Annotated in this window: 49 protein-coding genes, 1 tRNA gene and 4 pseudogenes (2 of these 54 only partly in view); 20 read left to right on the top strand and 34 right to left on the bottom strand. The window is 40.2% G+C overall.

Features of this window, described 5'->3' with window-relative positions:
* The 5 genes and pseudogenes from DTA23_RS25205 to DTA23_RS25225 form a co-directional block, all read left to right on the top strand.
* Positions 1–861: the 3' portion of a hydroxypyruvate isomerase family protein gene (locus tag DTA23_RS25205; protein ID WP_070561137.1), read on the top strand. It extends 63 nt beyond the left edge of the window; the window shows 861 of its 924 coding nt (coding positions 64–924); its start codon lies beyond the left edge, outside the window; the stop codon is at positions 859–861.
* A gap of 95 nt (positions 862–956) precedes the next feature.
* Positions 957–2194, top strand: a pseudogene (locus DTA23_RS25210) (MFS transporter).
* Positions 2195–2236: 42 nt separating this feature from the next.
* Entirely contained in the window at positions 2237–3922 is a 1686-nt protein-coding gene (locus DTA23_RS25215) for a GMC oxidoreductase (protein WP_070561136.1), read from the top strand.
* A 19-nt stretch (positions 3923–3941) separates the two neighbouring features.
* Positions 3942–5375, top strand: coding sequence for a Gfo/Idh/MocA family protein (locus DTA23_RS25220; RefSeq protein ID WP_070561135.1), 1434 nt, complete (start codon positions 3942–3944; stop codon positions 5373–5375).
* 19 nt (positions 5376–5394) lie between these two features.
* Positions 5395–6024, top strand: a complete 630-nt coding sequence (locus DTA23_RS25225; protein ID WP_070561134.1) for a gluconate 2-dehydrogenase subunit 3 family protein — start codon at positions 5395–5397, stop codon at positions 6022–6024.
* An 82-nt stretch (positions 6025–6106) separates the two neighbouring features.
* Here the strand turns inward: DTA23_RS25225 and DTA23_RS25230 are convergent, their stop codons facing one another.
* The gene (locus DTA23_RS25230) at positions 6107–6832 is read right to left on the bottom strand and encodes an acyl-[acyl-carrier-protein] thioesterase (protein ID WP_112376354.1); all 726 of its coding nucleotides are present in this window, start codon (positions 6830–6832) and stop codon (positions 6107–6109) included.
* A gap of 324 nt (positions 6833–7156) precedes the next feature.
* Here DTA23_RS25230 and DTA23_RS25235 point away from each other — a divergent pair, with 324 nt between their 5' ends.
* On the top strand, positions 7157–7423 hold the full coding sequence (locus DTA23_RS25235) for a hypothetical protein (protein WP_172462508.1): 267 nt from the start codon (positions 7157–7159) through the stop codon (positions 7421–7423).
* Positions 7424–7546: 123 nt separating this feature from the next.
* Here DTA23_RS25235 and DTA23_RS25240 read toward each other — a convergent pair whose 3' ends face one another.
* From DTA23_RS25240 to panB, 6 genes and pseudogenes are all read right to left on the bottom strand, one after another.
* Positions 7547–8848, bottom strand: coding sequence for a TolC family protein (locus DTA23_RS25240; RefSeq protein WP_070561132.1), 1302 nt, complete (start codon positions 8846–8848; stop codon positions 7547–7549).
* Between the two features lie 7 nt (positions 8849–8855).
* Positions 8856–11937, bottom strand: a pseudogene (locus DTA23_RS30770) (efflux RND transporter permease subunit).
* Between the two features lie 6 nt (positions 11938–11943).
* Positions 11944–13005, bottom strand: a complete 1062-nt coding sequence (locus DTA23_RS25250) for an efflux RND transporter periplasmic adaptor subunit (protein ID WP_070561130.1) — start codon at positions 13003–13005, stop codon at positions 11944–11946.
* A 184-nt stretch (positions 13006–13189) separates the two neighbouring features.
* Positions 13190–13342, bottom strand: a complete 153-nt coding sequence (locus DTA23_RS25255; RefSeq protein ID WP_070561129.1) for a 30S ribosomal protein THX — start codon at positions 13340–13342, stop codon at positions 13190–13192.
* An 83-nt stretch (positions 13343–13425) separates the two neighbouring features.
* A complete protein-coding gene (locus DTA23_RS25260; RefSeq protein WP_172462509.1) occupies positions 13426–14019 on the bottom strand; it encodes a hypothetical protein in 594 nt (197 codons plus the stop codon).
* A 15-nt stretch (positions 14020–14034) separates the two neighbouring features.
* Positions 14035–14850, bottom strand: a pseudogene (gene panB, locus DTA23_RS25265) (3-methyl-2-oxobutanoate hydroxymethyltransferase).
* Between the two features lie 84 nt (positions 14851–14934).
* On the opposite strand from panB, the pseudogene DTA23_RS25270 reads away from it, so the two are divergent.
* From DTA23_RS25270 to DTA23_RS25295, 6 genes and pseudogenes are all read left to right on the top strand, one after another.
* Positions 14935–15680 (top strand): annotated as a pseudogene (locus DTA23_RS25270) (RluA family pseudouridine synthase).
* Positions 15681–15795: 115 nt separating this feature from the next.
* Entirely contained in the window at positions 15796–16293 is a 498-nt protein-coding gene (locus DTA23_RS25275) for a TlpA family protein disulfide reductase (RefSeq protein ID WP_256604675.1), read from the top strand.
* Between the two features lie 16 nt (positions 16294–16309).
* Positions 16310–17146 (top strand): orotidine-5'-phosphate decarboxylase, encoded by an 837-nt coding sequence (gene pyrF, locus DTA23_RS25280; protein WP_112376356.1) that lies wholly within the window; start codon positions 16310–16312, stop codon positions 17144–17146.
* Between the two features lie 42 nt (positions 17147–17188).
* Positions 17189–18739: a glutamine-hydrolyzing GMP synthase gene (gene guaA, locus DTA23_RS25285; protein ID WP_046672899.1), complete on the top strand. Its 1551-nt coding sequence runs from the start codon at positions 17189–17191 to the stop codon at positions 18737–18739.
* Positions 18696–19979 carry an ABC transporter substrate-binding protein gene (locus DTA23_RS25290; RefSeq protein ID WP_083295756.1) on the top strand — a complete coding sequence of 428 codons (1284 nt, stop codon included), beginning with the start codon at positions 18696–18698 and terminating at the stop codon, positions 19977–19979. The genes guaA and DTA23_RS25290 overlap by 44 nt, the downstream gene beginning before the upstream one ends.
* Before the next feature lie 7 nt (positions 19980–19986).
* Positions 19987–21162, top strand: coding sequence for an RsmB/NOP family class I SAM-dependent RNA methyltransferase (locus DTA23_RS25295; RefSeq protein WP_070561123.1), 1176 nt, complete (start codon positions 19987–19989; stop codon positions 21160–21162).
* 76 nt (positions 21163–21238) lie between these two features.
* Here DTA23_RS25295 and DTA23_RS25300 read toward each other — a convergent pair whose 3' ends face one another.
* Positions 21239–21712 carry a universal stress protein gene (locus DTA23_RS25300; protein WP_046672897.1) on the bottom strand — a complete coding sequence of 158 codons (474 nt, stop codon included), beginning with the start codon at positions 21710–21712 and terminating at the stop codon, positions 21239–21241.
* A gap of 73 nt (positions 21713–21785) precedes the next feature.
* Between DTA23_RS25300 and DTA23_RS25305 the strand changes: the two genes are divergently transcribed.
* Complete coding sequence (locus DTA23_RS25305) at positions 21786–22505, top strand: C40 family peptidase (RefSeq protein ID WP_256604676.1); 720 nt, start codon at positions 21786–21788, stop codon at positions 22503–22505.
* A gap of 341 nt (positions 22506–22846) precedes the next feature.
* On the opposite strand, the gene DTA23_RS29980 is transcribed toward DTA23_RS25305, so the two are convergent.
* The 6 genes from DTA23_RS29980 to DTA23_RS25335 form a co-directional block, all read right to left on the bottom strand.
* A complete protein-coding gene (locus DTA23_RS29980; protein ID WP_256604677.1) occupies positions 22847–23215 on the bottom strand; it encodes an outer membrane beta-barrel protein in 369 nt (122 codons plus the stop codon).
* A gap of 314 nt (positions 23216–23529) precedes the next feature.
* Positions 23530–24684, bottom strand: coding sequence for a molecular chaperone DnaJ (gene dnaJ, locus DTA23_RS25315; RefSeq protein WP_112376357.1), 1155 nt, complete (start codon positions 24682–24684; stop codon positions 23530–23532).
* Between the two features lie 10 nt (positions 24685–24694).
* The gene (locus tag DTA23_RS25320) at positions 24695–25246 is read right to left on the bottom strand and encodes a nucleotide exchange factor GrpE (protein WP_112376358.1); all 552 of its coding nucleotides are present in this window, start codon (positions 25244–25246) and stop codon (positions 24695–24697) included.
* Positions 25247–25397: 151 nt separating this feature from the next.
* On the bottom strand, positions 25398–26078 hold the full coding sequence (locus tag DTA23_RS25325) for a cell division ATP-binding protein FtsE (protein WP_070561120.1): 681 nt from the start codon (positions 26076–26078) through the stop codon (positions 25398–25400).
* A gap of 5 nt (positions 26079–26083) precedes the next feature.
* Positions 26084–26287, bottom strand: coding sequence for a fructose-6-phosphate aldolase (locus DTA23_RS25330; protein ID WP_070561119.1), 204 nt, complete (start codon positions 26285–26287; stop codon positions 26084–26086).
* 55 nt (positions 26288–26342) lie between these two features.
* Positions 26343–27356 (bottom strand): acyl-CoA reductase, encoded by a 1014-nt coding sequence (locus DTA23_RS25335; RefSeq protein WP_112376359.1) that lies wholly within the window; start codon positions 27354–27356, stop codon positions 26343–26345.
* Between the two features lie 156 nt (positions 27357–27512).
* Here DTA23_RS25335 and DTA23_RS25340 point away from each other — a divergent pair, with 156 nt between their 5' ends.
* Both DTA23_RS25340 and DTA23_RS25345 read left to right on the top strand, forming a co-directional pair.
* A complete protein-coding gene (locus tag DTA23_RS25340) occupies positions 27513–27863 on the top strand; it encodes a 4Fe-4S dicluster domain-containing protein (RefSeq protein WP_046672889.1) in 351 nt (116 codons plus the stop codon).
* Between the two features lie 175 nt (positions 27864–28038).
* Positions 28039–29475: a dicarboxylate/amino acid:cation symporter gene (locus DTA23_RS25345; RefSeq protein ID WP_070561117.1), complete on the top strand. Its 1437-nt coding sequence runs from the start codon at positions 28039–28041 to the stop codon at positions 29473–29475.
* A 203-nt stretch (positions 29476–29678) separates the two neighbouring features.
* Here DTA23_RS25345 and DTA23_RS25350 read toward each other — a convergent pair whose 3' ends face one another.
* From DTA23_RS25350 to DTA23_RS25425, 16 genes are all read right to left on the bottom strand, one after another.
* Positions 29679–30098, bottom strand: a complete 420-nt coding sequence (locus tag DTA23_RS25350) for a YchJ family protein (RefSeq protein WP_070561116.1) — start codon at positions 30096–30098, stop codon at positions 29679–29681.
* Positions 30076–30888 carry a methionine ABC transporter substrate-binding lipoprotein MetQ gene (metQ, locus tag DTA23_RS25355; RefSeq protein ID WP_112376360.1) on the bottom strand — a complete coding sequence of 271 codons (813 nt, stop codon included), beginning with the start codon at positions 30886–30888 and terminating at the stop codon, positions 30076–30078. The genes DTA23_RS25350 and metQ overlap by 23 nt, the downstream gene beginning before the upstream one ends.
* Positions 30889–30903: 15 nt before the next feature.
* A complete protein-coding gene (gene metI / locus DTA23_RS25360) occupies positions 30904–31557 on the bottom strand; it encodes a methionine ABC transporter permease MetI (protein WP_046672885.1) in 654 nt (217 codons plus the stop codon).
* Positions 31550–32569: a methionine ABC transporter ATP-binding protein gene (locus DTA23_RS25365; RefSeq protein WP_112376361.1), complete on the bottom strand. Its 1020-nt coding sequence runs from the start codon at positions 32567–32569 to the stop codon at positions 31550–31552. The genes metI and DTA23_RS25365 overlap by 8 nt, the downstream gene beginning before the upstream one ends.
* 149 nt (positions 32570–32718) lie before the next feature.
* Positions 32719–33579 (bottom strand): fumarylacetoacetate hydrolase family protein, encoded by an 861-nt coding sequence (locus DTA23_RS25370; RefSeq protein WP_112376362.1) that lies wholly within the window; start codon positions 33577–33579, stop codon positions 32719–32721.
* A gap of 78 nt (positions 33580–33657) precedes the next feature.
* A complete protein-coding gene (locus DTA23_RS25375; protein ID WP_112376363.1) occupies positions 33658–34089 on the bottom strand; it encodes a DUF1731 domain-containing protein in 432 nt (143 codons plus the stop codon).
* A 149-nt stretch (positions 34090–34238) separates the two neighbouring features.
* Positions 34239–34568: an NAD-dependent epimerase/dehydratase family protein gene (locus tag DTA23_RS25380; RefSeq protein WP_112376364.1), complete on the bottom strand. Its 330-nt coding sequence runs from the start codon at positions 34566–34568 to the stop codon at positions 34239–34241.
* Between the two features lie 177 nt (positions 34569–34745).
* Complete coding sequence (locus DTA23_RS30775) at positions 34746–34988, bottom strand: DUF3347 domain-containing protein (protein WP_112376365.1); 243 nt, start codon at positions 34986–34988, stop codon at positions 34746–34748.
* Positions 34909–35583: a DUF3347 domain-containing protein gene (locus tag DTA23_RS25390; protein WP_112376366.1), complete on the bottom strand. Its 675-nt coding sequence runs from the start codon at positions 35581–35583 to the stop codon at positions 34909–34911. The genes DTA23_RS30775 and DTA23_RS25390 overlap by 80 nt, the downstream gene beginning before the upstream one ends.
* Positions 35584–36182: 599 nt before the next feature.
* Complete coding sequence (locus DTA23_RS25400; RefSeq protein ID WP_112376368.1) at positions 36183–36743, bottom strand: hypothetical protein; 561 nt, start codon at positions 36741–36743, stop codon at positions 36183–36185.
* 26 nt (positions 36744–36769) lie between these two features.
* The gene (locus DTA23_RS25405; protein ID WP_112376369.1) at positions 36770–38551 is read right to left on the bottom strand and encodes a hypothetical protein; all 1782 of its coding nucleotides are present in this window, start codon (positions 38549–38551) and stop codon (positions 36770–36772) included.
* 47 nt (positions 38552–38598) lie between these two features.
* On the bottom strand, positions 38599–39471 hold the full coding sequence (locus DTA23_RS25410; RefSeq protein ID WP_112376370.1) for an SH3 domain-containing protein: 873 nt from the start codon (positions 39469–39471) through the stop codon (positions 38599–38601).
* Positions 39472–39703: 232 nt separating this feature from the next.
* Entirely contained in the window at positions 39704–40591 is an 888-nt protein-coding gene (locus tag DTA23_RS25415; RefSeq protein WP_112376371.1) for an MBL fold metallo-hydrolase, read from the bottom strand.
* A 260-nt stretch (positions 40592–40851) separates the two neighbouring features.
* Positions 40852–40938 (bottom strand) — tRNA-Ser (locus tag DTA23_RS25420).
* A 127-nt stretch (positions 40939–41065) separates the two neighbouring features.
* Positions 41066–41476, bottom strand: coding sequence for a hypothetical protein (locus DTA23_RS29985; protein ID WP_256604678.1), 411 nt, complete (start codon positions 41474–41476; stop codon positions 41066–41068).
* Positions 41439–43184 (bottom strand): HD family phosphohydrolase, encoded by a 1746-nt coding sequence (locus DTA23_RS25425; protein WP_256604679.1) that lies wholly within the window; start codon positions 43182–43184, stop codon positions 41439–41441. Before DTA23_RS25425 ends, DTA23_RS29985 begins: the two co-directional genes overlap by 38 nt.
* Positions 43185–43335: 151 nt before the next feature.
* On the opposite strand from DTA23_RS25425, the gene rpe reads away from it, so the two are divergent.
* From rpe to DTA23_RS25445, 4 genes are all read left to right on the top strand, one after another.
* Positions 43336–44034, top strand: coding sequence for a ribulose-phosphate 3-epimerase (rpe, locus tag DTA23_RS25430; protein WP_112376372.1), 699 nt, complete (start codon positions 43336–43338; stop codon positions 44032–44034).
* A 340-nt stretch (positions 44035–44374) separates the two neighbouring features.
* Positions 44375–47137 carry a bifunctional aconitate hydratase 2/2-methylisocitrate dehydratase gene (locus DTA23_RS25435; RefSeq protein ID WP_070561104.1) on the top strand — a complete coding sequence of 921 codons (2763 nt, stop codon included), beginning with the start codon at positions 44375–44377 and terminating at the stop codon, positions 47135–47137.
* A gap of 49 nt (positions 47138–47186) precedes the next feature.
* Positions 47187–49451, top strand: coding sequence for an aconitate hydratase (locus tag DTA23_RS25440; RefSeq protein WP_046672871.1), 2265 nt, complete (start codon positions 47187–47189; stop codon positions 49449–49451).
* Between the two features lie 258 nt (positions 49452–49709).
* On the top strand, positions 49710–50582 hold the full coding sequence (locus DTA23_RS25445; RefSeq protein WP_112376605.1) for a hypothetical protein: 873 nt from the start codon (positions 49710–49712) through the stop codon (positions 50580–50582).
* Positions 50583–50671: 89 nt separating this feature from the next.
* On the opposite strand, the gene DTA23_RS25450 is transcribed toward DTA23_RS25445, so the two are convergent.
* Positions 50672–51508, bottom strand: coding sequence for an MBL fold metallo-hydrolase (locus tag DTA23_RS25450; protein WP_112376373.1), 837 nt, complete (start codon positions 51506–51508; stop codon positions 50672–50674).
* Between the two features lie 281 nt (positions 51509–51789).
* Here DTA23_RS25450 and pckA point away from each other — a divergent pair, with 281 nt between their 5' ends.
* Positions 51790–53409: a phosphoenolpyruvate carboxykinase (ATP) gene (gene pckA / locus DTA23_RS25455; RefSeq protein ID WP_112376606.1), complete on the top strand. Its 1620-nt coding sequence runs from the start codon at positions 51790–51792 to the stop codon at positions 53407–53409.
* 151 nt (positions 53410–53560) lie between these two features.
* Here the strand turns inward: pckA and DTA23_RS25460 are convergent, their stop codons facing one another.
* The 3 genes from DTA23_RS25460 to smc form a co-directional block, all read right to left on the bottom strand.
* Complete coding sequence (locus tag DTA23_RS25460) at positions 53561–55096, bottom strand: IS1182 family transposase (RefSeq protein ID WP_112376374.1); 1536 nt, start codon at positions 55094–55096, stop codon at positions 53561–53563.
* 143 nt (positions 55097–55239) lie between these two features.
* On the bottom strand, positions 55240–56049 hold the full coding sequence (ppk2, locus tag DTA23_RS25465) for a polyphosphate kinase 2 (RefSeq protein WP_112376375.1): 810 nt from the start codon (positions 56047–56049) through the stop codon (positions 55240–55242).
* 872 nt (positions 56050–56921) lie between these two features.
* On the bottom strand, positions 56922–57671 hold the end of the coding sequence (smc, locus tag DTA23_RS25470) for a chromosome segregation protein SMC (protein WP_112376376.1). 2793 nt of this gene lie beyond the right edge of the window; 750 of the gene's 3543 nt are visible here — the last part of the coding sequence; its start codon lies off the right edge, out of view; its stop codon occupies positions 56922–56924.

The following is a 57671-nucleotide window of genomic DNA, read 5'->3' on the forward strand; positions in this document are numbered from 1 at the left end:
ACTTTTGCGTCTACAACTCAAAATACAGCAAATACGATGGATAAAGGAAAGACATTCAATTTAAATTATGCTCCCCATCAGGGAATGTTCAAAAATCATGCAGGTGATAATTTCCTGGATGAAATTCGGTATATGTATGATTTGGGATTCCGTGGAATAGAAGATAATGGCTATTTGGGTAGAACATTGGACGAGCAGCAGAAGATCGGTGATTTATTAGCGAAGTTAGGCATGACCATGGGTGTATTTGTTGTGGATGGCGGACAAAACTGGATGCCTTCTTTAGCGACAGGAAAACAGGAGTATTTGGACAAGTTTGTCGAAACATGCAAGAAGTCTGTCGAAGCTGCCAAGCGTTGTAACGCAAAATGGCTGACTGTGGTACCGGGCTTTTATGAAAGAAAACTGCCTTGGGGTAATCAGTTCAGCAATATCCTTACTGCGATGCGTAAAGGTGCGGAGATCTTTGAACCACATGGTTTGGTGATGGTGTTGGAAACCTTAAGTGATACACCAGATTTGTTTTTGCAGCAAACGCATGAGACCTATGCTTTATGTAAGGCCGTGAATAGTCCATCCTGTAAAATTTTGTATGATATTTATCATATGCAGCGTACCGAAGGAGATTTAATTGCAAATATGAATCGTTGTTGGGATGAAATTGCGTATATTCAAATCGGCGATAATCCAGGTCGTAAAGAACCGACTACGGGCGAGATCAATTATAAAAACGTATTCAAACACATTCATAGTAAAGGATATAAGGGTATCATGGGGATGGAGCATGGTATTTCCAAGCCTGGTAAAGAGGGTGAGGATCGCTTGGTGGCGGCATATCGCGAGGTCGATAGCTTTTTGTAATATTTTAATAGTGTACTATTGACAATTAGATTTAATTTCTTAAATTGAGCAGGTAAAACCAATTAGTAGTATTGTAAAACACCATTTTTTTTATGATTTCATCAACAATAAAATTTAAACTATCCTTTATGATGTTCCTCGAATTTTTTATTTGGGGGGATGGTTTGTCACATTAGGTACTTTCTTGAGCAAGAATTTGAATGCAACAGAATTTGAAAAGGCCAATGTATTTTCAACACAATCATTGGGAGCGATTATCGCGCCTTTTATTGTCGGAATGATTGCAGACCGTTATTTTAATGCGGAGCGTATTTTGGGTGTTTTACACTTGGTCGGTGCAGTATTAATGTATCAGATGTATAGTGCAACAGACATGTCGACATTTTATCCGTATGTTTTGGCTTATATGATACTTTACATGCCAACATTGGCTTTGACTAGTTCAGTTTCTTTTCGGCAATTGACCAATCCGGAAAAACAATTTTCAGGAATACGTATCTGGGGGACAATTGGTTGGATTGTTGCTGGTTTAGTTATTAGCTATTTTTGGGATGCAAAAGCATCTGAAGGAGCATTAAAAAATACCTTCCTATTATCGGGTGTTGCTTCTTTAGTATTGGGTATATTTTCTTTTGCATTACCTAAAACTCCACCGGTTAAACTGGACGAAAACGAAAAACCGTCCTTTGCATCAATCATTGGTCTGGATGCGATCAAATTGTTGAAAGACAAAAACTTCTTGATCTTTTTCATTTCTTCGGTATTGATCTGTATTCCATTGGCATTTTATTATTCAAATGCAAACCCTTTTCTTTCTGAGATAGGGCTGGAAAATGCTACTGGTAAAATGACAATTGGTCAGGGATCTGAGGTATTGTTCTTGTTGGCACTCCCAATTTTCTTTACAAGATTTGGCTTTAAGAAAACAATTTTGGTCGGTATGTTGGCTTGGGTAATCCGTTACCTGTTATTTGCTTATGGCAATGCAGGTGAATTGTCGTTCATGTTGTTGATCGGTATTGCATTGCACGGTATCTGTTATGACTTTTTCTTTGTTTCGGGACAAATTTATACGGACAGCAAAGCAGGTGTTAAATACAAATCTGCAGCACAGGGCTTGATCACGCTGGCAACATATGGTGTTGGACAGTTGATCGGTTTCTGGGTAGCGGGTTACGTCGGAGACAAATACAAAGCAATGAAAGCAACAGACCTAGCAGGATTCTGGAATCATACCTGGGTTGTACCTGCAATTATCGCAGCTGTTGTATTTTTTATCTTTTTAGCTTTATTTAAGGACGAAAAGATCGACAGTACAAATGCTGCACACTAAACAGAAAAAATAACTATTTAAAAACAAATAATTAGAAGAGAGATGGCAACAAATACTTATGACGCAATTGTAATCGGTTCGGGGATAAGTGGTGGATGGGCTGCGAAAGAATTGACAGAGAAAGGGCTGAAAACAATTATGCTGGAGCGTGGTCGTAACATTGAACACATTAAGGATTACACTGCGCCAAATAAAAATCCATGGGAATGGCCTCATGCTGGCGGTCGTACACAAAAAATGATCGAAGAATATCCGGTTTTGCGTAGAGATTATCCGTTGAATGAGAAGAACCTGGATTTTTGGGTAAATGAAAAGGAGAGTCCATATACAGAGGTAAAACGTTTTGACTGGTACCGTGGGTATCATGTTGGTGGACGTTCTTTAATGTGGGGGAGACAATCTTATCGTTTGGGCGATTTGGATTTTGAAGCTAACTTAAAAGATGGCCACGGTGTGGATTGGCCGATTCGTTATAAGGATATTGCCCCTTGGTATAGTTATGCTGAAAAATTTGCGGGTATCTCCGGAAATAGAGATGGTGTACCATCTTTGCCAGATGGAGATTACATGCCAGCAATGGCGATGAACATTGTTGAAAAAGACCTGGCTGAGCGTTTGAAAAAGCAATATGGTGGTCAACGTCATTTCATCATGGGTAGAACAGCCAACATTACTGTTCCGCATCATGATCGTGTAAATTGTCAATATCAAAATCAATGTTGGTTGGGTTGTAATTTTGGTGCTTATTTCAGTACGCAATCGGCAACTCTTCCTGCAGCACGTAAAACAAACAATCTAACTTTACGTCCTTTTTCTATCGTAACAAAGATTATCTACGATAAAAACACGAAAAAGGCAAAAGGTGTTGAAATTGTTGATGCTGAAACAAACCAAACGTATGAGTTTTTCGCTAAAGTAATTTTTGTTTGTGCATCTGCATTGAACTCGACTTGGGTGTTAATGAACTCAGCTACAGATGTTTGGGAAGGCGGTCTGGGTAGCAGCAGCGGTGAATTGGGCCACAATTTGATGGATCACCATTTCCGTTGTGGTGCCGGAGGTAAAATAGATGGATATTTGGATAGCTATGTATATGGTCGTAGACCAACAGGCTTGTATGTGCCACGTTTTGTAAATGTAGAAGGTGATACCAAAAAACGTGACTATGTACGTGGATTTGGTTACCAGGGTGCTGCAGGTCGTGGACGTTGGTCTGGTGCTGTTGCCGAGATGGAAGTTGGTGGTGCATGGAAAGATGCGATCTGTGAGCCAGGTGACTGGACTGTTGGTTTTACTGCTTTCGGAGAAACCTTGCCATATCACGAAAATAAAATTACACTTGACAAGAGCAAAAAAGATAAATGGGGCTTACCTGTATTATCATTTGACGCTGAGATCAAGGATAATGAATTGAAGATGCGTGGCGACATGCAAAATGAAATGAAGGAAATGTTGGAAAGCATTGGCGTAAAAGATACCTATACGTACGATAACGTATATGGTTTGGGCCAAGGTATCCACGAAATGGGAACTGCCCGCATGGGACGTGATCCAAAAACTTCGGTATTAAATGGTAACAACCAAGTTTGGGATGCATTGAATGTTTTCGTAACGGACGGTGCTTGTATGACTTCTGCAGGTTGTGTCAACCCTTCATTGACGTATATGGCACTTACTGCTCGTGCGGTTGATTTCGCAGTGAGCGAATTGAAAAAAGGTAACATCTAATAGCTAAAGATTGATAACAATGGAAAATAACTCAAATAAGACGAGTAGAAGAGGTTTTATAAAGAGCGCGGCAACAGCTGCTGCGGCTTTTATGATCGTCCCTCGCCATGTATTGGGCGGAAATGGCTTTACAGCTCCAAGTGACAAATTACAAGTAGCAGGTATTGGTGTAGGGGGTAAAGGTTTTAGTGACATCAATGCATTCCATGATTCAGGAAAAGCAGATCTTGCTTTCTTGTGTGATGTGGACGACCGTCGTGCAGCTGGTGCGTTGAAACGTTACCCGAAAGCAAAGTATTACAAAGACTACCGTGAGATGTTGGATAAGGAGCACAAACGTATAGAAGCCGTTTCTGTATCAACTCCAGATCATCAACATGCGATTCAGGCACTTGCAGCTATGCAATTGGGTAAACACGTGTACGTTCAAAAACCGTTGACTCACGATGTATGGGAAGCGAGAGCATTGACGCATGCAGCTAAAAAATATAAAGTGGTTACCCAGATGGGAAATCAAGGTGCATCGAATGATGGACCACGTTTTGTGCGTGAATGGTACGAAGCAGGTCTGATCGGTGATGTACATACGGTGTATTGTTGGACAGATCGTCCGGTATGGCCTTCAGGTATTGCATGGCCTACAGGCAAGGCCGAAGTTCCAAAAGAATTAGATTGGGACCTTTGGTTAGGTACAGCGCCTTATAAAGAGTATGTGGATAAATTGGTGCCTTTCAACTGGCGCGGCTGGTGGGATTATGGTACCGGTGCATTGGGCGATATGGGCTGTCACTTGTTGGAAGTTCCTTTCAGTACCTTGGGATTGACCTACGTACAGGATGTACAGGCAACTGTAGGATCGGTGTATGTGGATGAATTCAAACGTGGATATTTCCCTGAAAGCTGCCCTCCATCGAGCCATGCGACATTAACATTCCCTAAAACACCACGTACCAATGGTCCGGTGACTTTACATTGGATGGATGGTGGTATTCAGCCTGCTCGCCCGGATGAATTAGGTCCAAACGAAATTTTTGGTGATGGTGGTAACGGTATCTTACTTGTAGGTACAAAAGGTAAAATCCTTGCGGATACCTACGGCCAGAATGCACGCTTGTTGCCGACTTCAAGAAAAGAGCAGGTGGCACAGAAATATGCCCGTGTACCAGGACAAGAAGGTGGACACTACGCACAATGGGTTGAAGCTTGTCAGGCTGGATACGGCAAGAAAGAAGTAAGTTCACCTTTTGAAATAGCAGGTCCGTTGACAGAAGCTTTATTAATGGCTAACCTGGCAATCAGAGGTGCTGATTTACGTATTGATGGTAAATACCCTGGACGTAACCTGAAATTGTTGTGGGATAACGATAACATGCGTGTCACCAACTTTGACAACGTCAATCAATATGTAAAACGTAATTACAGACAAGGTTGGGAAATGAAATATAATTTCTAAAATTAAGATATTTAGTAGTATGAATAGAAGAGAAGCATTACAACGAGTTGCCTTAATTTTAGGAGGTACCGTTATCGGCGCTAATTTATTTTTGGAAGGTTGTACACGCTCAGCAACCAAAGATGTGCAAGCATTATTTGAAGCGAAGACAACTGATTTATTAGGTGACTTGGCTGAAGCAATCTTACCAGCTACCGCAACTCCGGGTGCGAAAGAAGCAGGGGTAGGAAGTTTTATCCCAGTCATGGTTCGCGATTGTTATACGGAGAAGCAACAAAAGGCATTTTTAACTGGTTTTGCGAGCTTAGATGATAAGGCAAAAGAGGTGAAAGGAAAACCATTCCTGGAGCTTTCTGCGGAAGACAGAACGGCTGTTGCAGCTGCTTTGGATAAAGAAGCAAACGAGTTTAATAAAAAGCAAGCTGAAGATCAAAAGGATATTCTGGAGAAGAATAAAGAAAAACAAAATCAATTGTACAATTATGTTGAGAACGATCCACCACATTGGTTTACGATGTTCAAACAATTGACATTGACTGGTTTCTTTAACTCGGAGCTGGGTTGTACAAAAGCGTTGCGTTTTGTGAAGATTCCGGGAAAATTTGATGGTAACCTTCCTTACAAAAAAGGCGATAAGGCATTTGCATAAACGATGCACTATGTAAGATAAAAAGGGAGGCCCGTAGCCTCCCTTTTTTTGTCGTTTCGCGTTTTTATTTTGTTTCCCCTTTTTATTTTGTTTCTATGGCCAGCGCAAAATGAATGCGCTGCTGTTTGGTCACTGTCATAAAGTAACCCTGATCTGTCGCATCACCATTAATCTCTACGGTATCATTATAGCGTAATTCGCGCAGGTAATTCATCTCTAATGATTTGATTTGATTGGTCAATACAAGCTCAATGGGCAACCTGTCCATACACCAGTCCAGGTATTTTACATTGTTGGCGTGATTGACAATATCCAGATCCGAGAGCTTAACACAATATTCATCAAGATTTTTGACTGTTTGGGAAATATCCAATTTTGAAAATGGCCGTTGTGTTGCGGGACGTTCCGGATAGGTGGTAAAATTTTCGGTGGAAATCGCGAGTGTTTCAGAGCTCCGCTTCACGGTATTGATGACAGCCCAATAACTGGTTGCCGTAACATAGATCTGTCCATTGACGGTAATTTCGAAATTCCGTGTTGAGCGTGCGCCCTCTAATTCCTGTATCCAAGTTTTAACCTTGACGATGTCCATCCATTTGGGCAATCGTGCAATCTCTATACGTATGCGGCTAAGTACCCAAGTTTGGTTATGTTTGGCCATTTCTTTAAAACCGAATCCCACAGCATTGGCGTGTTCTCCCGCGGTAAGCTGCAGAATATTGGATAAATCGGAGAAACGAATACGGCCATTAGAATAGCATTGCGTGAAATAAATTTCCCACTCTTTTTCAAAAACAGATTTTTCCATTTACATATTTTTTTGATCAAAAATAGGTAATATGAATGATTTGGGCTATAAATTCAAAATGAAATGACACTATATTTAGATATCTCGTTATAAATGCCTGTTGGACCTGCCGGTGACCCTCAAAGGGGAGTAGTGTGTCCAAAGTACAATCGTTTTTTTATTGTAAAATAAATGATAGTTTTCAAGGATTTAATTGATTTTTATCATGGGAATCGGTAGATTTAAATAAGCCAATGGCAGAAAGAGATAAAATAAGATTGGCTTTAAAGCGTTATAAGAGTAGCATAGCGCAAAACAATAATTTACACATTAAATGCTAGTATTATGGTTGGAGAACTAATAGCTAAAGAGGAAATTCCTCAATTTAAATTTATCCCGGCGAGTGAAGATAAGACAGCGACTTTTATGGATAAATTGAAAGGGGCACTTCGGTTGGGAAATGAGTTTAAATCCAAAACTGAAATCGCCTTTGAGACTGATTCCGGACCAAAGCGTATCGAGACCACCGTATGGTCGTTAACCGATAGATATATTCAGATTAAAAGTGGCGTGTTAATACCACTGAAATCTATTATAGCAATAGACTATTAAATAGACAAACGAAAGGCTCCTCATTTAGTTAAGGAGCCTTTCGCTTTTTAAGAATAGATGCTGCTGAAAAGCGCTTCAAAATCCTGTCCCTTCATGAAGAGGACCTCATGCTGAAAGAAATTTCTAGTATGTTTCGCCTGTCAATTCTTTTAGCCTTATTTCGGATACCTTTGCATCATATTGTGCTGTATAGCTCCGAGTCATTACATTGATGTAGTTTAACTGCGCTGTTCTTACTTCCAAAGTTGTGATGGTACCGATACGGAATTTATCCATGGTGATGTTTAAATTTTCTTTTGCCAGCTCCTCGTTTTTCCGTTCTACATGAGCCAGTTCCATATTGGTGATGTAGGTTTGGAACAGCGTTCTGACCTGTGCCTGAATATCTTGTTTTTGTTGTTGTATCTGCAGCTCAGAACCTTTAATCTGAAATTTAGCGATCCGTTCGTTTCTATTTTGAAGAAATCCATTGAAAATATTAAGGGAAGCCGATATACCGTAGGTAAGACCTCTATTTTTATTTTCTGTCGAGAAACCGAGGGAGGAGTGGGATTCGTTCCAGTTGTAACCACTGTTTAATCCAATTTTGGGATAACGTTCGGCCTTAACTGCTTTTAAGTTGAGTTCGGCCACCCGATTGTTGATGATGGCGAGCTGGATTTGTGGATTTTGGCGATCGGCAATTTCGATCAGATTACCAAGTTTAAGATCCGTATCAAGTTTCATTTCATCTTCAACCTGAAAATCTAGGCTCAAGTCGCGTGTCATCAGCTGATTGAGGTAAGTCTTGGTATTTTTGAAGCTTTCCTGCTGTCTGAGTAAGTTTGTCTGATCGGTATTTAAATCGACTTTCGCATTCAGGAGATCCAGCTTGGAGCCTTTTCCGATCTCCAGGCGATTTTCGGCCAGCGTGACGCGGTATCTCGATAAGGTAATGGTGGTATCCAGTGCGTTTATCAGGCGCTTTTGCTGCACCAGATTGTAATAGGTTGCCATGACTTCGCTGAGCTGGGTGATCACTTGATATTTGATCTCCGCTTCCCCTTGGCGTTGTATTTCTTTGAAGCGATCGCGACGGGCAAACATACCCAATCCATCGAATATCGTCCAGTTTAGGTTGACTCCATAAGACATGTTGTCGTTTTTTGCATTGGAGATCTGCTGTATTTGACCATCTGCTCTGACCTGTCTGGAGTTCTGGATGGAGTTGCTTCTGTTGAACGTTCCAGTTACTGCTGGAAGCATACCGGCGCTTCCTAAACTGGTATTCTCCATATCAATGTTATTGTCATTTTTAGCCAGGAGAATATTGAAGTTATTGCTCAACGTGGTTTTCAGTGCATCTTCCAAAGTCAGTACTTCTTGCGCCCGAGCTTGAAACATGATGGAGTAAAGTAATACTAATAGGATGAAATTTCTCTTCATGTCTTTATTATTCGTAGCTTTTAATGTTATCAAATTCAGGTCTATGCTTTTTTTGTCTTGACCACATGTAATAGATCGCCGGGATAATGAATAAGGTTAGGATAAGGGAGAATATTGTACCGCCAACGATCACAACCCCCATACCAATTCTGCTGGTCGAAGCAGCTCCAAGTGACATGGCGATCGGTAATGCACCCAAGGCGATGGCTAAACTTGTCATTAGGATCGGTCTGAGGCGTGATTCGGCAGAGTGCATAATTGCCTCAAATTTTTCCATCCCTTCTTCACGCATTTGGTTGGCAAACTCAACAATCAGGATACCATTTTTGGTCACGAGACCGATAAGCATAATTGTTCCAATTTGACTGAATATATTCCAGGTTTGATCAAATAGCCATAGACTTATTAGTGCACCGGCAACGGCCATAGGCACCGTAAGGATAATGATAAATGGGTCGAGGAAGCTCTCAAATTGGGCTGCCAAGATTAGATATATAAGCAATAAAGCAAGACCAAAAGCAAATAAGGTATTGGAGCTACTTTCAACGAAGTCACGTGATTCACCACTAAGGTCAGTGGTGAAGCTCTGGTCGAGTACCTTTTCTTTTATGCGATCCATTGCTGCAATTCCGTCGCTCATGCTCATGCCTGGCGCCAAGCCAGCTGAAACTGTAGCCGACATGTACCGGTTATTGTGGTAGAGTTGTGGTGGGCTGCTTTCTTCCCTGACGCTTACGACGTTATCTAACTGGATAAGCTGACCGATGTTATTACGTACATAAATTGAAGCAAGGTCTGTCGGCGTAGCTCTACGGTCGTTTTCAACTTGGCCAATGACCTGATATTGTTTGCCATCACGCATAAAATAGGCGAAACGTTGACCGCTTAACAACAATTGGAGGGACTGTGAAACGTCAAGTACGGAAACACCCAGACTAAGTGCTTTCAGACGATCAATTTCGACATGCAGTTCGGGCTTGTTGAACTTCAGGTTGATATCCGTTGTCGAGAATGCTGGATCGCTGTTGACCTCATTCATAAATTCGGGAATCTTTTCCTGAAGTTTTTCAAAATTCTGTGCTTGGATAATGTACTGAACAGGTAATCCACCTCTTCGATTCATGGATATCGTTGGCGTTTGAGAAACATTTACGCGTACGGCATCGTATTGTTTTGTCCATTTAGTGAGCTCCTTGGCAATATCGTCCTGTGATTTTTTGCGCTCACCAGGATCAACCAAAGTCATCCGTATACGTCCGGAGTTGACTGAGCTCGCGCCGAAACCCGGAGAGGTAATGTTTAAACTGATTTTGTTTTCAGGAATGGAGTCGTAGACCAATTTGTCCAATTCCTGCATGTAGCGATCCATGTTATTCATAGGTGGCACCTTCAGGACCTGTTACATTGACGGAGATGTTACTTCTGTCATCATAAGGCGCTGTTTCCTTTTTAATGGAGGAGAAAAGGATACCAATAATGATAAACATAGGATCAGAATTGGAAAGGCTTATCCATTTGAATTTCATAAATTTTCCAGAGCCTTGGCATAACCTTTATTCATTTTGACAAACATGGGTTCTGTCCAATCGTAAAACTTCGTCTTTTTGTGGCCACCACCTTTGATCAGATAAGCGTTGAGCATCGGTGTAAGGGTGAGGGAAACAAATGCCGAAACCAATACGGCCGAGGCGATGACGACACCAAATTCCCGGAACAGCCTTCCCACAAAGCCCTGAAGAAATATAACCGGTAAAAATACCGCTGCAAGTGTAATTGAAATGGAAATAACAGCGAAGAATATTTCCTTAGACCCTTTTAGCGCGGCTTCAATTGGAGACATTCCTTCTTCAACTTTCTTGAAGATATTTTCGGTAACAACGATCCGTCGTCGACGACAAGCCCCGTCGCGAGTACAATAGCGAGTAGCGTCAGTACATTGATGGAAAAACCAAAAATATACATAATAAAGAATGTCGCAATCAAGGATACCGGAATATCCAATAACGGACGTAACGCTATGCCCCAGTCGCGAAAGAAAAAATAAATAATTAGAGTGACCAGTATGATCGAAATCAGGAGTGTCTCGGCGACTTCTTCAACTGATTTTTTGATGAATGTCGTATTATCAGAAGCGATGTTGAGTATAATATCCTGCGGCAGATCTTCTTTGATCTGATCGAGCATTTTATAAAAATTGTTGGCAATATCAAGGTAATTTGTCCCCGGTTGCGGAATAATGGCAATACCGACCAGCTGTTTACCATTACTCACCATTTTTGTTTCGAGATTCTCAGCGTCTATTTCGGCCCGACCAATATCGGTAAACTTGACGATACGGCTGCTGTCGGCTTTTAGAATGATGTTGTTGAATTGCTCGGGGTAGACAGATTGCCTATAGTTTTTACGGTGAGCTCGGTTGTGTTTCCGACAATTTTTCCCGAAGGTAATTCAACATTCTGATTATTTAATGCTGTACGAATATCTGAAGCCGTGATACCATAGGCAGCCATACGGTCGGGATTGAGCCATAGCCGCATGGCGTAACGTTTTTGGCCATAGATCTGTGTGCTGCTGACGCCGGGGATGGTTTGTAACCTTTCAGAAATCACATTTTCGGCGTAGTCGCTCAGCGACAGTTTGTCGCGTGTCTCACTTTGCAATGTCAACGTAATAATGGGATCGGAATCCGCATCGGCTTTGGATACCACCGGTGGAGCATCAATATCCTGTGGTAGGCTTCGGACGGCTTGGGATACTTTATCCCGGACATCATTTGCGGCTTCCTCCAGGTTCTTTTTTAAATCAAACTCGATGGTAATATTGCTGGATCCCTGGTTACTCGAAGAAGAGATGTTACGAATACCATCGATCGAGTTTATGGCCTTCTCTAGTGGCTCGGTAATCTGAGATTCAATGATATCAGGATTGGCACCGGCATAATTTGTTCTGACAGAAACAATGGCGGGGTCAATGGAGGGGTATTCGCGTACGCCCAGAAAACTAAAACCAATATAGCCAAACAAGATGATGGTAATATTGACGACAATAGTTAAAACAGGGCGTTTAATAAAAACTGCAGATAAATTCATGTACAACTAGTTAGCTAATGATACCTTAACTTTTGCTCCATCTTTTAAAGACAGAACGCCCGTGGTTAAAACGGTGTCGCCGGCACTGATGCCAGATAGAATAACGATGTCCTTGTCGGTACGTGCACCTGTTTCAACCTTCACTTCCTTGGCGAGGCCGTGCTGTAGTACAAAGACCTTCTTTCCGTCCTGTACGGGAACAATAGCTTCTGTAGGAATGGATATCGCATCGTTTTCCACTTCGATCGGCACAATAACGTTAACAAAGGATCCGACTTTCAATTTGCCCTGATCGTTCGTCGCTCTGGCGCGGACAGTGAGTGTTCTGGTGTTAAGTGATACTTGTGGTTCAATAGCGTAAATGTTTGCTGTAATGATCGTTGGGTCGTTGGCTACACTGAACTCAATGGGCATATTTATTTTAACTATATTGCTGTATTTTTCGGGCACTGCAAAAGTAACTTTGACAAGATTGTCCTTCACTAAATTTGTAATCAGGGTACTGGATGAGACAATGGCACCTACGGAAATGTTCCGAAGTCCAATCATGCCACTAAAAGGGGCGCGGATGGTTGTTTTGGATATTTGTGCCTGAATCAACTGGATCTGTGCTAAGGAGGTTTTTAAGGCTGCACTGGCAATATCAAACTCTTCCTGACTGATTGCTCCTTTTTGCAACAGCAGTTTGGCCCGACGTTCATTTTCGGCATTCAGCTGATTTGTTGTTTGCGCTTGTCTTAATTGTGCCTGCAGCTCAATATCATCGATCTTGATCAAGGGCTCGCCCTGTTTGATGCGCTGTCCTTCAGAGAAATAGATTTTGGTGATTCGACCACTTACTTCACTTCTGATTTCAACCTGCTCTTCTGCGTCAATGCTTCCCGAGAGATTAATGGATCTATCGGCGACGGAAGATTTGGCAATGATAGCCTGTGCGGGGACGGGCATATCTTTTTTTCCATTGGGCTTATCAGCTTCTTTTTTATCTTTTTTAGCAGTTATCAGAAAGTATCCACCTCCAAACACAGCACAGGCCAAAAGGAGGTAAATGATCGATTTTTTATTCATACGATATAGTCTCTTATGTACTTTTTACATTTAACAGGTAAATATAGGTTTATTATTATGCCGATATCAGTTGTCAAAAGGATTTTACAATACCACGAAAACTTTGCAAATGGACAGCGAAATGGACGAGCGCGAATGGTTGGAAATAAAAAAAGCTAGAAATAACTTTCTAGCTTCCTGTTTACTATTTCTTTGATTTTGCTTTTGGTTGGACTTCTTTTGGAGCCTCTTGTTTTACTTCCGCCTTGATTGCAGTTTTCGATACATGTGGTCTTCTTTTTCCAAAAGAACCATTCGATATTTTTCCTCTTCTGGTCTTGATGTCACCTTTTCCCATAGTGTGAAATATTTTGGTTTTAACAAATTTTATTAATTACCTAAATATACCACATTCTTTTTAGATATTCAATTTGTTCATTTTTAAATGATTGGAAAAATACGTTTTTGAACAGTTATGGTGAAATTTTGGTTAATGGTGTCGAAAAATAAATTATTGACCGGCTTGTTTTCGGCGACCAAATAGGGGATCTCTACTATTTTGTTCTTTAACTTGAGACGGTAGTAGCCGTATAATAAACCTTTGGTCGTTTGAATTGATTCGATTTTCTGAACGGCTTCTATGTCCTTAAACATGTTAAAAGCATAATTTTCTCCTTTGAGCTGTTCAATAAAAACTTCATTGGTTTTGGCATTGTACCAGATTTGCTGGCTTTTGAGCTTACTAAAGTGGTTGTTGAACAGAAAAAGATAACCCAGCAGGAAAAAGGCAATCGGAAGCAGGAACAGGACAATTTTTATCTTCATGAACAGCAAGACGGTGATCAAAATGAGGACAACCCCCATCATGGCGTTGGAAACGCTCTTCTTTAGATTTGCCTGGATGACCGGAGATGAAGCTTCAATCAACTGAAAACCTGATTTCAAATTTCTGGACATATCCTCGGTAAACCCAAATAGATTGAATTTTTTGCGTATCATCAGATAAGCAATAAGAATAATAAGTCCAATGATCAAAAACCGCATATTTTTCTAATATTGTTCGTCTTCGTTCGGATACTGTACCGCTTTTACTTCGGCCACATAATGAGCTACTGCAGTTGTGATCTGTTCGTGCAAATTAGCGAAATGACGCATAAATTTTGGTTTGAAATCAGCATTCATACCCAGCATATCGTTAACCACAAGGACTTGTCCATCGCAATCCGGTCCAGCTCCAATACCAACTGTCGGAATCACCAATTTTTCGGTAACTGTTTTAGCTAATTTTGCAGGTATCTTTTCCAAAACAATGGCAAAACAGCCCGCCTCCTGTAAAGCGAGGGCATCGTCTATTAATTTAGCGGCTTCTTGTTCTTCTTTCGCCCGCACACCAAAAATTTCCAAATTTATTGATGGATTGGGGAGTCAAGCCCAGGTGTCCACATACAGGGATGCCTCCGGCAATGATTTTTTTGATGTTTTCGATGATTTCAAGACCTCCTTCTAGTTTCAATGCGTGCGCTCCTGATTCTTTCATCATGCGTACAGCTGCATTGTAAGCCTCATTGGCGGAGCCCTGATAAGATCCAAATGGCAAATCTGCCAATACCATGGCACGTTCGGTACTCTAGCAACGGCAGCGGCATGGTAGATCATATTATCTAGGGTGATAGGCAAGGTAGTTTCGTAGCCAGCGAATACGTTAGCAGCAGAATCTCCAATTAAAATAACGTCAACACCGGCTTGATCGACCATTTTGGCCATGGAGTAATCATAGCTTGTAAGCATAGAAATCTTTTCCTGACGTTCTTTCATAGCTTGCAGCATTGCTGTGCTTACTCGTTTCATTTCTTTGTTTACAGACATCTTAACTTATATTGTGTGTTCAAAAGTAAGCTTTTTATCATACATTGACCAATATTCTGCCTTGTGTTTTGTATTTTTTGCAGAATGATACAAAATGAGACTCGTCTATTTAAATTCCCCAAATTTTCAGAATTAATCATCCATGAGGATGAAAATTTGATCGTTATCAATAAACCGCCGTTTGTCGCTTCGTTAGATGAAACGTGAGGGAGGGGAGGTCAATATTCTTCGTTTGGCGAAGAAATATCATCCTGATGCACAGGTGTGCCACCGCCTGGATAAAGAGACCTCGGGTATTTTACTAATTGCAAAAAATCCAGAAACATACCGTACAATCTCCATTGCATTTGAAAAAAGAAAAGTGAATAAGGTTTATCATGCGGTCATAGGAGGTACACATACTTTTCAGGACTTGCTTGTCGATTTACCCATCTTGAACCAGGGCAATAAAAACGTATCTATTGACCGTGCAAACGGTAAACCGGCCGAGACCATCTTCAATTCGATCAAATACTATAAGAATTATACTTTGGTGGAATGTAAACCTATTACAGGACGTATGCACCAAATCCGTATTCACCTCGCGACACAACATGCCGCTATCGTGGGGGATGATATGTATCGCGGTAAACCTGTGTATTTGTCCCAAATTAAGAAAAGGGGATATACATTGTCCAAAGATGAAGAGGAGCAGCCTATTATGAAACGTTTTGCGCTCCATTCAAAAACAGGTTGAATTTGAGTTGAATGGAGTTAAGATGGCTTTTGAGGCACCTTATCCAAAGGATTTTGCGACCTTATTGAAGCTGTTGGATAAGTTCGATGCTTAATACCGGGATTGCCTAATGAGTCCAAAGACAAGAAACATCATCGGAAACGTTGTATTTGTACTGCTCATCGTTTTTGATCTGGCCAACAAGTAGAAGTTATTTTCAGCAATTTTTAATGAAACTGGGTTTTTTCAACCCTAAACTGGAGCTTGTTTCAGCCACTAAAGAATCCGACAGGCGGGCTCCAGAGACTTCATTGAATCATGTCTCCTTTGTCAATTCGCGGGGAGAAACAATCGAGGTGGCGGATCTGAAGGGAAAAGTGGTCTTTATTAATTTTTGGGCAACCTGGTGTGCTCCCTGTCGTGCCGAAATGCCTTCGATCAATGTACTCTATGAGCGGTATAAAGATGACCCAAATATGGTGTTTTTAATTGTGGAGATTGAAGGCGACAGGGCTAAGGCTGAGGCTTTCATGAAAGAACAGCAGTTGACCCTGCCAATTAGTTTTCCAAATAGTGATATTCCAAAAGAATGGCTCTCGGGACCGATTCCATCAACGGTGATATTGGACAAAGCGGGTAAGATCGCGACACGGCATGAAGGTATGGCGGATTATTCAAGTCCGGATGTAGGCAAATTTATGCAAGATTTAATCAATAATAATTTTTAAGATCTCTAAATATAGTATGACAAGAGCAGAACTTATTCATCAAATAAAAGCGAAACGCTCATTTCTATGTGTCGGACTCGATACAGACCTCACCAAAATCCCGGAGCATCTTTTAGATGATGAGGATCCGATCTATAGCTTTAATAAGGCTATCATAGATGCAACAGCTGATTTATGTGTTGCCTATAAGCCTAATATTGCGTTTTATGAATGTTATGGCATTAAAGGCTGGCAGTCGCTTCAAAAAACCTGGGCTGCGTTGCCAAAGGATTGTTTCAGTATTGCTGACGCAAAAAGGGGCGATATCGGTAATACGTCGGGACGTTATGCGATGGCATTTTTTGATGAAAAGACGTCTGGACTTGGATTTGATAGTATTACTATCGCACCTTATATGGGGAAGGACTCGGTGACACCATTTTTGGATTTTAACGATAAATGGGCAATCGTACTTGCGTTGACATCGAATGAAGGTAGCCTGGACTTTCAAAATTTTGAAAACAAAGAAGGATTGCAATTGTTCGAACAGGTGATCGATAAAGTCAATACTTGGGGTACACCTGACAATTTGATGTATGTGGTCGGAGCAACACGTGGGGAGGGCTTTATTAAAATTAGAGAACATGCACCAGATCATTTTTTATTGGTTCCAGGAGTGGGGGCACAAGGCGGCTCGCTTGAAGATGTTTGTAAATTTGGTATGAACAAAGATTGCGGGCTTTTAGTAAACAGCACAAGGGGAATTATCTATGCCTCAAACGGACGTGATTTCGCTGAAAGGGCACGGGAGGAAGCGCTGATTCTACAGAAAGAAATGGAAGTAGAACTATTAAAAGCAGGCATTATTTCCTGATTTGACATTTAATAATTCATTCGTAATACTTACCTTTGCAGCATGCCAGAAAAAATTATAATTCTAGACTTCGGGTCTCAATACACACAGTTAATCGCTAGACGTGTCAGAGAACTAAATGTGTATTGTGAGATACACCCGTTCAATAAATTGCCAGATTTTGACGATACCGTAAAAGGTGTTATCTTTTCGGGAAGTCCTTATTCTGTTAGACAAGAAGATGCACCGCAAATTGATTTTGTTGCTATTCAGGATCGTTTCCCACTTTTAGGAGTTTGTTACGGAGCGCAATACATTGCTCAAAAATCAGGAGGTGAAGTGTTGCCATCTGAAATTCGTGAATATGGTCGTGCAAATCTGCAGTTTGTCAATAGCGAGAATGAATTATTGGCAGGAGTACCCATTCAATCGCAGGTATGGATGTCACATGGAGACACCATCAAAGAAGTTCCTGCAAATTTTGATATTATTGCAAGTACGGATAAAGTGCGCGTTGCAGCTTATCAAGTAAAAGGCACCCGTACCTATGGTATACAATTCCATCCGGAAGTAACACACAGTACAGATGGTGCTATCTTATTAAAAAACTTTGTTGTAAACATTTGTGGTTGTGCACAGGATTGGACACCAGACGCATTTGTTGAAACAACAGTATCCGCTTTGAAAGAACAATTGGGTGACGATCACGTTATCATGGCTTTGTCAGGGGGCGTAGATTCGACAGTAGCAGCGGTATTGTTGCACCAAGCAATTGGAAAAAATTTACATTGTATTTTCGTAGATCATGGTCTGCTTCGTAAAGATGAATACGAGCAGGTATTGGATTCTTACAAAAATATGGGGTTAAATATTAAAGGAATAAATGCCAAAGATTTATTTTATGGTAGATTAGCTGGGATCTCTGAACCAGAAGAGAAACGCAAAATCATTGGTAATTCATTTATTGATGTTTTTGATGAAGCTGCAAAAGAAATCCAAAAGGAATTACCTGAGGGAATTGAAGCGAAATGGTTGGGACAAGGCACAATTTACCCCGATATTATCGAGTCGGTTTCAGTGAAAGGACCTTCAGCAACAATCAAATCACACCATAACGTTGGTGGTTTACCTGATTTTATGAAATTGAAAGTCGTAGAACCACTTAAAACGTTGTTTAAAGATGAAGTAAGAAGAGTAGGAAAAGCTTTAGAAGTGGATCAGGCAATTTTAGGCAGACATCCCTTCCCTGGACCAGGTTTGGCAATTCGTATTTTAGGTGATATTACGCCTGAGCGTGTACGTATTGTACAAGAGGCTGATGCGATCTTTATCAATAACCTGAAGGAAGCTGGCTGGTACGATAAAGTATGGCAAGCTGGTACAATTTTCTTGCCAGTGCGTTCTGTAGGCGTGATGGGTGACGAGCGTACTTACGAGCATGTTGTTAGCTTACGTGCAGTTGGTTCTCTTGATGGAATGACTGCGGATTGGATACATTTACCATATGACCTGTTGGCAAAAATTTCAAATGAAATTATCAACCATGTGAAAGGAATAAACAGAGTTGTATATGATATCAGTTCAAAACCGCCCGCTACAATTGAGTGGGAATAAAATATGGGTTGCGGCACTTGTAGCATTATGCCTTGCAAGCTGTACAACCAAAAAAAGCACAGTATTGCGTTCGCCTTCCTCTGGTCAAGGCGAACAGCAAACTGCTGTGACTAAACCGGCCGTTGACAAAGAGACGACGATTGCCAAAGTGGGCGATGTGCAAAATGTCAATGGGCACGCCGTGAAGAATAATCGAATAGCACTACTATTGCCATTTGAGTTAAGTGGTATTGCCGGTACAATTACAAAAGAAGATGTGGAGCGTTCTTCCCTGGCACTTGATTTTTATCAGGGGTTTCAGTTGGGCCTTGACAAAATTGCCAAAGAGGGCGCTTTATTTGATTTACAAGTAATTGATTCTCGAGACAATGTTGCCTATAATGCGACCTTGGGGACAGCGGTCAATGTGAAGGATGCCGTACTTGTGGTGGGCCCGGTGTATCCACGTGAGATAAAAAGCTTTGGGCAAACATTTGCAAATAAGAATGTGCTGCAAGTTTCTCCCTTGGCGGCCACTATGGCTTCTGAATTTAGCTTACCTAATTTGGTTTCCATAACACCTTCTATTCGAACACATTCCGAGACATTGGCGAAATATGTTGCTGATCAATACTATACGGGTGATCAAATATTAGTATACGATGCCGGTGACGATGAAAGCAAACAGTTTCTAGTTAATTTTGTTAGCGAAATTTCAAAAGCCAATGCACAGGCAAAAGTGAAAACGGTTTATAATCTTGCTGAACTGGATAATAGTCTTGTCTTGACCGGTTCAAATCATATTGTAAGTGGTACAGCCAATAAGAATCTTGTTAAAGCTTTATTGGATAAGATGGACGAACGCTTTTTGAATCCAGGTAATCAATTTAAGTTGTATGGACATCCAAACATGGCTAAGCTTTCGTATGAGAATTTCGAAAATATGGATTTTTATGGACTTACTATTACTTCTTCCAACTTGGTGAATGAGAGTGATAGTGATACCCGTAAATTTATTGGAAATTATAAATCGGCTTATAAAGTGGACCCGTCTGAATTTTCTTATAAAGGTTATGACGCGGCGTTGTATTTCGGTCGATTGATCCACAAATATGGCGTAGATTATGTTAGCCGAATGACGCAGGATAAGTTTTCGGGATTGAATAGCGATTACAAATTTGAATTTTATCCAAAATGGGGCTATGCCAATAGAGCTTTGGGTATGATGGTTTATCACAACAAAAAATTTGAAAGAAAATAATCTTTGAATGGCGGAATTCAGTGAAAGACGTGTTCATCAGCAAATACGTAATTTTGAGCGGGCAATGGATGGTTTTGAAGCGGATCAACCCTTTTCGCGTTATTTGACTACTTTTTTTAAGCTGAATAAGCAAATGGGATCATCCGATCGCAAGGCTACTTCCCGTTTATGTTATAATTATTTTCGTCTGGGAACGGCAGCTTCGCAGCTGTCACAACAGCGTAGATTGGTGCTTGCGGAATTCCTGTGTGAACACGAAAGCCCCTTGGTGGCTCTTTTTGAGCCTTCGTACAGCGATAAGATCCATCTACCACTGAAGGACAAAATTGCATTTCTGGAATCAGAAGGCGTTTTTAACCTGAATGACCTCTTTCCATTTACGGATCATATTTCTGATGAGATCGACATGGTACAATTTTTAGAGAGCCAGTTGATACAGCCTTATTTATATATTCGGGTGAAACGCGGAAAGACAAAAGTCGTGTGTGCTATTTTGGATAACAATCAGATTCCTTATTCCATGATTGGCGATCAGACTATTGCCTTGAATAATGGAACATCCTTGCAGCGATTTGATACGCTGGATGGAATGATAGAAGTGCAGGATCTTTCTTCACAGCGCACGTTGGATTATATGGATCCAGCTGAAAAGGAATCCTGGTGGGATGCGTGCGCAGCTTCAGGTGGCAAATCTCTCTTATTGATGGACGCTTGTCCGACTGTCAATCTTTTGGTATCCGATGTTCGCATGAGTATTCTCCGAAATCTCGATGAACGTTTTGACCGTGCTGGAATCAAGCATTACCGAAAAAAAATACTTGATCTTACTAAGGATACCTTTGCGCTTCTTGGGAGCGAAAGATTTGATGGGGTGTTATTGGATGCGCCTTGTACAGGATCGGGGACTTGGGGGCGTACACCAGAAATGATTAGACAGTTTCGGGCTGCTAAGATTGGCGAATTCAATGCACTACAAAAAAATATTGCAAGTAATGTAGTAGGACATGTTAAAGTGGGCAAGCCTTTGATTTATATAACCTGCTCCATTTTTAAAGCGGAAAATGAAGATGTTGTCAATTACATTGTGGATAATTTTGGTTTTGAAATCGAACGCATGGACTATTTGAAAGGTTATGAAGAGAAAGCGGATAGTATGTTTGTGGCGCGATTGATTAAAAGGTAATTTTCAGAAGCAATAAAGCAAAAGGCTATTTTTTCATTGGAAAAAATAGCCTTTTATATGTAGAAATCATTTAGTATCAGTCACATTTACTGGGAATAACGAGCACAGGGCAAGTTGATTTGCGAATGACTGACTCGGATACGGAACCAGAAATGAAATGGTCAAAGCCAGTCCGTCCATTGGTCCCCATAATAATAAGATCGGCGGACCACTCGTGGGATGCCGCCAGAATTTCTTCTTTAATGGATCCGATTCGATTAAAAAGATAAACTTCGCCTGCACCTGTAAACTCGCGGCTTATTTTCTCAAGGTATTTTTGTGCATTATCCTGTTCCATTTCCGATACTTCCGGAACAATGATAGGTTGCTGACCTAATAGTGGATCCGCGCCAAAGTTGGCCGGAGAAGTAGGGGGAACAACAGTGACAAGCGCTATGGAGGCTCCAAATACTGCGGCCATTTCTTTGGCATATAGTATCGCCTTCTCTGAGCATGGTTCGTCGTCGACAGCGACGAGTATCCTTTTGAATTTTGAGTTTGTATTGTCCATTTCTACTATAATTAATTTATCTTCGTCATATAATATATAATCACATTTTTGACGATTTTGTTTTGTTTAGCACATGAAATATGGTATTTGTACACTAGCTCTCGTTCCGTTACGTTCAGAACAGGCACACCGCAGTGAAATGGTTTCTCAGGTATTGTTTGGGGAACTTTTTGAGATCCTTGATGAACAGGCCGATTGGACCTCAATACGTCTATTGGAAACGGACTATTTGGGTTGGATTCAAAACGGACAGTTTCAGGAACTAAACGACTTGGATAGGCAACATTATCTGAGTGGAAAACCTACTATCGTTGGACGGGAGGGTGGAGTTCTTTTTACCGATACAACACAATTTCAGCTCTGTCATGGTACCAAGCTTTATCTAAATACAGGGAATACCGTCAATTTATCGCCATTGACATTAACGTATCAAGGTAGTATCAATACCTTTACCAGAGAGCAATTTGAAACCGAGGTGGTGCGATTGGCCTTAAGTTATAATGACGTTCCTTATCTATGGGGTGGACGTTCACAATGGGGAATTGATTGCTCCGGTTTCTCCCAATTGATTTATCGTTGCTTTGACCTTTCCTTACCTCGCGATGCTTACCAGCAGGCGGAGATGGGGCAGACAGTGGATTTTGTTTCGGAAATACGGGTAGGGGATTTGGCTTTTTTCGATAACGCCGAAGGAAGGATTACCCATGTAGGGATTATGCTGGATCGCGATACGATTATCCACGCTTCAGCGAAAGTGCGTGTCGATCGGATGGATGCGGAGGGCATTTTTTAATACTGAACAGAACCGTTACACACACAAACTCCGGATTGTTAAACGGTATACATGATCGCGAAGGACATAAAAAAAGGCTATAAGTAATTATAGCCTTTCCTATTGTTAAATTCCGTACTGACTAGAAGTGGAATTGTACACCTAAAGTTGGCGCTAATGAATTTGCGTCTAAACCAAATGTATTTGTTGCTCTATCAGCTGTTTTGTTATTGTTATAATTATAGTATAAACCTCTAACTTTTAATTCGATACCGACTTTGCTTGTTGGGAAATATGCCAAACCTGGAGCCAATTCGACACCGTAGTTCTCAAATTTTGATTCTGCTTTTACGTTATTTGTTTCAACGGTAGTTTTTTCCCCAAGACATTGGTACGGATAGTTGTGCAAAAAATCTTAATGGACCATTAGCAGAGTATTTTCTAACGAATGGAGAAACTTGGAACGCGTCTCTTTTTGTGCTTAAGTCCATAACACTTTCATCTTTACTCCAGTTGTAACCGATACCTGTACCAATTGCCAAGTTGTCGCTTACAAAGTAACCAACTGTTGGGTTGATTGAGAATGAGTTATTTTTGAAGTCTGTGTCTTTAACTTTAGAAGTTTGGAAGCCAACCTGACCACCAACCATAATTTTTCCTTGTTCAGTTTGAGCTTGTGCTGCTATTGTTAAACCTGCAATGGCAGTCAATGTTAGTAAAACTTTTTTCATGTCTTTTTTATTTAAAATAGTTTGTTCTAATAAGCCAGTAAATACTTCCTGACTTTTTAAATTTGTTAGTCAAATATCGAAATCTTATTTTAATTTTTTGTCACTAGATTGTCTAGATGTTTTGCCATTATGGTAATTGATAGTGGTTCAGCGCGTTAAAATTTAGTGTATTTTTATTTTTATCGTTTCTATTTAACGATAATGATATTGGCCTGACTTTTTGTTTTTAATTGTCAATTTCAAGTAAGAAGATAAAAAAAAGCCATTTGTCAACAGCGGACAAATGGCTTTTTTTTGTATTTGAAAGACCGATTTTAATCGAAATATTCTTTGATTCGCTCGAAGAATGATTTTTCACTTTTACCTGGTTGAGGTTTAAAGTTTGGTGATTCTTTCAGTTTGTTCAATAATTCTTTTTCTTCGTTAGACACAGCTTTTGGTGTCCAGATATTAACGTATACAAGTTGGTCCCCTTTGTGATAAGAGTTGACTTCGGGAATACCTTTTCCTTTTAACCGTAAAATTTTACCGCCTTGTGTACCGGGCTCAATTTTGATCTTCGCTTTTCCATCTATTGTAGGAACTTCCACGCTAGTGCCTAAGGTAGCATCTACGAAATTAATGTATAGATCATAGATTACATTTAGTCCGTCGCGTTTTAGACTTTCGTGTGGTACTTCTTCGATCAGGATAATTAAATCTCCTGGGACGCCGCCACGCGGAGCAGCATTTCCTTTTCCACTCATGGAAAGTTGCATGCCTTCACTTACACCCGCAGGAATATTTATCGCAATTGTTTCCTCACCGCGTTCGAGTCCTTCACCTCTACAAGTTGTACATTTTGCTGTGATTTCAACACCTTCACCATTACACGTAGGGCAAGTGCTTGTTGTTTGCATTTGTCCTAAGATGGTATTTGTTACTCTTCGAACTGATCCTGATCCGCCACAGGTTTTACAGGTATGGAACGAAGATTTATCTTTAGCACCAGATCCGTCACAAGAATGACAGACCACTTGTTTGTTGACCTTTACCTTTTTCTCGACGCCTTTGGCAATTTCTTCGAGTGTTAATTTAACTTTTATGCGTAAATTGCTTCCACGAGCTACCCGACGGCCGCCACGCTGGCCACCGCCACCGCCAAAGAAACTTTCAAATGGATGTCCTCCACCAAAGATATCACCAAATTGGCTGAATATGTCTTCCATATTCATACCGCCGCCACCGCCAAAACCACCATTTGCAGAATTACCGGCATGGCCAAATTGGTCATAACGTTGACGTTTTTGTGGATTGCTCAAGATATCGTATGCCTCAGCAGCTTCCTTAAACTGTTCTTCAGCTTCATGATCACCAGGATTTTTATCCGGATGGTATTTTATCGCTAATTTGCGATATGCTGATTTAATCTCCTTCTCGTCCGCTGATCGCGAGACACCAAGTATATCGTAATAATCTCTTTTTGACATCGTCTTAATATTATTGACCTATAACTACCTTTGCGTGACGGATCACTTTGTCACCTAGGTAGTACCCCTTTTCGATCACGTCAACTACTTTATTCTTTAATTCTGCTGTGGGTGCAGGAATTGCTGTGATAGCCTCTTGTAATTCAGGATCGAAGGCTTGGCCTATGGTATCCATTTCCTTTAACCCCAATTGCGACAACGTTTGTCTGAATTTGTTGTTAACAATATCCATTCCTGTTTTTACAGATTCAACATCTGTCGCTGTTTCCATGGCTGTTAACGCTCTGTCAAAATCATCTAGTGTAGGTAATAGCTTACTGATGACATCTTTTCCTGCTGATTGAATCAATTCAACACGTTCTTTGCTTGTACGTTTTCTATAATTGTCAAATTCAGCAGAAAGACGAATGTATTTATCCTTTGCCTCTGCCAATTCTGCAGCCAATTTCTCTTCAGTAGACAGTTCTTCTGCTATATTATCAGCAGGCTGTTCCTGTTGTTCAGAAGAATTTGTTTCTACTGGATCTTGACCTTCATCGTAATAATTATCTTGCTCATTCATATCTTCAATGCTAAAATTAGATTCAAAAATTTACTCTATGCTTCGTTTGTCAAAGTTTTTGCCAAACAATAAAATTCCGACAGCTTGTCAGATTTTATTAAAAAAGCCTAACAATTTGTCGGAATCTTATTTTTATATGTCAGTTTTCTGTCTAGATACTGACATTGTCCTGTAATACCCCATCAGTAGTTTTGATGATGCGGGATGGCATATTACGGATAATGGTATAATCGTGTGTTGCCATTAAAATAGCCGTTCCGGAATTGGCAATGTCACGCAATAATAAGACGATTTCTTCTGATGTCGCAGGATCTAAGTTACCGGTCGGCTCATCTGCCAGAATAATTTCAGGATTATTTAGTAATGCGCGGGCAATTACAATGCGTTGTTGCTCACCACCAGAAAGCTCATGTGGCATTTTCTTAAGTTTGGAACGAAGCCCAACTTTTTCCAATACATCCAATATCCGGCTATCGATCATTTTCTTATCTTTCCAGCCTGTTGCTTTCAGTGCAAATTCGAGGTTTTTCTCGATGCTTCTATCGGATAAAAGATGGAAGTCCTGGAATACAATACCCAATTTTCTACGCAGGTAGGGAACATCATTTTCGTGCAGCTTTTTAAGATCAAAGCCCGCAATCATTCCCTCACCATTGCCGATGTATAAATCGCCGTAAATGATTTTTAGTAAACTACTTTTTCCACTGCCGGACTGGCCGATAAGATAAATAAACTCTCCTTTACCAATGTTTAAATTGACATTGGACAATACCAAATGTTTTTGTTGGAAGATATCAACGTTTTTTAATGTAATGACTTTATTTTCAATCATGGAAGCTAAAATTCTAATTTTTTAATTTGCCCAAAAGGCATTTCTTTAACCAGTTGCATGATATATTCTGCCTTTTCTCCTAATCCAATCTTATCAAGTGATTTATCTGGGCGGTCGACTCTAAAATATGCCAGCAAGGTGAAGGCATCATCTCTTAATTGAACATAATCAGGGATTTTGGCGACACCTTTTACTTTAATGATATACATAATTTCAAAGTTAGTATTTTTAATGCAATTTATTTACTATGAATTTAAAGGAAGCTTATTGGTTTGCGAATAAAAAATCCAATGTATTCACGCCGTCAGCAAAATCATCCAAAGCAGGGCATTGGCTCTCTCCAAAACGAAATACTGGCGAGGGCACATTTAAAGCTATTTCTGATACAACACATTGGATATTTTCTTGCGCTAATTGGAGTTTATTTTCAACTTCAGCCAGTGTTTCGTATGTTTCATAATAAACTACAGCAAGGGGAGAAGCTGTGCGCTCATCCTCCTTTAGCAATAAAAATCCATTATCAAAATGCTTGTCGCCGTTGATCAGATAGATGGATTTGTTGTAGTCGTAATTGTTATTATATTTAAAATGTTCCGTCACGTTGTTAAACGCAGCGATACCTTCGAAGAAGTGTGCTATTGGATAATCTTTTGGAATGAATAACTTTGATACAGAGCGACAGCCTAACCCAAAATAATCAAAGATGTCATGTCCCAGTGATTCAAGCTGGTCGGGAGATTCTTGTCCACCGATGATGGCAACACTATTTCTATTGCGACGAATAATATGTGGTTTGGTTCCAAAATAATAGTCAAAATAACGCGAGCTATTGTTGGAACCTGTTGCTATAACCAGATCGAAATCTTTTAGTTTGTCAACAATTTCAAAGGCATCGGTAAAGGACGGGTCAATTTGTTTAAGGAGGCGGAGCACATAACTTGTCAATCCTGCGTCGTCCGATGAGACTTTGATTTTGGCTCTAAAGCCACTGATCAGTACCGATAGCATATCATGGAAGCCAACCAAGGGGATATTGCCGGCCAGAATTAATCCTACAATTTTCGTTGAATTTAGATCTGGATAAGGAGCTAACCAGTGATTCAGCTTTTCTATTGTCAGATTGGCAGCAATGGCTTGAATGGCACGTTCAACATTTTGAGGCGTATACCAGGGGTTTTTATGTTGGGCGAATTGAATGATTTGAATCAAATCATCAGGTCGCTCTTGCAGCCGCTCGCCTAATTTTACAAATGCATTTATTCGTTGTTGCTTTGTCAAAATATTAAAATTTTAAAAGATGAATACACAAATTTGTATTATATTTGTGCTGTTAACATTAATCAACGTGAATCAACTAGCCTTATTGTTCAATCAGACTTTGTTTCATATTGATAATGCAAAAATAGTTTATTTATCATAATTGTGAGGTTATAAATGGCGATTAAAATTACAGACGAATGCATTAACTGTGGTGCTTGCGAACCGGAATGCCCAAATAATGCAATATACGATGCTGGTGTAACTTGGAAATTCTCAGATGGGACGGCTTTGGATGGGGTTATTGATTTTGGCGATGGTGTTACACTAGATGCCAACGAGTCTCAAGAAGCGATCTCTAATGAAGTCTATTATATTGTTTCAGATAAATGTACGGAATGTGTAGGTTTCCACGATGAGCCTCAATGTGCAGCGGTTTGCCCTGTAGATTGTTGTGTGGATGACGAAGATGTACGTGAATCGAACGATGAGCTATTAGCGAAAAAAGCTTGGTTACACGCGGAATAAATTTAGTGTTCCGTTAAAATATAAGGCAGGATAAGAAATTTTCCTGCCTTTTTTGTGCCTTTCTATTTTGGCGAAATCGATATTTTGTTGTGAATCTTGGCTATTTGGAATAATAATATTTGCAAAAGCATAGTATTTTTTTATTTTTGTTCTTTTGACCATTAAAATCTTTTAAATGTTAAAAACCAAAATAGGGTTGATAACCCTAATCACAGTTACATTAGCTTGTATCATTGCTGTATTATACGAATTTGATGTTGTAGGCTTTTCGCATGAATTTCTAATGGCTGTCCGTTGGATAGTTGCTACCGTTTTGGTTGTAAATGCGCTCTTTAAGAAAAATTTGACCACTTGGATTTTGACCTGTATGATTATGGGGATATTTGTCGGGTTGGATTTTCCAAATCTAGCGATTTCCCTGCAACCTTTGAGTAAAGGTTTTATCAAGTTAGTCAAGACGATTGTGGGACCGATTCTCTTTGCTACGCTTGTATATGGAATTGCAGGGCATTCTGATTTGAAACAGGTGGGGCGTATGGCATGGAAATCGATGCTTTATTTCTTTTGCGCAACGACATGTGCTATTTTTATTGGTTTAGGTGCTATAAACCTGACTCGAGCAGGAGTGGGCGTTGATGTTGCACATATGCCACATGAAGAACTCCCTGCGCCGAAGGAAAGTATGGATGAGCATATCCTTAAAACCCTTCCGGACCATGTGCATCCTGTATACAAGTTCACTTCTTTTATACGCGACTTGTTTCCTGAAAATATTGTCAAATCTGTAGCGGATAACCAAGTTTTACAGATTGTTGTATTTTCAATTTTGTTCGGGATTGGATTGGCAATGGTCGATGAGAAAAAGCGTAAACCCTTGGTTGATTTTACCGAAAGTATGTCTGAAACGATGTTTAAGTTTACGAACATGATTATGTACTTTGCGCCTATCGGGGTCGGTGCTGCCATGGCTTACACTGTGGGGCATCTCGGTGTCGATATCCTTAAGAATCTTTTCATGCTTTTAGCGACGCTGTATTTTGCTTTAGTATGCTTTTTATGCTTGGTATTGCTTCCTGTAGCTTTGTATTTAAAGATACCTGTTAAACGTTTTATAAATGCGATTAAGGAACCTGTTTCCATTGCATTTGCCACTACAAGTTCAGATGCGGCATTACCGAAAGCAATGAGCGCAATGGAGAAATTTGGTGTGCCACGTAAGATTGTTTCGTTTGTCATTCCGACAGGATATAGTTTTAACTTGGATGGTACTTCACTCTATTTATCATTGGCTGCCATCTTTGTCGCTCAGGCGGCTGGTATCCATTTGTCGTTTGGACATCAATTGATGATTGCATTTACATTGATGATCACCTCCAAAGGTGTTGCTGCTGTCCCAAGGGCTTCATTAATTATTTTGATTGCGACAGCGGATCAGTTTGGTTTACCAACATTTGTCATTGCTGCCATTTTAGGTATCGATGAACTCATGGATATGGCGCGTACCTCTGTCAATGTGATCGGAAATTGTTTGGCAACCGTTGTTGTTGCTAAATGGGAGGGTGAGTTTGATGAAGAAGCTCCTTATCGCGAAGATACTGAACAGGCGATCTAATAGAAATAACTAACGAATATTCGTTGCAGAAAAGCAGTCTTGACATCCCCGTTGAGACTGCTTTTTTATGAGCAAAAATAAGGACTTAGTTGAAACCACATTTTATTTCATAGAAGGGAATTTTTATGGAACGAAAAGCTGCTTGCAAGCTGTTGTTGATAGTCTGGTATCCTTTCCAATGGCTTGCAAGCAAACTATTTATATCAGCGCCCGTCAACGTAGTACCATAAATCACCTTGTTTTTTGAAGGTAGACTTTTCATGGTGAATATGAACTTCCATCTGTGGATCCAGATAATGTGCTTCAAACTCGACCGTATGGAGTGTAGATTTCAGGATCGCGAGTTGCATCCATTTATTGTCCCGCGCCCATTGCCCAATGGCCTGTTTATTTTGGAACCGTCGTGTTGAGGGGTGAAATGTATCGTATAGGAAATCGATCTGTTGTGTCACAAAAGCACTATAACGTGCACGCATCAATGCCTCTGCTGTGGTTGCTTTGGCATGGAAACGATGAATTTGTTGGCAGCATTCTCCAAAGGTATTGCCAGAGCCACAGGGGCATAATTGATCTGATGCTATCACTTGTATTTTAAAAATTTTACCAGCCTTTAATGGCGCCATTCTTGAAGACTTTTTTTGCGGTAGCTTCCACTTCAGGTGACTGATACGCTTGAATAAACTGCTGCACCTTTTCATCGTTTTTATTATCCGAACGGGTAACAATCAGATTAACGTAAGGTGATTCTTTGTCTTCTGTGAATAAGCCTTGTTTTTCGGGATCCAACCCAGCCTGAGCGGCGAAACTATTGTTGATGATGGCAATTGTAACCTGAGGATCATCCAGAACGCGCGGCAACTGTGGTGCCTCCATCTCAATGATTTTAACCTGCTTAGGGTTGCTTACTATATCTGTTACTTTAGGCTGTATGCCTACATTTTCTTTTAAGCCGATAATGCCCTCGCGTTGGAGAAGTAAAAGTGAGCGGCCACCATTGGTAGGATCATTGGGGATGGCAATACTGGCGCCAGGCTGTAACTCGGTGATGCTTTTTATTTTTTTAGAATAGGCAACGATCGGAAATACAAATGTGTTTCCGACGATGGTTAACTTTGTAAAACCGCGTTGTTTGGATTGTTCCTGTAAATAAGGCTGATGCTGAAATACATTTACATCGATATCTCCTTGATTTAGGGCTTCATTGGGCACAACATAGTCGTTGAAAGCTACCAACTCCACATCAAGATTGAACTTTTCTTTTGCAACCTTCTTAGCCGTTTCTGCAAGCTCCTTTTCTGGTCCGGATACCACACCGACTTTAAGGGTATTCTCTTTCTTTTCGCTGTTGTTGCATGCCACAATCGATACGAGACTGAAGGCTAAGATTGCAAATGCATAGTTCAATTTTTTCATATGATATAATTTATGTTAACGATGGTTTACTTTTTTTGAGATGTAGTCTCCTGTATACTGTAACAGGAATACGATTAAAATTAATAAAATTAGAACAGAATTCATGATAAAAGTATCATATCCGACATAACCATACTGATAACCAATCTGTCCAAGTCCACCGGCACCTACAGCGCCACCCATCGCGGAGTATCCAACAAGTGTGATCAACGTAATTGTTGCATTGTTTACCAGCGAGGGGAGAGCCTCAGGAAGTAAAACTTTGAAAATTACCTGTTGGGCATTTGCTCCCATTGCTCTTGAGGCCTCAATCAGGCCATTTGGAATTTCTAGAAGACTATTTTCCACAAGTCTTGCAATAAAGGGAGCTGCACCTATACTCAAGGGAACCAATGCTGCGGCCATACCAATAGATGTTCCGACAAGGTTGCGTGTAAACGGAATCATCCATACGATAAGTATAATAAAGGGGATAGACCTAAACACATTCACCAGCAATGAAACAAGTTGGTGCATGGCTTTGTTTTCGAGCAGTTGATGTTTGCGGGTCAAGAACAGGTAAATCCCGAGTGGAAGACCCAGTACAAAACCAAAGAAACCTGATAAGAAAGTCATGGTTAGGGTTTCTAAAGTACCCGATAGCAGAAGATTAAATACCTGATCAGACATAGCCTAAGATTTTAGTTTGTGAATGCTTTTCTTTTAAGAAAGATAGACTATGCATAACATTTTCTTTTTCACCCGATAGTTCGGCTAATATAACACCAAATTTCATTTCGCCAATATAATCTATTTGAGCGGTGATGATATTTGTCTTGACTTGAAATTGTTGTTCCAAATGTTGTATAAATGGGATGGATTCTTCATTTGAAGTTAGATAGATTTCTACGAGTGGGTTTCCAGCGCTTTTCAAGCGTTCCTGAAAACTTAGTGGAATTTCAACTTCAAGTGAAGACTGAATAAAGTTTTTGGTTGTTGTTTCCTGAGGATTGGCGAATATTGATTCTACCGGACCAGTTTCAATCAATTTTCCGTGGTCTAATACGGCAACCTGATCGCAAATACTTTTTATAACATCCATCTCGTGCGTAATCAATAATATCGTAAGATCAAGCTGCTTATTGATTTTTTTTAGCAGTTTGAGGATAGATTTTGTGGTTGCTGGGTCTAAGGCACTTGTAGCCTCATCGCAAAGTAGAATGTAAGGATCATTGGCTAATGCACGCGCGATGGCAACGCGTTGTTTTTGGCCTCCTGAAAGATTTGCAGGGTACACGTCGGCTTTGTCTTCCAACCCAACCAAACGTAATAGCTCCAACACTTTTCCGCTGATAAATTCTTTAGATTTGCCCTCAAGTTCGAGCGGGAAGGATATGTTTCCATAAACTGTTCGTGATGATAGCAAATTGAAGTGTTGGAAAATCATACCAATTTTCCTTCTTTTTAACATAAGATCACTGGCAGGCAGCGACATCAAGTCGTTGTTTTCTATAATTACCTGACCACTGTCTGGCCTTTCCAAAAGGTTGACGCAACGAATCAAAGTACTTTTACCCGCTCCAGAAGCGCCTATTACACCAAAAATTTCACCTTTTGCAATAGACAGTGAGACGTCTTTTAAAGCATCAATACGTGTCGCTTTTACCGCAAAAGATTTGGATATGTTGTTTAGTTGAATCATTGACCCTGTAGGGATTTAGCAATTTTAGTTGGACAAATGGATGATGTTGATATAAATGTACACAAATGCCGCGGATAAAATAAAATCAAGTGAAAGAAAATGGGCTCTTTCAGACTGAAAAAGAATGAAAGAACCCAGATATCTATTTTTTATAAACCTTGATAAGCTGAAATCACTTGTTTTGCCGATCCAAGTCCATCAATACCATATTCGATGACATCGCCATCTTTCAGGAATCTTTGTGGAGATTTGCCCATGCCAGATCCTGCAGGCGATCCTGTGGAAATGATATCGCCAGGAAGTAAGCTCATAAAGTGACTTAAATAAGAGATCAATTTGGGCACACGATAGATAAAATCACTTGTATTGCCGTCTTGCATGATTTCACCATTGAGTTTAAGCCATATTCTTAAGTTATCGATATCTGTGATTTCATCTTTGGTTGCTATAAACGGACCAATAGGGGCGAACGTGTCACATCCTTTACCTTTGTCCCAGGTTCCGCCACGCTCGATTTGAAATTCACGCTCTGTCACATCGTTGTGTAGCACGTAGCCAAACACATGGTCCAAAGCTTCTTCTTCAGTAACATAAGAAGCTTTTTTTCCTATTACAATGGCAAATTCGGTTTCCCAATCAGATTTTACAGAGAACTTCGGAAGGGTAATTCCATCAAAAGGGCCATTGAATGCAGATACAGATTTCATAAATACAATAGGCTCGGAAGCTTGTTGTAATTTGGTCTCTTTGACGTGATCATCGAAATTAAGTCCTACACAAAGTATTTTGGAAGGAGCTTCCAATGGTGTACCAATACGCTCGTCGTCGGCTATCTCTTTAAGCTTGTCGCCTTTTTCAATTATATATGCTTGAAGTCTTTTCCAAATTTGCAATATCCGCAAAGAAATCGCGGTTATATTGAAATTTCCTTCCGAAACATCATATTTCTTTTCGTTTAAAATGACTCCCGCTTTTTCGGAGCCCTTTGCGCCATATCTAAAAATCTTCATAAGCCGCAAATATACGGATTTTGTCCCAAAAAGGGCGGAAATTAACGCGAATTAACAATTAATCGATATGTAAATTATCTATACAATTATTGTCCAAAAGGGATATTTAAAAGGGAATTTCTCATGAACAATCTTTTTGTTGCTCACCCATGTCCCATTGAGTACCATTTCCTCTCCTTTTTTTCCGAGCATCAGCTTAATCATCAGTGATGGGACTGGGAGGGGTATGTAGAATGGACCGTATTGACGTTTCGCTATTCTTTTGGTAAACTCGGCAAGCGGAAGCGGTTCGGAGGAGCAGGCATTATAAATCCCGGCTACATGATTATTCTGCAGGCCGAATAGCAGCATGCGGCAGAGGTCATCGATATGGATCCAGCTGAGCATCTGTTTACCAGAACCCAATATCGGAACTGAACGAAAGGGTAGGAAGCGTCCGATTTCTTTTAGCATTCCCTGATCCTTACTGATAACGACTCCAAAACGGAAGACAACGAGTCTTTTTCCCAATGTTTCAATAGGTTTTACGCTTCCTTCCCAGAGGTTGCAAACCCAGGATAGAAAATTGCCCCCTTGTGGGTCTCCTTCTGTAAAAGGTCTTTTTTGGTAGGGATCGTCCGTTCCATACCAGCCTATAGCGGAGGCAGATATAACTGCTTTTACCTGATTAGGTAGTTGTTTAAGACTTTGGTAGAGCAGTTTCCCACTTTCGACCGGCTGCCAATAATTTCTTGCTGATATGTTTTTGTCCAGCGTTTGGCATTGAGGTTTGCGCCTGCCAGGTTGATGATATAATCGGCCTCCTGAATTGATTTGGCATCTATCTCTTGCTTATAGGGATCCCAGTGTACGTATCTGACATTCGGCTGTGCGGGATGGGATTTCGGATTTCTAGTAAAAATAATAACTTCATAGAAATTGGCAACCAATAGTTTTGTTAAATGAAGACCTATAGCTCCGGCACCACCTGTAATAATTACTTTTTCCATGAATCGAACCTTGTTTTATAATATACGCATATTGTCATTTAAGCGAACCTATTTCTGCTGATATTAAATATACTATTTTGGTTTATAAAAAATCGATCATTGTGGCAGCAATTACAAAAAAAGGTTTATCTCCCGACGAGATAAACCTTTTAAGAGTCGATTAACTGACGTTATTGGTTAAAGCGTTTGAACTGTGATAGCACAGGTTAGCATCTGTGCGCCATAGTAAGGGTTTTTGATTTCTTTATGACGGCTTAACCAAGTGGCACCTTTACCTTTGTTAAACATCGGGCACTTTTGATAATAAACAGCAGAAGATGGTTTTGAGTTTTTGGACAAACTATAGATATCTTCTGACAAAATTGCGAAGGATTCTCGTTGTTTGCTGATATCCTTGGCCTGTTGTAGACTCTTTACAATGGCTTTGAGTGATGCCTGTTTTGGTTTTCCAGACGTCCTGTTCCGCTTGCGTTAGATCAGCAGTTTTTACCTTGGCGATAGCATCGGCAAGATCGTTTGCGAGGCCTGCAGCTCGTTTACCATCCGCTGCTACAAGCGCATCTTTAAGCAGAAAATATTGGTCATAGATCTTTTGAAAATTGCTTGCGTTGCTGATGTTATCTACTGAAGCTACCGCTGCAATGGTTGCATCTTGGGTGGCGTCTGAAGCTGGAGGAGCTAAATTCCTCTCGTATTGACAGCAAGTGTGTAGCTTAGCATAGGTATCTTCGGCAGCAAGGTATTTTTCATTGTCGTAGCCTGCTCCAGCGATACTTTTCAATACAGCATCTAAGGACGTTTTCTTTGCATCATAGGCTATTGTCGCTGTTTGGTTGTCTTCATTCCATTCAACTTTAGCCTGAGCGGCGGCTCCTGCATTTTCTATTGTTTTTTTACACATACCGCAGTTCCCGGCAATTTTAACATTGTTGTTCACGGTGTTGTTGTCTTGTGCATAGTTTGTCAAAGAGGATAGCACTAAAGCCCCTGTTATGATATAGTGTTGGATTTTCATATGATTGGATAAAAGAATATATAAAAATAAGTAATCAAAAATGATTGATAAATGATCAATACGAGAATTAACTTATTTTTGGCGGAACCCAGGGACAGAAATATCCTTCAGAAATAAATGTTGGCGCTATGGGTTTATAATTTTTTTTGATGGCTATACCGCAAAGCTCATGACCTTTTTCAAGAGGGTTGGAAATTGCCAAAATCGTACAACTATAAGCACATTGACAATTACAATTTTTACAGGCTTTATGATGTTTACAGAAAGCCTTTTTTTTGGAAGATTTAAATTTTGCACAACAATGGTCCTTTTTGTCAGTGGTAGCATCATCTTGGGTGTGACTGCTGTGTGCATTCATTTTATGGCAGGCAAAAGCGCCGGGTGCACTTAACAGAAAACCTAAGGTTAAAAAAAGTAGTATAAGTCGCTTAATTGCCATGTCAGTTCAAATATAGTTGTTTTGGGCAGAATCTGCTTCCTTTTTAACGTTTTTTGGCATTAAGGATTTTCTAATCCGCTCCATATTATTTGGGGTCAGAGGGCCGAATAACATGGAGCGACGTTTGGAATTCTTTCTTTTTTTTAAGCAAAAGAAGTACTTAAAATTTAAAACCAGAGAAGAAGCCTGGCTTTTTCCAGGTACGTTTATATTCATCAGCCAGAGGAGAGTGATCCGAATAGGAAAGCACTTCATCCAGTAAGCTGTGTGCTTTTTTCAGATTCCCAGTTTTATAGTTCACATGTGCTTCTGCCAATTTAACCGATTCGACATCATCGTCATAACCCCAATCGTGTTGGGCATAAATACCGTTGAAAACTTTGACGTATTTATCTACTTCATTTATAGCTCCGTTTTCGGCCAAAAGTTCAATGCCGAATTTTAACCAAAGAACATAGTCATTAGGCTCCATGATCGATTGTACCCAGTTATCATGCTTTTGGAATGTTTCCTTACCATCACTAAATTCCATAAGGTAATAATGGCTTTTAATGATGAGATAGAGTGTCTTTGCCTTGTCGAAATTGTCGATAATAAATTCCGGTTTATTTTTAAGATATTGCTGCGCAGCGATGTTCATGGCTTTGTAGTTGCTCTTTTCATTATATAGCTGCATCAACACATATTGAGGCTGGGCCTCGTGTGGATATTGTTTAGCCATTTGTTCGTAATAATAGATGCGTTGCGCTAACTATCCTGTTCGGTAATCTGATAGATAATATGCTCGATCCCATTCTTTGACGCTTCAAAGTCACGGTAGTGATATTCGTCTAAATTGGGATGATCAATATAGAATTTGTAAATAAACTCGAGAAGCTGTTGCGCCCGGGATTGAATGTCCGCTGTACGACCCAGTTGATATTCGACGTCGATTTGATGCATAAGCATGCGGTAACAAGGAGGAAATATGGCAGACTCCGTTTCTTCGTCTTCTTCCGAAGTAAATTCTTGCTGCGCAAGAGTGGCTTCCAACGAGATCTGATAGGTGTCAAAGTACTGTTGAAGTACTTGCTCGAGACTTACGTAATCTTCCAAGGCTGACAAGGTATCGGCTCGGGTGAAATGAAGTTCTTCAAAGTCGGAATAGCTTAATCCTTCGGTTGCGATAGCGTAACAGGTTTCCAATTCACCGGCTTCTTTATAAGCTAAAGCTAGATTATTGCAATTCATGGCCCTATTGTGACTGCCTCCAAAATAGTCACTTTCGTATTTATTTCGTTCAAAATAGTCCTTGAAGGCGTCGTAGGCTTGACGGTAAAGTCCGAGGACGAGCAATTGTAGTGCAGACTGATCGACTGCGGTTAAGTTGTCCAGGGAGTGAATGAAATCAGATAGCATAACAGCTTCATTGTAACATTCACGGGGAAGGTCATTGAAAGTAGGGACCTGATCGTAAACTGTTCCATTGGCTTTAAAAGTGCATTCAAAAAGACGTCGCCAGGATGTTGCGTTCCATTTCCGTTCGCCTACCATAGTCAGATATGGAATAGCAGCAGCATACTGTCCCTCGTCATAGAGATAGGCTGCCGCAAAATGGTAACCGACGTAAGAGTCAGGATAGGCGTCGATCAATTTGAGTGCATGGAGATAATAATAGTCAAGGGGGATTCCGATTTCTTCCGAGTAATTACGCTCAATGATAAGCTGATAGTAGAAGACCTCAGGGTGCTCATACCCCTCGGCAATCAATTCTTCAAATCGAGTATGCCATTTAACCAGCTCCTGATGGATATGCACGGCTGAGTTTTCCCCTTTGATGAGCTTAAGTAAAATCTGCAATGCTAGGTCGATTGCTTTGTTTTCGTAAGCAATTTCAGCAAGATCCACATAATTCATTTCATTGCTGCTGATGAAATGCTTAAAATCTGCTTTCATTAAAGCTAAAATATTGGATGTGTTGATCTGTTTTGTACGGTCGAGCAGATATATTTTCTTTATCCAAAAGAGGGAAAAATTATGATCAGAGGTTTCTCGTTCATCCTTGAATGTTTCTTTAACGAAATCAATACTCTCCTCCAAAGCTGGGAGCAACGCTGTATCATCCTGGAGTCCTTCGTAGATATTGGTTAAATAGTTGTGACCATATCCGGACATATTTGGGGAAGCGATTAATTTTTTTGCATATTCGATAAATAAACCTTTATTGTCTTCGGTAATATGGGATTTTGGTCGACCAATTTGCGCTAGTGTTGCTTGATTGTCTAAAACATAATTCAGTATATGATATAGAGTCGTTTCATTATTAGGTTCGATGGCCAATGCTTTTTGAAAATAGGGAATCATTTTTTCCTGAATCACATCGAAAATAGCTTCGTGGCCCTCATAAAATAGCTGATCGTGGTAGGCGATGGCGAGGTGTGTCCAAAGCGTCACATCTTGATCGTTTTGTCGTAGTTGATTTTCTCCTTCAATAATAAAGAGGTCTAGTTGTCCGCTGTAGAACAAATCATATATATTCTTTTCTTCCATTTATTAATTCTTGTATGTATTCAGTATATTGAAATCTGTTTAAAATACTATTTAGCTTTCGAAAGCTTTTCAAAGCCAATACCGTTCCATAGAAATTCTTCACTCTTTTTTGTGACCCTAAAATTTGAATTTTCCGCATTATCGTCGATAACTTCTCCCTCTTCAATGTATTTATAGATAATCTGATTATTTTTTCCGTGTTCGGAAGGGAAAAGAATCTTTTCATCATAATAGAACACACCAGCATCACTAACCGAATATCGGCTAGGAAGATCAACCAGCTGCCGTCCCGTCCAGGCCACATAGTTATATTCAGAGGGTATGCCACAAGCTTCGCCAAGAAATTCGATGCGAATAATGTGTTTGACATTTTGCAGCCCCATTGCAGGCAGCAATTTACTTTGGGAGAAGGTTTGTTCTGAATAGGCGAAAGGGAAGGTGTGTTCAGCTAGAAAATTTCCATTTGCGTCGATAAGTTTTACCCCGGTTGAGAAATGATCCTGTTCCTGTTCGTTGATACCTTTGGTGAAACGTTCAAAACCGTAAATATATTGCGAGCCGTCTGATGCGGTCTGTTTTCCGAGCGCTAATAGTCCAAGCCAAATAAATCCATTCTTTTTGCTGTTACCGTCGGAATAACTTATCTCATACCAAGGAGCATAGAAATTTTTTAGTGTATTTCCTTTGATGGGATTACTATTGATCGTAACGACATTTCCGACGGATAAAGAATCTACGATTGCTGCCTTTAGACTGGGGTGAGCACGGACGTAAGCCTTGGCTGCAAAAACAGTTGCTGACTGGCCTTTTTGTATGTTCCAAACGTTGAAATTATCGTCAAACTTTAAATTTTCCTGCGCTTTTAAGCAAAGTGGTCCGATGCTTAAAATAATTAAATAGCATCCAATTAACTTTTTCATTTTTCACTCTTCTTTTCTACAAAAATAGCTGAATTGGCCCATACCCCTTATCACTGGTTTCAGGTATTTTTTTGTATAGTGCCAGAAACGATATTTGATAATCCTTGAGAATGTCATTTGCTACAAAAAATTGGATATGATGAAAAACAAAAATTATGAAAGAGAGCATTTTGAATATTTCAGGAATTGAAGAAGATTATTTATTTGCTGTGTGTCTTTTGGAAAAGACATTTTAGTTAATGCTGTTTTTAGGAATCCACTCCAATTCTTTACCGTTGTTTTTTCTACCAATGAAGCCTATCCCCGGCCAAGGCATATGAGATGCGAGCACAAGTGTCTGTTTTTGATAACAGCGATCAAGTATTTTTATCCGTGTATCCACAGCACGATTGAAGTCAATATCCCATTGAGTTCCCCAATGAGGCTGGGAAACTAGGATCGGTGAATGTATCAGATCGACAAGATTTGTTATTGCTCTATTGTCGGATTTTATTGTATAGATGATATGTCCTGGGGTATGCACAGCTGCTGATTCTGTATGAATGCAGGAAAATAGTTGATCGCCCGGTTCAAATAGCTGTAATTTGACCTCAATAGCAACGAGTGTTTTTCGTATTAAATCGATGCTAGCTTGAGCAATTTCTGGATTTTCGCTCTTCGAAAAATCAGGACGATCTGACATCCAGAACTCAAATTCGGGTTTAGCCATGTAGTATGTTGCGTTTGGATAATTGGGTGAACCATCGGCATCCAATATGCCACCGATATGGTCGCGATGTGCGTGCGTAATGAGAATATCTGTTATCTTATTACAGTCAATATTCGCTAAAAGCAGACTTTCCATTAAATTTCCGGCTTTGTCGGTGTCATAATGTCCCTCACCAGTATCAATGAGTATGTATCGATTCTGTTGTTTAATCAGCATGATGATGATGGGTGCTTGGTAGATCTTTGTTGAAAGTGAAAGCCTTTGCAGTTCCATTTCGACTAGTTGAGACGGTATTTTTGGGGCAAGGGTAGGCTGTAATGTTTCTAGCGTAAAATAACCATCTGTCAGGAGTACAAGTTCGAGCGTACCGAAGGGAATTTGTAGATGACCTGTTCTTTTAAGCTGTTTCATATTGCCAAAGTTGGACAAATTGCTTTTAACAATCTAATAGCGTTATGAAAATCAAACACAATGTAATAAATCGATAAAATATTTGCAATACTTATTGGGGCCTAAAGACTGTACAACGATGTTCAGGAATGCAATTTTATGGGCCGGAGTTAAATAAAGAATGTCAAATAGCAACGGTAGGCGAGATGGCTATTTGGTGCTGCCTTGGCGCCAGAAACAAAAAAAGCGCTTTCTGATACCTCTGAAAGCGCTTTTGTCTGCGGAAGAGGCGGGATTCGAACCCGCGGTACCGTTTCCAGTACGACAGTTTAGCAAACTGTTCCTTTCGGCCACTCAGGCACCCTTCCTCGTTTTGACATTGCAAACATAAGGCAATTATTTGATTCTGCAAAGTCTAAATAATAAAAAAAATGCAAAAAAAATGTAACGTTGCAATAAGCGTTTGAAATTCAATTTGTTGTTTGACAATTAAAATTACATTGTTTTTTTGCTTAAATCGTAATCTACCCGAACATGGTAGATGCTTTTGAGCATTGCCTTAAAAATAACTGCCGATTCAGTGATATCTTTTAGCGTAATGTTACTATTATTGAACTGTCCCCGCATCAATTTATGTTCAATAATCTTATCGACAAGATTATTGATAGACTCTTCCGATGGTTCTTTTAACGCACGGGATGCGGCTTCGACCGAATCTGCCATCATGAGTACGGCTGTTTCCTTTGAAAAAGGAATAGGGCCGGGGTAGGTAAATAAAGACTCATCCACCAGTTTGTCGGGATTGTTCTTGACAAAAACGTTATAAAAATAGTCAACACGCGTCGTTCCGTGGTGTGTGCGGATAAAATCAAGGATCACGTCGGGCAATTGATGTTTTTTTGGCAATATCGACCCCTTTGATGACATGTGATATAATAATCTGCGCACTTTGTTCCGGTGAAAGCTCGTCATGCGGATTTTTTTCTGTCTTCTGATTCTCGATGAAAAATTGAGGGTTTGTCAATTTTCCGATATCGTGGTATAGGGCTCCGGCGCGGACCAACAGTGGATTCCCGCCGATTTTGTAGATAGCGGCTTCCGCTAGATTAGCCACCTGTAGGGAGTGCTGAAAGGTTCCCGGAGCTTTAAAAGAAAGTTCCCGCAATAATTTGGAATTACTATTGGTAAGTTCCATGAGTGTGAGATCAGAGACAATACCAAACAACTTTTCGAATGCATAGATCATCGGATAAGCCAATAAGGTGATCATTACGCTTACGAAAAAGGGAAGAAGGTCAGACCAGTAAATGGTGTCTATTGATCCGTTTCTTGTGACGACCAAGCCGATATAAGCAATCCAATAGGTACCGAGGATGATAGCCGAGGAAATGAACAGCTGCTCCCGTTTGACCAATGTTTTAATACTATAGATTGCGACGATTCCCGCCATAAATTGCAGGAAGACAAACTCAAAACTATTTGGTACAAAAAGACCCGCCAGCAGTACCATCAACAGATGGATGTTGAGTGCAACCCGTGTATCAAAAAGAATACGGATTATAATAGGGACAGCACAAAACGGCATATAGTAGAGATTCGGTATCTTGATTTTAATGGCCCAGGATAGGACGCCGAGCATACCTATAATGACAATCATGATAATGACCAGCAATCTATTGTTGAAATAGATGTCCTTGCGGAAAAGAAAAAGGAAAACCATTAGAATTGAAAGGGCGAGCGAGATGATTAGAAATTGCCCTAATGTCACATAATTTTGATTACCACTGATCTTGCCTTCATCTTCGTATACCTTCCGGAGCGATTCGAGTTTCTGGTAAGTTTCATTGGAAATTATTTTTTCTTTTTCGGCGATCAGTTCGCCTTTTTGGACTACACCCCGTGTCGCTGAAATATTAGCAATGGCATTCTGTTCCAAGGCCTCCGTCTGCTGGTCGTTATAAATATAGTTAATGGTAATATAGTTTTTTAAAGTCTCCTCGAGCCAGCTCTTTTGTTTTATTTTGGTCAATTTGGGCATGATCTCATCCATGTAACCATAGGAGCTTTCGATGGTGTAACAGTCGGCCGTGTTTTTTTGACTGGCAACTTTGTCCTGGATCAGTGTGAAATTGTAATGCTTGGAAGCTGGAGATTTGTCATTGCTGCGGTTCTGAAACCGATTGTTCAATGAAAGGATGCCTTTACCATAGAGATGGCTTAAGATGGCATTGCCGGCATTTCTATAATCCGCAATATTCTCATGTGTTGTATCCAGCTTGCTGCTTTGCCATTTTTCGGCCAAATCGGTATTGAACTGATCAATTTGCTCTTTGCTTGTCGTCGTATTGGCATTATAAATCGGTTGAATCGTGTTCAAGATACTTTTCTTGTCCGCATTCAATTCTTCCTGCGTTTTTAATATGGCAAAATTATAAGGTGATATCAGATTCTCATGATTCCATACTTTTCCCTTTTGGAATTCATAGCGAAAACGAGGCTGTTTGGGAAGGAATATACAGATCAGAATAATAGTGATAAGTATTAATCCAATTTTTCGGACGAGGTTCTCCGTTGTATTTAATTCTCTTTTGTACTTTATTTTTAGTCTTCCCACTGTGAGCTATATTTTTAATATAATGTTAATATACAAATGTAGTTATAATTTATTTTCTGCAGCTTCTGCCAATTGTCGTTTGTAGGTATTAAATCGGGTAAATGCTGTGATGAACAAAAAATACTTGTTATCTTTGCAAAAAAAATACAACATGTCAACAAAATCACATCTAATTGCACCATCCGTTCTTGCTGCAGACTTTGCAAAATTATACGATGATATTATCATGGTAAACAACAGTGAGGCAGATTGGTTTCATATTGATATTATGGACGGGGTTTTCGTTCCAAATATCTCTTTTGGATTTCCAGTTATGCAGGCTATTGCAAAACATGCTGCTAAACCTTTGGATGTACATTTGATGATTGTTGACCCCGATCGTTATCTGCAAGTATGTAAAGATTCGGGTGCTGAGATCATTACAGTGCACTACGAAGCATGTACACATTTGCATCGTACAATAGCTGCTATAAAAGAATTGGGATGTAAAGCTGGTGTCGCATTGAATCCACATACACCGGTTGCTCTATTAAAAGATGTTCTTGCAGATTTAGACTTGGTGTGTATCATGTCTGTTAATCCAGGGTTCGGTGGTCAGAAATTTATTCCGAATACCTACGCCAAGGTGCAGGAACTAAGGACGATGGCACAGGGCGTGAATAATGGACTGCTGATTGAAATCGATGGAGGAGTAACGACTGCGAATGCAGCACAGTTATTGAAAGCGGGAGCAGATGTGCTGGTGGCAGGTTCATTTGTCTTCAACGCGACAGATCCTTTGGAAACTGTGAAAGCATTAAAAGACATTGATATAACTGTAGAAAGTATATTAAAGGAAAAGGTGATTTGATAATATAAATCACCTTTTTTTTTGAAAGAAATAAATGCAAAATAGTGGATTGCAAAGAAAGATGGCGGGATTGCATAAGTTCTGTTTAGAACAATTCCAAATTGATTTAAATAAATGGAATGCATGCGTTTAAAGTTGGATTTTCACTATTTTTGTAATTAGTCATACAAGTTGATTTACGACAAATGAATCAACTTCAAAACATGAAGTGGAAGGGTTAATTTGTGATTTGTTAGGGGGACCCGATAGATGGCGTATTAGCTTAATTATATAACAGACATGGTGGCGTAGAAAGATAATGTGTTTTTATGCTGCCCATAAAATAGAAAGATAGATATCTATGAGTATTTACAACGATTACGTACAAGAGGTTGTAGAACGAGAAGGCCAAGGATTACATCCTAAGCCTATTGATGGAGCAGAATTACTAAGTGAGGTAATTGCTCAGATTAAAGATTTAAACAATGAAAATAGAGCTGAATCTTTAAGATTGTTTATTTACAACACGTTGCCGGGTACTACGCCTGCAGCGGGTGTTAAAGCACAATTTCTGAAGGAAATTATTTTGGGTCAATCAGTTGTTGCTGAAATTACACCTGATTTTGCTTTTGAATTGTTGTCACATATGAAGGGTGGTCCTTCGATCAGGGTCTTATTGGACCTGGCTTTGGGCACAGACCTAGCTATTGCAAAACAGGCGGCTGAGGTTCTTAAAACACAAGTTTTCTTATACGACGCAGATACTGCTCGTTTGAAAGAAGCTTTTGAGCAAGGCAATGAAGTTGCGAAAGATATTTTAGAAAGCTATGCAAAAGCAGAGTTTTTTACGAAACTGCCTGAGGTTGCTGAGGAAATTCAAGTGGTTACTTTTATCGCTGGTGAAGGTGATATCTCGACAGATTTATTGTCGCCAGGTAACCAGGCACACTCGCGTTCAGATCGTGAATTACATGGAAAATGTATGATCACACCTGAAGCACAGCAACAGATCGTTGAATTACAGGCGCAACACCCTGGTAAAAGCGTTATGTTAATTGCTGAGAAAGGAACAATGGGAGTGGGGTCATCTCGTATGTCGGGTGTAAACAACGTTGCACTATGGACCGGTAAACAAGCGAGCCCTTACGTTCCTTTTGTCAACATTGCACCAATTGTTGGTGGTACGAATGGTATCTCCCCAATTTTCTTGACAACAGTGGACGTAACCGGAGGTATCGGTATAGACCTTAAAAACTGGGTGAAGAAAGTGGATGAAAATGGTAACGTAATCCGTAATGAGAAAAACGAGCCAATTCTTGAAGAAGCTTATTCTGTTGCTACAGGTACTGTCTTAACAATTAATACCAAGACTAAAAAATTATATAACGGCGAGCAGGAGCTAATCGATATTTCGAAAGCTTTGACTCCTCAAAAAATGGAATTTATTAAAGCAGGTGGTTCTTATGCTATTGTCTTTGGTAAAAAGATCCAAACTTTTGCAGCGGAAACTTTAGGTATTCAAGCGCCAGCAGTATTTGCCCCTTCAAAAGAAATTACAATTGAAGGCCAGGGTCTAACGGCAGTGGAGAAAATCTTCAATAAAAATGCGGTAGGTGTAACGCCAGGTAAGGTATTACATGCTGGTTCTGACGTGCGTGTGAAGGTGAATATCGTTGGCTCGCAAGATACGACAGGTTTGATGACTGCGCAGGAGTTAGAGGCGATGGCTGCTACAGTAATTTCGCCTACAGTAGACGGGGCTTATCAATCAGGTTGTCATACTGCATCGGTATGGGATAAAAAAGCACAAGCCAATATTCCTAAATTGATGAAATTTATGAATGATTTTGGATTGATCACAGCACGCGACCCTCAAGGGGTGTATCATTCGATGACGGACGTTATTCATAAGGTATTAAATGATATTACCATCGATGAGTGGGCAATCATTATCGGAGGTGATTCACATACCCGTATGTCTAAGGGTGTTGCTTTTGGTGCTGACTCCGGTACGGTGGCGCTAGCTTTAGCGACAGGTGAAGCTTCTATGCCAATTCCTGAATCGGTCAAAGTTACGTTTAAAGGCAGTATGAAAGAACACATGGATTTCCGTGATGTGGTTCATGCGACACAAGCGCAGATGTTGCAACAGTTTGCTGGTGAAAATGTGTTCCAAGGTCGAATTATTGAGGTTCATATCGGTACGCTTTTAGCGGATCAGGCATTTACTTTTACAGACTGGACTGCAGAAATGAAAGCGAAAGCTTCTATTTGTATTTCACAGGATAATACGCTGATCGAATCATTGGAAATCGCTAAAAACCGTATCCAGATTATGATTGATAAAGGCATGGAAAACAAAAACAATGTTTTGCAGGGCTTAATTGACAAAGCGAACAAACGTATTGAGGAAATTAAATCTGGTGCTAAGCCTGCTTTAACTCCGGACACCAATGCGAAGTATTACGCTGAAGTTGTTATTGATCTGGATATTATCGAAGAACCGATGATCGCCGACCCGGATGTGAATAATGCAGATGTTTCGAAACGTTATACACACGATACAATTCGCGATCTTTCTTACTACGGTGGAAACAAAAAGGTGGATTTAGGTTTCGTCGGTTCTTGTATGGTTCACAAAGACGATTTGAAGATCGTATCGAAGATGTTGAAAAACATTGAACAGCAAAAAGGTGTTGTTACGTTTGAAGCGCCTTTGGTCGTTGCAGCGCCAACATACAATATCATTGATGAGCTAAAAGCGGAAGGCGATTGGGAATTTTTACAAAAGTACTCTGGATTTGAATTTAGCGATGCTTTACCAAAAAGTACTGCGCGTACTGAATACGAGAATATTATGTATTTGGAGCGTCCTGGTTGTAACCTTTGTATGGGTAACCAGGAGAAAGCAGCTAAAGGTGACACGGTAATGGCTACGTCAACCCGTTTATTCCAAGGACGTGTCGTTGAAGACAGAGATGGTAAAAAAGGGGAGTCTTTATTAGCATCAACTCCGGTTGTTGTTCTTTCAGCGATTTTGGGCCGGATTCCGAATATTGAAGAATATAAAGCTGCTGTGGAAGGCATTAACTTAACGAAGTTTGCGCCTATTCCAACAAAATAATTAGTGATAGGGTTTAGTAACTTAATTAAACAACATAAATTAGAGAGATATGGCTTTTGATATAGATATGATTAAAAAGGTCTATAGCCAATATGATGAGCGCATTTCTGCTGCTCGTCAGGTGGTTAACAAACCTTTGACTTTATCTGAGAAAATTTTGTATGCCCACCTTTGGGATGGCAATGCTACTGAGGATTACAAACGTGGCGTTTCTTACGTTGACTTTGCCCCAGATCGCGTTGCTATGCAGGATGCAACTGCACAGATGGCATTATTGCAATTTATGCAAGCTGGGCGTCCAAAGGTAGCGGTTCCTTCTACTGTACACTGTGATCACCTGATTCAGGCGAAAGAGGGTGCGGATAAAGATTTGGCTCGTGCTAAAAGCGAAAGTTCTGAAGTATTCAACTTTTTGAGTTCTGTATCCAATAAATATGGTATCGGTTTTTGGAAACCCGGAGCTGGTATTATTCACCAAGTCGTTTTGGAAAACTATGCGTTTCCAGGCGGTATGATGATCGGTACAGACTCGCATACGGTGAATGCCGGTGGTTTAGGTATGGTTGCGATCGGTGTGGGTGGTGCTGATGCGTGTGATGTGATGGCAGGTTTACCTTGGGAACTTAAATTCCCGAAACTGATCGGTGTAAAATTAACGGGTAAATTGAGTGGATGGGCGGCAGCAAAAGATGTGATCCTCAAAGTCGCGGGTATTTTGACTGTAAAGGGTGGAACTGGTGCCATTGTCGAGTATTTTGGCGAAGGTGCGGAGTCGCTATCGTGTACAGGTAAGGGAACCATCTGTAACATGGGTGCTGAAATTGGTGCAACAACCTCAACTTTCGGTTATGACGAATCGATGGAACGTTATCTGCGCGCTACGGGTCGTGCCGAAGTAGCTGATGCGGCCAATGCTATAAAACAGCATTTGACTGCGGATGCTGAGGTCTATGCTGACCCAGAACAATATTTTGATCAGTTAATTGAAATCAATCTGTCTGAATTAGAGCCTTCTCTAAACGGTCCTTTTACGCCAGATTTGTATACTCCGGTTTCACGCATGCGTGAAGAAGCAACGAAAAATGGCTGGCCTCTGCAAGTTGAATGGGGATTGATCGGTTCATGTACAAACTCTTCCTATGAAGACTTGTCACGTGCGGCTTCTATTGCAAGACAGGCTGTTGATAAAGGGCTTATCACAAAAGCTGAATTCGGTATTAATCCAGGGTCAGAGCAAGTGCGTTTTACGGCTGATCGCGATGGTTTGCTGAAAACTTTTGAAGATCTCAATGCGACAATTTTTACAAATGCATGTGGTCCATGTATCGGTATGTGGGATCGTGTAGGGGCCGATAAACAAGAGAAAAATACAATCGTTCATTCTTTCAATCGTAACTTTGCAAAACGTGCAGATGGTAATCCTAATACCTATGCCTTTGTTGCATCGCCAGAATTGGTAGCAGCGATTGCGATTTCTGGTGATTTGGGTTTCAATCCGGTAACTGACACTTTGACAAACAACAAGGGTGAACAAGTGAAGCTGGATCCACCTGTGGGGGATGAGTTGCCAACAAAGGGATTTGCGGTAGATGACCCAGGGTACCAAGCGCCAGCTGCTGATGGTAGTTCGGTGGTGGTTGATGTAGCGCCTACTTCTGATCGTCTTCAATTGTTGGAGCCTTTTGCTCCATGGGAAGGTACAGATTTGAAAGGGTTGAAACTATTGATTAAGGCGAAAGGTAAATGTACTACTGACCATATTTCTATGGCTGGTCCTTGGTTGAAATACCGTGGTCACTTGGATAATATCTCAAATAACATGTTGATTGGCGCCTTGAATTTCTTCAATGAGAAGACTGATAGCGTTAAAAATCAACTTACAGGCGAATATGGTCCTGTTCCTGCAACACAGCGGGACTATAAAGCACACGGTATTGGTTCAATTGTGGTCGGAGATGAAAACTACGGTGAAGGTTCTTCCCGCGAGCATGCTGCGATGGAACCTCGTCATTTAGGTGTTCGTGCTGTTTTAGTTAAGTCTTTTGCCCGTATTCACGAAACAAACCTGAAAAAACAAGGTATGTTGGGATTAACGTTTGCAAATAAAGACGATTATAACAAGATTCAGGAGAATGATACCATTGATATTATCGGTCTGACAGAATTTGCTCCAGGTAAACCATTAACGCTTGTGTTACATCATGCTGATGGTACTTCGGAAGAGATTTTGGCGAATCATACCTACAATGCGCAACAAATCGAGTGGTTTAAAGCCGGTGGAGCTTTGAATATCATCCGCAAAAATCAAGGATAATAATTCTTTAGAAATAAAATGAAAAGCTGCTTTCCTGGAAATGGGAAGCAGCTTTTTTTGAAAGTGTCTGATGTTATTCGACAGAAAGAACTTGCTAGTTTGCTTTAACTGCTCTCGGTGCTTGAGAAGTCAAGAAGGTTTGTTTTTTAAATCGAATGACATTTCTGTGATCTTCGTCATATTTTACCAATTTCCACTGTTTTTATTTGCTTATAAAATAGAATGCCGGTACTTTTGCCCAACGTTTTTAGCACCGATATGAGAAAAATATTTTTAACGATTGGAGCACTTGCACTAAGTGTTTCTGCCTTAATTGCCCAAGAAAATCCTGAGATAGGAAAAAGCATTTTCAAACCGAAAAATTTGAGAACAGAGAGTAACAAGGGCAAATTCTTCTTCTTTTGGGGGTACAACTTCTCTTCTTACGCGAAATCAGATATTCATTTTACGGGACCTAATTATGATTTTATTCTGCATGATGTAAAAGCGGGTGACAGGCCAACTAAATTTGGTTCAACGTATTTTGATCCAAGCAGACTGACTATTCCGCAATTTAATCTGCACTTTGGTTATTATATCAAGGATAATTATTCCATTTCATTGGGATGGGACCATATGAAATATGTGGTCGATATTCCGCAACAGGTGAAAATTTCGGGTTTTATCGGTGAAGAGATTTCTAACCCTGGTATTCCGACAGGAAATCGCGCTGGTCAATATAACGGTGAATTGATTACTGTAGACTCCGCCATGCTGACATTTGAACACACCGATGGCTATAACTTTGCCTCAGTAGGGCTAGAGCGTTATGACGACATCATCAATAACCGCAAGGGTCAACAGGTATTGACGATGGAATCGGGTGTGGATGTAGGCTTATTGATTCCTCGTTCCGACGTACATCTTTTTGGTGAAGGAGCCAACCATTTTTGGAACATTGCAGGGTATGGCGCTTCGGCAAAAGTTGGTTTGCACTATCGTTTTTATAAAGGACTCTACCTTCAGGGGAATTTCAAAACGGGCTGGACTGATTTAACAAACATTCGTACAACTGGAAGAAGAGGCGTAGATAAAGCCTCTCAACAAATATGGTTTTTTGAAAATTACTGGGCTTTGGGCTTTAGGTTTTAAAATATATTCGATACAAAAAAGGCTACTTTAAAGTAGCCTTTTTTGTATATTCTTTTTATATCCTATTTCATCTTCTATAAACGTCTCAGCTAAATGTCGCTCAGTTTGAAAATATCCTTTACCCGAATACCTTTTTCAGTACGCTGAAGTGTACAGCATTCATGTATCGGATCGTGTTCGAAAAATAAGATGTATTCATTATCGACGATCTCATTCCAATAGCTGTTGCGTTCCTCCATGGTCACGAGAGGTCTAACATCATAGCTCATAACATAAGGAATGGGGATATGTCCCACCGATGGCAATAGATCCGCCATATAGAGGATCGTTTTGCCTTTATACAGTATCTGAGGCAGCATCATCGCTTCTGTATGACCGTGTGCATAACGGATAGCAATATTGCTTCCGAAAGGATTTTGGTGATCTTCGACAAATTTTAATTGCCCACTCTCTTGTATTGGTAAAATGTTCTCTTTTAAGAAAGAAGCTTTTTCGCGTGGATTAGGATCGGTAGCCCAAGACCAATGGTCGCTATTGCTCCAAAAATGAGCATTTTTAAAAGCCGGAACGAGTTGTTCACCTTGGCGGGCGATAGCGCCACCACAATGATCGAAATGCAGGTGTGTAAGGATGACATCGGTGATATCACTTCTGTCAAACCCACTATTTTTTAATGATTTATCCAGCGTTGCATCGCCATGAAGATAATAATAGCTGAAGAATTTTTCATTTTGTTTGTCTCCCAATCCTGTATCGACCAGCATTAAACGATTACTGTCCTCGATGAGGAGCAGGCGGTTTCCCCAGGTACACATATTGTTTGAGTCGGCCGGGTTTGTTTTGTTCCAGATACTCTTGGGGACAACGCCAAACATTGCACCGCCATCAAGTTTGAAAAATCCCGTTTCTATGGCATGTAATTTCATTCGCAGATGATATGTCTTTTAATGATCTGTTTTTACCTTATTAATATTTGTAAAGCTTGGAACAATTTACGAAAAATATGTGATATTTTTTGATGGTGATAAATTGATGTGCTAAAAAAATATGCTAAAAAGTTTAATTTTTTTTACCTCTATAAGTTGCTGTTAATGAGTGTTTTGTTTTTGTGTTTTTTGTACAATAAGCTTGATTTTTAGGTAATTAAGTTTTGTTTTTAGCGAAAAATGCCTTTAAATTTGGGCACATTTTAAAACAAACAAAAAATATGAAAAAGGGTAACATTGGAAACGCGCCTGATTTGAAATATTTAAAAATTGATAGTACAAAAAATGTATTTTATCAATTGCCTGTTTCTGAATTGGTCGAACATGCCTTAGCAAATCACGAAGGTCGACTTTCTGATACGGGAGCGCTAGCTGCTGATACAGGGAAATTTACTGGAAGATCGCCAAAAGATCGGTTTCTGGTCGAAGATTCTTTAACTAAAGATAGCGTTTGGTGGGGAGAGATCAATCAACGAATGTCTCCGGCTAATTTCGAAGCACTACTCTCGAAAGTAGCGGCTCACTTAAGTGATCAAATCATCTATGTAAGAGATTGTGCTGCAGGGGCTGATCCAGCTTATCAAATAGATTTACGTGTTGTTACGGAAACAGCTTATCAAAGTATATTTGCCAATAACCTGTTTCTACGGCCGGAGCCAAATCCAGATGCCCAGCCAGCCTGGTCGATTTTAGCCGCCCCGACGCTGCTTATCGATGAGCCGCATCAATATGGCATTATCAACGAAAATTTTGTCGCGATTGACTTTACAAAAAAGATAGTACTGATTGCAGGGACCGGTTACACGGGGGAGATTAAAAAGAGTATTTTTTCAATATTGAACTTTATTTTGCCATTCCAGCATAATGTGCTTTCTATGCACTGCTCGGCGAACACTTCGAAGGAAGGGGAGACAGCGTTATTTTTCGGACTTTCAGGTACAGGGAAAACGACCCTGTCGGCTGATAGAAACAGAAAGTTGATTGGTGATGATGAGCATGGATGGAGCGAAAGGGGAATATTCAATTTCGAAGGCGGCTGCTACGCCAAATGTGTAGGGTTGTCAGAAGACAAAGAACCTGAGATCTTTCACGCAATTCGTTTTGGGGCTCTCCTTGAAAATGTTGTGTTGGATGAATTTGATCGACCTGACTATAACGATATTAGCAAGACAGAGAATACGAGGGTATCCTATCCCATCGATTTTATGGAAAATGCCGAAATAAATGGAATTGGCAATGAACCAGAAAATATTTTTTTCCTTACAGCAGATGCTTTTGGAGTACTTCCTTCCATTTCATTGTTGACCACCGATCAGGCGGTATATCATTTTGTCAGTGGTTATACAGCAAAGGTTGCCGGTACAGAGGTCGGGATAAAGGAGCCTACAGCAGCATTTTCAACCTGTTTTGGACAGGCATTTTTACCGCTCCATCCTTCAAAATATGCGGCCTTGCTGCGTTCGAAACTAGAGCAAAATCGTAACATCAAAGTTTGGCTAGTGAATACAGGCTGGATTGCTGGTCCTTACGGAATAGGTAGACGTATTAAGCTGAATTATACACGATCGCTAATTCGCGCGGCCATGGACGGTTCACTACTGGAATCTCAGTTTAATAAGCATGATATTTTTGGATTGGAATATCCAACGAGCTGTGGAGAGCATGTTCCTGCACAAATTTTAGATGCACGCGGTTTATGGAACAATGATGAGGCTTATGACATGCAAGCAAAACGCTTGGCGAAGCTGTTCATTTCGAATTTTGAAAAATTCAATAATGAAATGCCGGACTCCGTGCTGGCCGCAGGACCTAAAATAGAAACTACGATACTTGTATCTTAATTCGTTTTAATATTATAAAAAAACGAAGCTGTCTCAAATTTATTGAGGCAGCTTTTTTATTAAATATGGCTATGCGATAGATTTGTGAGTTGTTTGTTGATTATTTCACAGAACTGTTCATTTGGGAAGAAAAAGAACAAAAAGTAGCTATTTAAGCTGCTTTTTTCCTTAGATTTTGCGCTATAGCCAATAAACCCCATTCTATGGACACTATTTCCTTACCGCGGAGCATAAATCTTCGGAACCCGTGGTTCTGTTTTATGTTTCCAAAGACTGGTTCGACATCGTGACATCGCTGTTTTCTTTTGGCTATACCGACATCGCTGTTAAGCAATCCGTATGCTCTATCTTTATAAGCCTCAAGCTGTTCATTTATCTGGATGATTCTATTGCCCTGTGATTTGTGGCAAGCACCGTTCAATGGGCAGTTTGTGCAGTTTTTTGCCTGATATCTTTTTATTTTTTGCTCGAAACCTGTGGAGGTCTTTTGTGTAAATAGACCTATGCAGTTCATTTCCTGTCCCATTGGACAGATATAGCAATCTTTTGCAGGGTTATAATGTAGTTTATCAACGGAGAATGGCTTCTTGCCCGAATAACTCTTTTTCTGCTCCTTGTCAAACATACCATATTTCACATAGGCCCCAATGTTTTTCCCTTCTAGTAACGCATAGTTCTCCTGGCTGCCATAGCCAGCATCTGCGGTAATGGTTTTCAGTATTTCCCCAAAGCTCGCCTCATGTTGTGCCAGATGACCGGGTAGCGTTGTGGTATCTGTGGGGTTGGGATGTATGGTGTAATTGACGATGTATTGATTGGAAGTAGATATCTGAATGTTATAACCTGGTTTGAGCTGGCCATTTTTCATATGATCCTCTTTCATGCGCATAAAAGTAGCATCGGGATCTGTCTTGCTATAACTATTTCTATCTCCAAGCGTTACTTCCTGCTCTTCATATTGAACAATCTTGGCCGGGTAGTTTTTAGTCGCATAGCGCAACTTTGCCCTCATCTTCTTGCTTACCGAAGGTTTATCGGACAAGACCCGGTTCAGGTTATCGACCGTAGCCTGAACTTTTTCGCGGTCAATTGTTGTCAGATCGGGAGGTTCCGGAAGGTTGTCCTCTGCTTTGGCGATACTTTGGGCGTATTCCCAAATATCTTTTAAGGCAGCTTTCATCTTCTCCTTATTGGTCTGGATAGCTTTTTTCCAGACAAAGGTGTATTTGTTAGCATTGGCTTCAATCTTGGTGCCATCGGTGTAAACATCTTCTATACTCAGCAGACCTTCTTCGGATAGGAGTTTGACAACTTCTTCAAATACACTACGAAGTGCTTCTTTCAAACGAACGCCTCGAAATCTGTTGATGGTATTGTGGTCGGGATAGCTCATGCCGCTCAGCCACATGAAATTGATGTTCTCCCGGCACGCCGTTTCCAATTTGCGACTGCTGTAGACATTGCTTACGTAGCCAAACACCAAAACTTTCAACAACATCTGCGGATGATAACTGGAGCAGCCTTTTATCTTATAAGCGTCCAATAGGGACTGGATGTTGATCCGGTTGATTACATCGTTAACGATACGTACCGGATGACCTTTGGACACCAGTTCGTCCAAAGTTGGAGGAATGGCCATGATCTGGTCCTGATAGTAAGGCTTAAAAGTAGCTCTTTGAGATGGCATATATCCTTTTTGTTTACACTATAAATATATGAAAATCAAACCGTTAAAACAAATAATAAACCTTAGATAATGCAAAAAAAGAGACTGCCTTTTTGAGACAGCCTCGTTTTTTTATAATGATACCTTACCAGACCGACAGTCATTTAGTCGTGTTTTGTAACGAAAGAATCTATTTTTCCCTGCTCACTTCCAACAAGCGCATTGATAATCAGTTTGAAGGACGCTAAGCGGGCCTTTTTCTTGTTATCTTTGGTAATTTCTAACCAAGGCGATTTTTTGGTGCTTGTCTTTTTAAATAAATCTTCAATATAACCCGTATAAACATCCCATTTCTCCTGCGCCTGCTCGTCCAGCACACCGATTTTCCATTGTTTTAGGATATCTTCTTTTCGCTCTTTTAATCTTTCGGCCTGCTCTTCTTTGCTGATATTCAGGAATAATTTGATAAGGATGATGCCATCGTCGATTAACTGCTTCTCAAATTCAGGAACTTGGTTCATAAACAGCTCGTGCTGTTCCTTGGTGCAAAATCCAAATACTGGTTCAACAACAGCTCTGTTATACCAGCTGCGGTCGAAAATCACAATTTCCCCAGCATTGGGGAGCTGTTTGATATATCGTTGAAAATACCATTGTCCAGCTTCCTCCTCGGTTGGTTTAGGCAATGCAACAACGCGCACCTTTTTGGGATTCAGGTATTGGGTTACACGGCCAATTGTACCGCCTTTACCCGCAGCGTCCCTGCCTTCAAAAATAATCAGGACCCGTTTTCCTTTTTCAATGATTTCATATTGAAGTTTTAAGAGCTTGACTTGGAGCTCGTAAAGCTCCTTTTCATAATCGTAAACATCATTGAATTTTTTTATCTCCAGAATGCCATGCTGTTCCAGATAGTTTAAAACATCTTTGTTTTCGTAGATCTTCTGAAGTTCATTTAAATCGTATTCTGCCATATGCTATTGATTTATACGTTCGTTTTCCTAAAGTTACTTATTGAATTGTTAAAAAACGTCAAATTTCATATAATTCCGAATGGGATGTGTAATAATAAGCTCTTCACTTACGTTTAGAATTCTAAACAGCAAAAAAGGCTGTTTGCATAAATAAGACTTTTCATAAATTTAGGTTAATAATTGGTTAGGTTAGCTCGGAGTTCCCCACTTCGAGCTTTTTTGTTGAATGGGGGATCGCTTCAAGAGTACGGAAAAATACGATTCTGCTCCCGTTTAATTAAGTACATCCTCGGGGTATTCTAAATGTTAAAAAATGTTAAATGGCAACTATTCTTATAATGAATTCAAAAATGCGACGTTTTCATTACAAATACTTTTCATAAAATAGGTTAATATATGGCTAACGAAAGCTCAGAGTTCCCCACTCTGGGCTTTTTATTTTTCATGTCCCATTTTCGACTTAAAGGCTTTTTTTGACTTGAGTCAATGTTTAGCTTTTTGATCCGTGGCATATTTGTACTCGAAATATAGTTGTGGGGGGGCAGTCATAAAAAAGTTGCATTACAGATGCGTGGTACAGCACTTGGAGCTTGTGTTGCATTGGTGGATTTGCCTCTACGAATGGCAGGGCATTGGCGGGATTAGTAGCGGGCCCGTTTGGTTATCAGTCGGTTTATTTATTGGGGGAATCAGCTGTCTGCTTGCTATCCTTATATTGATCTGCGACATGAAATAAGCTCAGAGCAATTCACTGTTTGTTGCAGTAAAGAGTCTTATTAAAGTCGGGCGGAACTTAAATCGATATATATATAAAATAAGACGGACCAGATGTACATCCGGTCCGTCTTATTTATTGTGTATTTTGCTGCGCTCTAAGCAACTTCTCTTAGATCTACTGCTACTACACGGGATACACCTTGTTCCACCATGGTTACTCCATAGATGATGTCTGTACTTGCAATCGTTTTCTTATTGTGTGAGACTACGATAAATTGTGAATTTTTCGAAAAATCCCGGATAATATTGTTGAACTTATCAATATTCGTATCATCTAAAGGAGCGTCCACCTCATCGAAGATACAAAATGGTGCCGGTTTAGAAAGATAGAGTGAGAATAAGAGAGCTGTTGAAGTCAAGGTCTTTTCACCACCCGAAAGCTGATTGATAGACAGCGGCCTTTTCCCTTTGGGCCTTGCAATAATGTCGATATCTGAATCCAACGGATTGCTCGGGTCTGTGAGTACCAGGTCGCAGCTGTCTTCTTCGTTAAATAGGGAACGGAATACTTTAACGAAATTATTCCTCACGGCATCAAATGTAAACATGAACTGAACCTGAGCGGTATCGTCAATTTCTTTTATTGTTGCCATCAAGGATCCTTTTGCTTCAATTAAATCAGCTTTCTCTTTATTAATGAAATCATAGCGTTCGTTCATCTCGTCGAAAGCCTCTTTTGCCATCAGATTGATCGTTCCAAATTCATCAAGCTGTTTCTTGAGTTTGCTACATTTGGTTGCCAATGTCGCTTGATCTTCTGTGATCTCAGGCGCATCTTCACGGTCAATTAGATCTTTCAATTCAATGTTGAATTCAACGGAAAGGCGTTCTTTTAAGGCATTGAG

The organism is Sphingobacterium multivorum, assembly GCF_900457465.1.
GTDB lineage: Bacteria > Bacteroidota > Bacteroidia > Sphingobacteriales > Sphingobacteriaceae > Sphingobacterium > Sphingobacterium multivorum.

Coding starts and splice junctions, on each gene's coding strand:
- DTA23_RS25215 (WP_070561136.1), top strand. CDS start 2,237: ATGGCAACAAATACTTATGACGCAATTGTAATCGGTTCGGGGATAAGT.
- DTA23_RS25220 (WP_070561135.1), top strand. CDS start 3,942: ATGGAAAATAACTCAAATAAGACGAGTAGAAGAGGTTTTATAAAGAGC.
- DTA23_RS25225 (WP_070561134.1), top strand. CDS start 5,395: ATGAATAGAAGAGAAGCATTACAACGAGTTGCCTTAATTTTAGGAGGT.
- DTA23_RS25230 (WP_112376354.1), bottom strand. CDS start 6,832: ATGGAAAAATCTGTTTTTGAAAAAGAGTGGGAAATTTATTTCACGCAA.
- DTA23_RS25235 (WP_172462508.1), top strand. CDS start 7,157: ATGGTTGGAGAACTAATAGCTAAAGAGGAAATTCCTCAATTTAAATTT.
- DTA23_RS25240 (WP_070561132.1), bottom strand. CDS start 8,848: ATGAAGAGAAATTTCATCCTATTAGTATTACTTTACTCCATCATGTTT.
- DTA23_RS25250 (WP_070561130.1), bottom strand. CDS start 13,005: ATGAATAAAAAATCGATCATTTACCTCCTTTTGGCCTGTGCTGTGTTT.
- DTA23_RS25255 (WP_070561129.1), bottom strand. CDS start 13,342: ATGGGAAAAGGTGACATCAAGACCAGAAGAGGAAAAATATCGAATGGT.
- DTA23_RS25275 (WP_256604675.1), top strand. CDS start 15,796: ATGAAACTGGGTTTTTTCAACCCTAAACTGGAGCTTGTTTCAGCCACT.
- pyrF (WP_112376356.1), top strand. CDS start 16,310: ATGACAAGAGCAGAACTTATTCATCAAATAAAAGCGAAACGCTCATTT.
- guaA (WP_046672899.1), top strand. CDS start 17,189: ATGCCAGAAAAAATTATAATTCTAGACTTCGGGTCTCAATACACACAG.
- DTA23_RS25290 (WP_083295756.1), top strand. CDS start 18,696: ATGATATCAGTTCAAAACCGCCCGCTACAATTGAGTGGGAATAAAATA.
- DTA23_RS25295 (WP_070561123.1), top strand. CDS start 19,987: ATGGCGGAATTCAGTGAAAGACGTGTTCATCAGCAAATACGTAATTTT.
- DTA23_RS25300 (WP_046672897.1), bottom strand. CDS start 21,712: ATGGACAATACAAACTCAAAATTCAAAAGGATACTCGTCGCTGTCGAC.
- DTA23_RS25305 (WP_256604676.1), top strand. CDS start 21,786: ATGAAATATGGTATTTGTACACTAGCTCTCGTTCCGTTACGTTCAGAA.
- DTA23_RS29980 (WP_256604677.1), bottom strand. CDS start 23,215: ATGAAAAAAGTTTTACTAACATTGACTGCCATTGCAGGTTTAACAATA.
- dnaJ (WP_112376357.1), bottom strand. CDS start 24,684: ATGTCAAAAAGAGATTATTACGATATACTTGGTGTCTCGCGATCAGCG.
- DTA23_RS25320 (WP_112376358.1), bottom strand. CDS start 25,246: ATGAATGAGCAAGATAATTATTACGATGAAGGTCAAGATCCAGTAGAA.
- DTA23_RS25325 (WP_070561120.1), bottom strand. CDS start 26,078: ATGATTGAAAATAAAGTCATTACATTAAAAAACGTTGATATCTTCCAA.
- DTA23_RS25330 (WP_070561119.1), bottom strand. CDS start 26,287: ATGTATATCATTAAAGTAAAAGGTGTCGCCAAAATCCCTGATTATGTT.
- DTA23_RS25340 (WP_046672889.1), top strand. CDS start 27,513: ATGGCGATTAAAATTACAGACGAATGCATTAACTGTGGTGCTTGCGAA.
- DTA23_RS25345 (WP_070561117.1), top strand. CDS start 28,039: ATGTTAAAAACCAAAATAGGGTTGATAACCCTAATCACAGTTACATTA.
- DTA23_RS25350 (WP_070561116.1), bottom strand. CDS start 30,098: ATGGCGCCATTAAAGGCTGGTAAAATTTTTAAAATACAAGTGATAGCA.
- metQ (WP_112376360.1), bottom strand. CDS start 30,888: ATGAAAAAATTGAACTATGCATTTGCAATCTTAGCCTTCAGTCTCGTA.
- metI (WP_046672885.1), bottom strand. CDS start 31,557: ATGTCTGATCAGGTATTTAATCTTCTGCTATCGGGTACTTTAGAAACC.
- DTA23_RS25365 (WP_112376361.1), bottom strand. CDS start 32,569: ATGATTCAACTAAACAACATATCCAAATCTTTTGCGGTAAAAGCGACA.
- DTA23_RS25370 (WP_112376362.1), bottom strand. CDS start 33,579: ATGAAGATTTTTAGATATGGCGCAAAGGGCTCCGAAAAAGCGGGAGTC.
- DTA23_RS25380 (WP_112376364.1), bottom strand. CDS start 34,568: ATGGAAAAAGTAATTATTACAGGTGGTGCCGGAGCTATAGGTCTTCAT.
- DTA23_RS25390 (WP_112376366.1), bottom strand. CDS start 35,583: ATGAAAATCCAACACTATATCATAACAGGGGCTTTAGTGCTATCCTCT.
- DTA23_RS25400 (WP_112376368.1), bottom strand. CDS start 36,743: ATGGCTAAACAATATCCACACGAGGCCCAGCCTCAATATGTGTTGATG.
- DTA23_RS25405 (WP_112376369.1), bottom strand. CDS start 38,551: ATGGAAGAAAAGAATATATATGATTTGTTCTACAGCGGACAACTAGAC.
- DTA23_RS25410 (WP_112376370.1), bottom strand. CDS start 39,471: ATGAAAAAGTTAATTGGATGCTATTTAATTATTTTAAGCATCGGACCA.
- DTA23_RS25415 (WP_112376371.1), bottom strand. CDS start 40,591: ATGAAACAGCTTAAAAGAACAGGTCATCTACAAATTCCCTTCGGTACG.
- rpe (WP_112376372.1), top strand. CDS start 43,336: ATGTCAACAAAATCACATCTAATTGCACCATCCGTTCTTGCTGCAGAC.
- DTA23_RS25435 (WP_070561104.1), top strand. CDS start 44,375: ATGAGTATTTACAACGATTACGTACAAGAGGTTGTAGAACGAGAAGGC.
- DTA23_RS25440 (WP_046672871.1), top strand. CDS start 47,187: ATGGCTTTTGATATAGATATGATTAAAAAGGTCTATAGCCAATATGAT.
- DTA23_RS25445 (WP_112376605.1), top strand. CDS start 49,710: ATGAGAAAAATATTTTTAACGATTGGAGCACTTGCACTAAGTGTTTCT.
- DTA23_RS25450 (WP_112376373.1), bottom strand. CDS start 51,508: ATGAAATTACATGCCATAGAAACGGGATTTTTCAAACTTGATGGCGGT.
- pckA (WP_112376606.1), top strand. CDS start 51,790: ATGAAAAAGGGTAACATTGGAAACGCGCCTGATTTGAAATATTTAAAA.
- DTA23_RS25460 (WP_112376374.1), bottom strand. CDS start 55,096: ATGCCATCTCAAAGAGCTACTTTTAAGCCTTACTATCAGGACCAGATC.
- ppk2 (WP_112376375.1), bottom strand. CDS start 56,049: ATGGCAGAATACGATTTAAATGAACTTCAGAAGATCTACGAAAACAAA.